At 61.5% G+C, this 57,671-nt stretch carries 50 protein-coding genes and 1 tRNA gene; 24 read left to right on the top strand and 27 right to left on the bottom strand.

The genetic code is table 11. The features are described 5' to 3' along the window. Positions 1-388: 388 nt before the first annotated feature. The 6 genes from ACRX4W_RS06040 (at position 389) to pknB (ending at position 10,458) form a co-directional block, all read left to right on the top strand. Positions 389-2,242, top strand: coding sequence for a serine/threonine-protein kinase (locus tag ACRX4W_RS06040; RefSeq protein WP_117584196.1), 1,854 nt, complete (start codon positions 389-391; stop codon positions 2,240-2,242). Then, positions 2,239-3,252 carry an FhaA domain-containing protein gene (locus ACRX4W_RS06035; protein ID WP_035136732.1) on the top strand — a complete coding sequence of 338 codons (1,014 nt, stop codon included), beginning with the start codon at positions 2,239-2,241 and terminating at the stop codon, positions 3,250-3,252. The genes ACRX4W_RS06040 and ACRX4W_RS06035 overlap by 4 nt, the downstream gene beginning before the upstream one ends. Before the next feature lie 6 nt (positions 3,253-3,258). Beyond that, positions 3,259-3,675: an FHA domain-containing protein gene (locus ACRX4W_RS06030; RefSeq protein ID WP_006235180.1), complete on the top strand. Its 417-nt coding sequence runs from the start codon at positions 3,259-3,261 to the stop codon at positions 3,673-3,675. Next, positions 3,672-5,471 carry a Stp1/IreP family PP2C-type Ser/Thr phosphatase gene (locus ACRX4W_RS06025; RefSeq protein ID WP_432299617.1) on the top strand — a complete coding sequence of 600 codons (1,800 nt, stop codon included), beginning with the start codon at positions 3,672-3,674 and terminating at the stop codon, positions 5,469-5,471. Before ACRX4W_RS06030 ends, ACRX4W_RS06025 begins: the two co-directional genes overlap by 4 nt. Positions 5,472-5,487: 16 nt before the next feature. Further along, positions 5,488-8,358 (top strand): FtsW/RodA/SpoVE family cell cycle protein, encoded by a 2,871-nt coding sequence (locus ACRX4W_RS06020; protein ID WP_432299616.1) that lies wholly within the window; start codon positions 5,488-5,490, stop codon positions 8,356-8,358. Positions 8,359-8,490: 132 nt separating this feature from the next. Next, on the top strand, positions 8,491-10,458 hold the full coding sequence (gene pknB / locus ACRX4W_RS06015) for a Stk1 family PASTA domain-containing Ser/Thr kinase (RefSeq protein WP_117564940.1): 1,968 nt from the start codon (positions 8,491-8,493) through the stop codon (positions 10,456-10,458). 152 nt (positions 10,459-10,610) lie between these two features. On the opposite strand, the gene ACRX4W_RS06010 is transcribed toward pknB, so the two are convergent. From ACRX4W_RS06010 to ACRX4W_RS05980, 7 genes are all read right to left on the bottom strand, one after another. Continuing rightward, positions 10,611-10,686: transfer RNA gene (locus ACRX4W_RS06010), tRNA-Arg, on the bottom strand. A gap of 305 nt (positions 10,687-10,991) precedes the next feature. Continuing rightward, positions 10,992-11,390 (bottom strand): DUF956 family protein, encoded by a 399-nt coding sequence (locus ACRX4W_RS06005; RefSeq protein WP_117759121.1) that lies wholly within the window; start codon positions 11,388-11,390, stop codon positions 10,992-10,994. Between the two features lie 120 nt (positions 11,391-11,510). Then, positions 11,511-12,431 (bottom strand): PTS system mannose/fructose/sorbose family transporter subunit IID, encoded by a 921-nt coding sequence (locus ACRX4W_RS06000; RefSeq protein WP_117564942.1) that lies wholly within the window; start codon positions 12,429-12,431, stop codon positions 11,511-11,513. 16 nt (positions 12,432-12,447) lie between these two features. Then, entirely contained in the window at positions 12,448-13,266 is an 819-nt protein-coding gene (locus tag ACRX4W_RS05995) for a PTS mannose/fructose/sorbose transporter subunit IIC (protein WP_117564943.1), read from the bottom strand. Positions 13,267-13,284: 18 nt separating this feature from the next. Further along, on the bottom strand, positions 13,285-14,274 hold the full coding sequence (locus ACRX4W_RS05990; RefSeq protein ID WP_089573275.1) for a PTS sugar transporter subunit IIB: 990 nt from the start codon (positions 14,272-14,274) through the stop codon (positions 13,285-13,287). Positions 14,275-14,648: 374 nt separating this feature from the next. Continuing rightward, positions 14,649-15,077 (bottom strand): hydrogenase maturation nickel metallochaperone HypA/HybF, encoded by a 429-nt coding sequence (locus ACRX4W_RS05985; RefSeq protein ID WP_117583629.1) that lies wholly within the window; start codon positions 15,075-15,077, stop codon positions 14,649-14,651. 190 nt (positions 15,078-15,267) lie between these two features. Next, a complete protein-coding gene (locus ACRX4W_RS05980) occupies positions 15,268-18,045 on the bottom strand; it encodes an FAD-dependent oxidoreductase (RefSeq protein WP_432299612.1) in 2,778 nt (925 codons plus the stop codon). Between the two features lie 187 nt (positions 18,046-18,232). Between ACRX4W_RS05980 and ACRX4W_RS05975 the strand changes: the two genes are divergently transcribed. The 3 genes from ACRX4W_RS05975 (at position 18,233) to ACRX4W_RS05965 (ending at position 21,696) form a co-directional block, all read left to right on the top strand. Beyond that, positions 18,233-18,895: a TetR/AcrR family transcriptional regulator gene (locus ACRX4W_RS05975; protein WP_117773733.1), complete on the top strand. Its 663-nt coding sequence runs from the start codon at positions 18,233-18,235 to the stop codon at positions 18,893-18,895. Positions 18,896-18,991: 96 nt separating this feature from the next. After that, a complete protein-coding gene (locus ACRX4W_RS05970) occupies positions 18,992-19,966 on the top strand; it encodes a DUF5692 family protein (protein ID WP_255413080.1) in 975 nt (324 codons plus the stop codon). Positions 19,967-20,208: 242 nt separating this feature from the next. Next, positions 20,209-21,696: a hypothetical protein gene (locus ACRX4W_RS05965; RefSeq protein WP_390448467.1), complete on the top strand. Its 1,488-nt coding sequence runs from the start codon at positions 20,209-20,211 to the stop codon at positions 21,694-21,696. Positions 21,697-21,769: 73 nt separating this feature from the next. Here the strand turns inward: ACRX4W_RS05965 and ACRX4W_RS05960 are convergent, their stop codons facing one another. The 7 genes from ACRX4W_RS05960 to ACRX4W_RS05930 all read right to left on the bottom strand — a co-directional run bounded on the left by ACRX4W_RS05960 (position 21,770) and on the right by ACRX4W_RS05930 (position 27,292). Then, positions 21,770-23,122 (bottom strand): ATP-binding protein, encoded by a 1,353-nt coding sequence (locus ACRX4W_RS05960; RefSeq protein ID WP_117655936.1) that lies wholly within the window; start codon positions 23,120-23,122, stop codon positions 21,770-21,772. Positions 23,123-23,329: 207 nt separating this feature from the next. Continuing rightward, positions 23,330-23,497 carry a hypothetical protein gene (locus tag ACRX4W_RS05955; RefSeq protein ID WP_164473271.1) on the bottom strand — a complete coding sequence of 56 codons (168 nt, stop codon included), beginning with the start codon at positions 23,495-23,497 and terminating at the stop codon, positions 23,330-23,332. Positions 23,498-23,729: 232 nt separating this feature from the next. After that, on the bottom strand, positions 23,730-24,590 hold the full coding sequence (locus ACRX4W_RS05950) for a PTS system mannose/fructose/sorbose family transporter subunit IID (protein ID WP_117839968.1): 861 nt from the start codon (positions 24,588-24,590) through the stop codon (positions 23,730-23,732). Continuing rightward, positions 24,587-25,414 carry a PTS mannose/fructose/sorbose/N-acetylgalactosamine transporter subunit IIC gene (locus ACRX4W_RS05945; RefSeq protein ID WP_118345060.1) on the bottom strand — a complete coding sequence of 276 codons (828 nt, stop codon included), beginning with the start codon at positions 25,412-25,414 and terminating at the stop codon, positions 24,587-24,589. Before ACRX4W_RS05945 ends, ACRX4W_RS05950 begins: the two co-directional genes overlap by 4 nt. Positions 25,415-25,426: 12 nt before the next feature. Further along, positions 25,427-25,924 (bottom strand): PTS sugar transporter subunit IIB, encoded by a 498-nt coding sequence (locus tag ACRX4W_RS05940; protein ID WP_117839966.1) that lies wholly within the window; start codon positions 25,922-25,924, stop codon positions 25,427-25,429. Positions 25,925-25,971: 47 nt separating this feature from the next. Further along, a complete protein-coding gene (locus ACRX4W_RS05935) occupies positions 25,972-26,394 on the bottom strand; it encodes a PTS sugar transporter subunit IIA (RefSeq protein WP_158558613.1) in 423 nt (140 codons plus the stop codon). A gap of 10 nt (positions 26,395-26,404) precedes the next feature. Further along, positions 26,405-27,292, bottom strand: a complete 888-nt coding sequence (locus ACRX4W_RS05930) for a class II fructose-bisphosphate aldolase (protein WP_117839964.1) — start codon at positions 27,290-27,292, stop codon at positions 26,405-26,407. 249 nt (positions 27,293-27,541) lie between these two features. Between ACRX4W_RS05930 and ACRX4W_RS05925 the strand changes: the two genes are divergently transcribed. Continuing rightward, positions 27,542-28,330, top strand: coding sequence for a DeoR/GlpR family DNA-binding transcription regulator (locus ACRX4W_RS05925; RefSeq protein WP_158558612.1), 789 nt, complete (start codon positions 27,542-27,544; stop codon positions 28,328-28,330). A 74-nt stretch (positions 28,331-28,404) separates the two neighbouring features. Here the strand turns inward: ACRX4W_RS05925 and clpB are convergent, their stop codons facing one another. Both clpB and ACRX4W_RS05915 read right to left on the bottom strand, forming a co-directional pair. Then, positions 28,405-31,029, bottom strand: coding sequence for an ATP-dependent chaperone ClpB (clpB, locus tag ACRX4W_RS05920; RefSeq protein ID WP_117839962.1), 2,625 nt, complete (start codon positions 31,027-31,029; stop codon positions 28,405-28,407). 286 nt (positions 31,030-31,315) lie between these two features. Continuing rightward, positions 31,316-31,987: a hypothetical protein gene (locus tag ACRX4W_RS05915; protein WP_432299607.1), complete on the bottom strand. Its 672-nt coding sequence runs from the start codon at positions 31,985-31,987 to the stop codon at positions 31,316-31,318. Between the two features lie 234 nt (positions 31,988-32,221). On the opposite strand from ACRX4W_RS05915, the gene ACRX4W_RS05910 reads away from it, so the two are divergent. After that, positions 32,222-32,890: a hypothetical protein gene (locus ACRX4W_RS05910; RefSeq protein ID WP_117839960.1), complete on the top strand. Its 669-nt coding sequence runs from the start codon at positions 32,222-32,224 to the stop codon at positions 32,888-32,890. Between the two features lie 272 nt (positions 32,891-33,162). On the opposite strand, the gene ACRX4W_RS05905 is transcribed toward ACRX4W_RS05910, so the two are convergent. The 5 genes from ACRX4W_RS05905 to dnaK form a co-directional block, all read right to left on the bottom strand. After that, complete coding sequence (locus ACRX4W_RS05905) at positions 33,163-35,463, bottom strand: hydratase (protein WP_432299605.1); 2,301 nt, start codon at positions 35,461-35,463, stop codon at positions 33,163-33,165. Positions 35,464-35,750: 287 nt separating this feature from the next. Continuing rightward, positions 35,751-36,167, bottom strand: coding sequence for a heat shock protein transcriptional repressor HspR (locus ACRX4W_RS05900; RefSeq protein WP_117839958.1), 417 nt, complete (start codon positions 36,165-36,167; stop codon positions 35,751-35,753). 72 nt (positions 36,168-36,239) lie between these two features. Further along, the gene (locus tag ACRX4W_RS05895; protein ID WP_117770265.1) at positions 36,240-37,205 is read right to left on the bottom strand and encodes a DnaJ C-terminal domain-containing protein; all 966 of its coding nucleotides are present in this window, start codon (positions 37,203-37,205) and stop codon (positions 36,240-36,242) included. A gap of 107 nt (positions 37,206-37,312) precedes the next feature. Further along, the gene (locus tag ACRX4W_RS05890) at positions 37,313-38,155 is read right to left on the bottom strand and encodes a nucleotide exchange factor GrpE (RefSeq protein WP_432299604.1); all 843 of its coding nucleotides are present in this window, start codon (positions 38,153-38,155) and stop codon (positions 37,313-37,315) included. Positions 38,156-38,157: 2 nt separating this feature from the next. Continuing rightward, positions 38,158-40,050 (bottom strand): molecular chaperone DnaK, encoded by a 1,893-nt coding sequence (gene dnaK / locus ACRX4W_RS05885; RefSeq protein ID WP_006235214.1) that lies wholly within the window; start codon positions 40,048-40,050, stop codon positions 38,158-38,160. A gap of 591 nt (positions 40,051-40,641) precedes the next feature. Here dnaK and ACRX4W_RS05880 point away from each other — a divergent pair. After that, on the top strand, positions 40,642-40,893 hold the full coding sequence (locus tag ACRX4W_RS05880; protein WP_158564522.1) for a ferredoxin family protein: 252 nt from the start codon (positions 40,642-40,644) through the stop codon (positions 40,891-40,893). Between the two features lie 90 nt (positions 40,894-40,983). Here ACRX4W_RS05880 and ACRX4W_RS05875 read toward each other — a convergent pair whose 3' ends face one another. From ACRX4W_RS05875 to nadA, 4 genes are read right to left on the bottom strand one after another with little or no spacing between them, the layout of a single operon-like run. Beyond that, positions 40,984-41,529: a transcription repressor NadR gene (locus ACRX4W_RS05875; protein ID WP_432299602.1), complete on the bottom strand. Its 546-nt coding sequence runs from the start codon at positions 41,527-41,529 to the stop codon at positions 40,984-40,986. Beyond that, positions 41,529-42,389, bottom strand: coding sequence for a carboxylating nicotinate-nucleotide diphosphorylase (gene nadC, locus ACRX4W_RS05870; protein WP_432299600.1), 861 nt, complete (start codon positions 42,387-42,389; stop codon positions 41,529-41,531). The genes ACRX4W_RS05875 and nadC overlap by 1 nt, the downstream gene beginning before the upstream one ends. A gap of 3 nt (positions 42,390-42,392) precedes the next feature. Beyond that, a complete protein-coding gene (locus ACRX4W_RS05865) occupies positions 42,393-43,796 on the bottom strand; it encodes an L-aspartate oxidase (RefSeq protein ID WP_432299598.1) in 1,404 nt (467 codons plus the stop codon). A 28-nt stretch (positions 43,797-43,824) separates the two neighbouring features. After that, positions 43,825-44,850: a quinolinate synthase NadA gene (gene nadA, locus ACRX4W_RS05860; protein ID WP_117778740.1), complete on the bottom strand. Its 1,026-nt coding sequence runs from the start codon at positions 44,848-44,850 to the stop codon at positions 43,825-43,827. 292 nt (positions 44,851-45,142) lie between these two features. On the opposite strand from nadA, the gene ACRX4W_RS05855 reads away from it, so the two are divergent. Continuing rightward, positions 45,143-45,865, top strand: a complete 723-nt coding sequence (locus ACRX4W_RS05855) for a LytR/AlgR family response regulator transcription factor (protein WP_117839953.1) — start codon at positions 45,143-45,145, stop codon at positions 45,863-45,865. Next, on the top strand, positions 45,865-47,142 hold the full coding sequence (locus ACRX4W_RS05850) for a sensor histidine kinase (protein WP_117839952.1): 1,278 nt from the start codon (positions 45,865-45,867) through the stop codon (positions 47,140-47,142). Before ACRX4W_RS05855 ends, ACRX4W_RS05850 begins: the two co-directional genes overlap by 1 nt. A gap of 64 nt (positions 47,143-47,206) precedes the next feature. Here ACRX4W_RS05850 and ACRX4W_RS05845 read toward each other — a convergent pair whose 3' ends face one another. Beyond that, complete coding sequence (locus ACRX4W_RS05845; protein ID WP_124785755.1) at positions 47,207-47,782, bottom strand: hypothetical protein; 576 nt, start codon at positions 47,780-47,782, stop codon at positions 47,207-47,209. 136 nt (positions 47,783-47,918) lie between these two features. Between ACRX4W_RS05845 and trxA the strand changes: the two genes are divergently transcribed. The 9 genes from trxA (at position 47,919) to ACRX4W_RS05800 (ending at position 56,200) form a co-directional block, all read left to right on the top strand. Next, on the top strand, positions 47,919-48,239 hold the full coding sequence (gene trxA, locus ACRX4W_RS05840; protein WP_432299594.1) for a thioredoxin: 321 nt from the start codon (positions 47,919-47,921) through the stop codon (positions 48,237-48,239). Positions 48,240-48,460: 221 nt separating this feature from the next. Continuing rightward, positions 48,461-48,709, top strand: coding sequence for a hypothetical protein (locus ACRX4W_RS05835; RefSeq protein WP_006235225.1), 249 nt, complete (start codon positions 48,461-48,463; stop codon positions 48,707-48,709). A 1-nt stretch (position 48,710) separates the two neighbouring features. Next, the gene (nikR, locus tag ACRX4W_RS05830; RefSeq protein ID WP_117839950.1) at positions 48,711-49,205 is read left to right on the top strand and encodes a nickel-responsive transcriptional regulator NikR; all 495 of its coding nucleotides are present in this window, start codon (positions 48,711-48,713) and stop codon (positions 49,203-49,205) included. Positions 49,206-49,247: 42 nt separating this feature from the next. Further along, positions 49,248-51,716, top strand: a complete 2,469-nt coding sequence (gene hypF / locus ACRX4W_RS05825; protein WP_124785754.1) for a carbamoyltransferase HypF — start codon at positions 49,248-49,250, stop codon at positions 51,714-51,716. Between the two features lie 131 nt (positions 51,717-51,847). Then, on the top strand, positions 51,848-52,108 hold the full coding sequence (locus tag ACRX4W_RS05820) for a HypC/HybG/HupF family hydrogenase formation chaperone (protein WP_089573632.1): 261 nt from the start codon (positions 51,848-51,850) through the stop codon (positions 52,106-52,108). Then, on the top strand, positions 52,108-53,220 hold the full coding sequence (hypD, locus tag ACRX4W_RS05815; RefSeq protein ID WP_241154622.1) for a hydrogenase formation protein HypD: 1,113 nt from the start codon (positions 52,108-52,110) through the stop codon (positions 53,218-53,220). Before ACRX4W_RS05820 ends, hypD begins: the two co-directional genes overlap by 1 nt. Before the next feature lie 214 nt (positions 53,221-53,434). Further along, positions 53,435-54,469, top strand: a complete 1,035-nt coding sequence (hypE, locus tag ACRX4W_RS05810; RefSeq protein ID WP_124785753.1) for a hydrogenase expression/formation protein HypE — start codon at positions 53,435-53,437, stop codon at positions 54,467-54,469. 125 nt (positions 54,470-54,594) lie between these two features. Further along, positions 54,595-55,263, top strand: coding sequence for an HAD family hydrolase (locus ACRX4W_RS05805; protein WP_124785752.1), 669 nt, complete (start codon positions 54,595-54,597; stop codon positions 55,261-55,263). A 385-nt stretch (positions 55,264-55,648) separates the two neighbouring features. Continuing rightward, complete coding sequence (locus tag ACRX4W_RS05800; protein ID WP_241154621.1) at positions 55,649-56,200, top strand: IS110 family transposase; 552 nt, start codon at positions 55,649-55,651, stop codon at positions 56,198-56,200. On the opposite strand, the gene ACRX4W_RS05795 is transcribed toward ACRX4W_RS05800, so the two are convergent. Then, positions 56,160-57,301 (bottom strand): IS3 family transposase gene (locus ACRX4W_RS05795; RefSeq protein WP_420897178.1). Its coding sequence is split into 2 segments (ribosomal slippage): positions 56,160-57,043 and positions 57,043-57,301, totalling 1,143 coding nucleotides; the frame shifts between segments, so codons are not numbered across the junction. The two genes, ACRX4W_RS05800 and ACRX4W_RS05795, sit on opposite strands and share 41 nt — an antisense overlap. Before the next feature lie 137 nt (positions 57,302-57,438). Between ACRX4W_RS05795 and ACRX4W_RS05790 the strand changes: the two genes are divergently transcribed. After that, complete coding sequence (locus tag ACRX4W_RS05790) at positions 57,439-57,600, top strand: hypothetical protein (protein WP_241154619.1); 162 nt, start codon at positions 57,439-57,441, stop codon at positions 57,598-57,600. The last annotated feature ends 71 nt before the right edge of the window (positions 57,601-57,671 follow it).

Below are 57,671 nucleotides of genomic sequence, written 5' to 3'. Positions count from 1 at the left end.
TTCTCACACCAGCCAGCATCAATGATTCAGGCGAACTCCAATCCGCGCCAGATCACGGTCCGGCTTTTGTTCGCAGTCCCCACATCAAAGCGGGATGCGGTTTCCTTTTGGACGCCGGTTCGGAAAGCGCATCCCGTTCCAGGGCAATATTCTGGGATGCAGTTTCCGCAGCCCACCCCATTTGGAAAGCGCATCCCATAATTTGGCTGAAAACTGAGATGCGCTTTCCAAACGAGCCGAAACGGGCCGAATCGATCGGGCCACCTCGCATCCCGCTATCCTCGCCATCTGCCCGAGCGTGCTACACTAGCAGCATCTATGCCACCGCGAACGGCTCGGCCCCGCGCCCGCCGCTCGCAAACGAACTTTAAACGCACGAGGGTTGGCCATGCCGCTTTTCTCGCAACATACCGCCCGGTTCTCGCCGGACGTTCCTTTGGAGGGCACCAGCTCTCGCGAGCTGCTCAAGCGGTACCAGCCGCTCGAGACACTTGCGACCGGCGGTTTTGGCTCCATCGAGATCTGCCGCGACACGCACCTGCGCCGCCGCGTCGCCATTAAACGCATCCCCCTTATCAACGGTGCCGGCATGCCCGCTAGCGACATCATGGATGTCCTGCGCGAGGCGCACACTGCCGCCATGCTTCAACATCCCAACATCGTGCAGGTCATCGACTTTACGCACGACACAGCCTATGCCTACCTGGTTATGGAATATGTCGATGGCATGTCGCTGGCCGAGTTTTTGCACCGCGCGGACGGCCACTCACTTACCTTTGACGAGGCCGCGGCCATTGCCGATGCCCTGGGCCAGGCGCTCACCTTCGCCCACAGTAATGGCGTACTCCACCTGGACATTAAGCCCGCCAACGTGCTCATCGACCACTCGGGCAATGTAAAGCTCACCGACTTTGGCATGGCGCGGCTGTCGTCCGCCGGTGGCTTTGGCGGCTCACGCGGCGGCACCATCGGCTACATGCCGCCCGAGCAGCTCGATATCGAGACCGGCACGGTCGACGAGCGCGCCGATGTCTTTGCCCTCGCCTGTGTGATCTACGAGGGCCTGTGCGGCAGCGCTCCTTTTATGGCGGCCACGCCCGCCGACTCGCTCGGCCGCATCATCGGCGGCGCCACCTATCCCAGCGAGCTGATACCACACTTTCCCCCGGGAGCCGAGGCCGCGCTCATGAGCGCGCTCTCCCCCATGCCGCAGGACCGCCCCAACAGCATCGAGGCATTTTGCGACCAGCTCCTTGCCGGTCTGGGCAGCGTGCGCGAAGGCCGTCGCAGCCTGGAGCAAATGGTTGGCGAACTTTCGGATGACGAGCAGGAGCTCGACGATATCGAGCCGTCGCACTACGAGGACGACACCATCGAAGTCGACCCCGCACTCGGCTGGGCAGGCACGCGCTGGAGCCATGCGCGCGACTACGCCATGCACGCTATCTCGGCGCTAACGTGCGGCGCCTTTAGCTTTTTGCTGATGCAGACGGCCGGCGTCGCGGCGCTTCCCGGCCTGGTCATTGCGGCTATCGCGATCGGAGCGGCGGCCGGCCTGGCCCCCCAGATTGGCTCGGCCATCTCGGCTGTGGGCTTTTTGGTGCTCATGGCAAACGCCACCATGCAGGCACAGGGCGTCCTGTCGATGTTGCCCGTCGCGGTGATCTTTGCCGCCGCCATGTCCGGTTGGTGGATCGCCTGGGGTCGCACCGAGGCTGCCGCGAGCGCCGCACTCACCTGTGCACTCGCGCTTGGCTGTCTGACCGGCAATACCTTCCTGGCAGCTGGGGTCACCGCCGGCGTCGCGTCATTTTGGCTCGGCCCGGCAAGCGCCGCCGCGGCAACGGGCATGGGCGCACTTTTTGCCCGTCTGGCCACGGTCGCGCTTTCAGCCGGAGGCGTGCTGGGGCTCGGTAACGTTGCCGCAGCGCTGGGAGACCCACTCCTTTGGGCTGCCTTTGTGCTGGTAGCGGCAACTGCCGCGGCGTCATCTGCGCTGCTCAACGCCCATGCCAAGCGTGCCGATCAGGGCTCAAACCTTGCCGTAATCGCCGCCATCGCTGTCGCCGGCATCGGCTGCGCAGCGGCGTCCTGTCTTGCACACCATATGGAAATTGCCAGCCTTGCAGCCGCGGTCGTCGCCAAGGCGGCGGTTGCGGGAACCCTATCCTCTATAATCGTTGGGATATGCCTATATTTGCTCGGATACCAAAGAACCTATACGGAGAGTGATCTTTCGTGAACTTCCTGAACATCTTCGAGGACCACGTGGCCGGCATCTTCGGTGCCACCCGTGCCCCGTTCTCCTTTAAGAAGCTTGCCAAGCAGGCCGCTCGCGACATGGAGGATCAGACTCTGGTGATCAACGGCGTCAACACGGCGCCGGCACTCTATACCATCCTGATCGCCGCCGACGACGATCCCATGCTCGCCCCGTTCTACCCCGAGCTTTCGCGCGAGGTCCGCGAGTTTGTGAAGGCGCAGGCCGAAAAGCGCCGCTATGTCTTTGTCGGCGAGCCCCTCGTGCGCTTTATGATCGATCCGCAGCTGCGCGCCGGCAAGTTCTCGGTCTTTGCCGAGAACGTCGATGCCCCCACGCTCGGCCGCCTGTACGAAGAAGAGCGCGCCTATCAAAACGGTCTGGGCCAAAACAACTCCGCGGCAAGCCGTGCCGCCAGCGCCCCGCGCGCCGGCCAGCAGCAGTTTGCTGCCCCGCAGCAGCAGCGCCCCGCCGCCATGCCCCAGCAGCAGCCGACGCCTCGCGCCGCCGCTCCCGACCCGCTTGCCGTGGCAGACCCCTTCGCGCCTAGCGTCCCCGACCCCGCCGCAGCACCCATCCCGGTGCCGCAGACCGTCTCGCGCGACGCGCTTGCCGGCATGGGCGGAGCCGCCGCGACCGGTGCCGCCGTGGGCCTAGGCGCCGCAGCCGGCATCGCCTCCAACATGGCGAGCACTCGCGCCCCGCAGCGCCCGCTCGCCCAGCTCGTCGACGTCGTGAGCGGCGAGAGCCATAGCATCACCTCCGCACAGGTGACTATCGGTCGCGAGCGCTCGGTTTCCGATATTGCCCTGCGCGACCCCAACGTGTCGCGCCGCCACGCCCAGCTCACCTTTACGGGCTCGGATTGGTCGATCGAGGACCTCAATTCCACCAACGGCACGCTCGTCAACAACCGCCGCATTACGCGCTGCCCGCTGCGCAACGGCGATCTGCTGACGTTTGGCCTGAGCACCTTTGAATTTAGGGGATAGTCTCTTATGAACATCGATATCGTCCTTTTTGCAGGCCGCATCGTCCTGGTCGCCCTGCTCTATATCTTCCTGTTCGCCGTCATGAAGACCGGCGTGGGACTTGTGCGCGGACAGCGCCGCGACTCGGCTATCTGGACGATCGATGTGGACAAGGGTCCGCGCGGTATCCGCGGCATCCACGTAGACATGCTCGGCCCCGTCATCGTCGGTCGCTCGCCATCTTCGGACATCTGCATCAACGAACCGTTCGTCTCGGCCTCGCATGCGCGCTTTTCGCTGCAGGGCCCGGCGCTCATCATCGAAGACCTCAACTCGCTTAACGGCACGCTCGTCAACGGCCGCCAGCTTGTGGAGCCCGCAACGCTGCGCGAGGGCGACGAAGTCCAGATTGGCGACGTGGTCATGAAGGTGAACCGTCGATGATCGACGAGGAGAACAAGTCCGCGACTATGACCGAGGCACCGGCTGCCGCCACAGCTGCGCCGGCCCACGCCGCTCCGGCGGGCTCCGCACCCGTGGAACCCGAGGACACCGTGTTCTCCCTGCCTCTTTCGCATGTAACGCATGATATTTCGGATCTCGCCGATAACGAGGACGAAGAGGATACCGTAGCGGCGCCCATCGGCGCACATGCCGCGGAACAGCCCACAGCGCCCGAAGCAACCCCGGCGCCAGCTCACTTTGCAGAGCCTGTCGCCGCGGCAATCAACGAGAGCGCTGCGGTGTTTGCGGCACCCGAGCCCGCCGCGCCGGCGTTTCCCATAGCCCCGGCATCCGAGGTTGCGCCCGTGTCTACGCCGGCGCCCGAGCCTATAGACGTCAGCCCGCAAGACGACGAGTCGACCGCCCGCGTGTCCGAGGAGCCCGACTCCCCGGACACCGGCGATTCCGAATCAAACGCCGAGACCGACACCGTCTCTCCCGGTGACACAGCCGAGATCGACGTAGCCGCCGTTGAAGCCAAGCTCAAAGACCCCGGCTCGACCATGAGCTTTGAGCCCCTGACCGAGGAGCGCATCGAGACCGACTCGACCTATGATGCCGGCACCACCACGCAACTCATGTGGGGTGCCCGCTCCGACGTTGGCTGTGTGCGCCCGCACAATGAGGATTCCTACCTGGTGCAGTCGCCGCTCTTTTGCGTATGCGACGGCATGGGCGGTCACGCCGCCGGCGAGGTAGCCTCTTCCATCGCCGTCGAGACTATTGCCAAGACGGCCCCGCAGTCCGCCGACGCAGCACGCCTGGCGGCAGCCGTCGAGGCAGCTAACGCCGCCGTAATCGAGGCGGCCCTGAACGGCCTAGGCAAGCCCGGCATGGGCTGCACAGCCACTTGCGCCTATATCGAAAACGACACGCTCGCCATCGCCCACGTGGGCGACTCTCGCGCCTACCTGCTCCACGAGGGCACGCTCATCCGCGTGACCCGCGACCACTCCTACGTGGAGGAGCTCGTGGACGCCGGCGAGATCACGGCAGACGAGGCTCGCGTCCACCCCAACCGTTCGGTCATCACCCGTGCGCTGGGCTCAGACCCCGCCATGTATGCCGACCACTTCACTCTGCATATCGAGGAAGGCGACCGCCTGATACTGTGCTCTGACGGCCTTTCGAGCATGATTCCCGATAGCGATATCGAGAACATCGCCACGCAGTCCTCAACCGCGCAAATCTGCGTTGACAACCTAGTGGACGCGGCGCTTGCCGCCGGCGGCCACGACAACGTGACCGTAGTAGTCGTTGACCTGGTTGACGATGGCGTTATGCGCGAGGCGCAACGCGTGCGTCGCCGCAACGTCACCATCGGCGTCGTCTTAGGTCTCGTCTTGGTGCTGGCGGCTGCCATCTGGGCCTACACGGGTGTCACCGGCTCGTACTACCTGGGTACCTACCAGGGCGATGTCGCCGTCTGGCGCGGCCTTCCCGGCAAGCCGCTCGGACTCAAGCTTCACTGGCTCGAAAGCGAAACCAGTATCAAGCTGTCCGACCTGCCCGAAGACACGCAAAACCGCCTCAAGGCGGGTATTCCGCAAACAAGTGTCGACGATGCGCAGGACACGATATCCAAGTACCGCCACCAGATCGACGAGGAGCAGACCCGCCAGGTGATCGACGCGCAAACGATTCGCGACAACACCGACCAGAGATCGACCTCCGAATCAGATTCCGAGAAAACCGCCGAACAGTCCGCCGAGGCCGAAGCCTCCGATAAGAATTAGAAAGGGAGTGCCGCTTATGAGTCGCCGCAACACCGAACTGCTCTTGCTCATCGCCTCGGCGTTCCCCGTCATCCTGCTGTATGCGATGTACGTGCTCACCGCGGGCGCCGCCATCTCCTTTGAGACGCTCGCCGTGCCGATCGGCCTCTTTGCCGCCTTCGCCGCGGCACATATCGCCGTGCGCATCTTGGCGCCCGGCGCCGACCCCGCCATCCTACCCATCGTATTTATACTTTCGGGCATCGGCATCACGTTCGTGACACGCCTCGCCCCCGCTCTCGCCATCTCACAGCTCATCATCCTGTTTGTCTCGGTGGCCCTGATGGTGGGAACGCTCGCACTGGTCAAAAACCTCGACGTGGTCATGCGCTACAAGTACACCTTTGGCATCATCGGCATCATCCTGCTGATGCTGCCCATCTTTATCGGCACCACGATCTCGGGCTCCAAGCTGTGGATTCGCATCGCGGGCTTTACCATCCAGCCTGGCGAGTTCGCCAAGGTCTTTATCGTGCTGTTCCTGGCCGGGTACCTGGCCGAGAACCGCGAGCTGCTCTCCATCTCCAACCGCAAGATCCTGGGCTTTAAGATCCCTCGCCTGCGACTGCTGCTGCCGCTGTTTGCCGTGTGGGGTGTGTGCCTGCTCGTCGTCGTCTTCGAACGCGACCTGGGTTCGGCCGTGCTGTTCTACACCATCTTCTTGCTGATGCTCTACGTTGCCACGGGGCGCTTTTCGTATGTCGTTATCGGCCTTGCGCTCTTAGCCGTTGGAGCTGTGGGCGCCTACAAGTTCCTGTCTCACGTTCAGGTGCGTTTCCAGGTTTGGGTCGATCCGTTTAAGGACGCCCAGGGCCAGGGCTACCAGATCGTCCAGTCGCTCTTCTCGCTTGCCGATGGCGGCCTGGTCGGTGTTGGCATCGGCAACGGCATGGCCAACAACATCCCCGTCGTCGAGTCCGACTTTATCTTTTCGGCTATCGGCGAGGAGATGGGCCTTTTGGGCGGCGGCGCCGTGCTCATCCTGTTTATGCTTTTTGCCGTGCGTGGCCTCACCACGGCTGCCCGCGCTAAATCCGACCTTGCCGCCTTTAGCGCCACCGGTCTTACGGCAGCCATCAGCTTCCAGGCCTTCTTGATCGTTGGCGGCGTAACCCGCCTGATCCCGCTGACCGGCGTCACCCTGCCCTTTATGAGCCAGGGCGGCTCCTCGCTGCTGGCAAGCTTTATCATCGTCGCGCTCCTGCTGCGCGCCGGTGACGAGGCGACCGGACGCGAGGCCGAGCTTACCGGCACCGGCACCATGGCCGCCATCACCGATGATCAGGTCGCATCTGCCGCCGCCCCGACGGGCACGCGCTTTGCCACCTCGTCTTCCTACGGCAGCGGCAGCCATTCCGTCGGCTCGCGCATGCGCCGTCGCCTGCTCGACACGCCTGAATCCGGTGTGCTCGGCCGCGTTGCGCTCGCCAACCGTCTAACCCGTGCGGTGCTCGCCTTTACGGCGCTGTTCGCCATCCTTATCGGCAACCTCACCTATGTCCAGGTCATTAAGGCCAAGGACTATCAGGACATGCCGACCAACAACCACACCATCGCCCGCTCCAAGTACATCCAGCGCGGCTCCATCATCACGTCCGACGGCGTGACGCTGGCCGAGTCGCTGCAGCAGGAGGACGGCACCTACGTACGCTCCTACCCCAACGGTAACCTGGCAGCGCACGTGGTTGGCTACGTGAGCCAGCAGTATGGCACCACCGCCATCGAGAGCGTCATGAACGACACGCTCACCGGTTCTAAGGACTACTCCAGCTGGAACAACGCCATCGCGTCGCTCGCGGGCCAGACCCAGCCGGGCAACACCGCCAAGCTCACCATCGACTCGCGTATCCAGACGGCGGCCGAGCAGGCACTCAAGGGCTTTAAGGGCGCTGTAGTGGTCATCGACCCGCGTACCGGCGCGGTACTCGCATGTGCCAGCTCGCCCACCTACGACAACACCAACATCGACGCCCTGCTGCAGGCGGGCGGCGGCGAGGACGGCTCCATGTACAATCGCGCCATGGACGCGCTGTACACGCCGGGCTCCACGTTTAAGGTCGTTACGCTTTCCGCGGCACTCGAGACCGGTACCGCCAGCCTTACCAGCACCTACCAGGCGCCCTGCTCCATGGACATCGGCAACGCACCGGTCACCAACTATGCCAACGAGAGCTACGGCACCATCAGCCTGCAGCAGGCCTTTGCCGTGTCCTCCAACGTCGTCTTTGGCCAGGTGGCAAACGAAGTTGGCGCAAACACGCTCGTGCAGTTTGCCAACGCCTTTGGCTACGGCCAAAAGCTCGGCCAGGACCTGACCTCCGCGGCCTCCATCATGGCCGACCCGTCGCTCATGACCGAGTGGGAGACCGCCTGGGCCGGCGCCGGCCAGCCTGTCGGCATGGACCACACGCCCGGGCCGCAGACCACCGTCATGCAAAACGCCGTGATTGCCGCCGCCATCGCTAACAGTGGCGTGGTCATGGACCCGTACTTTGTAGCCCAGGTACTCGCCCCGGACGGAACTGTGGTCAAGACCACGCAGTCCCGCTCGCTGGGTCAGGCCGTCAGCTCCGCCACGGCCGACCAGGTCAAGCAGGCCATGCTCGCCGTCGTCCAGTCCGGTACCGGCACCGATGCCCAGGTCCCCGGCGTCAAGGTCGCCGGCAAGACCGGCTCGGCCGAGATCGGCGGCACCAACGTCAACTCGATGTTCGTTGGCTTTGCACCTTACGATTCACCCACGGTCGCCATCTCGGTGGCCTTGGAGGATTACGACAAACACGACGTCAAGGCGGCCAAGATTGCCGGCATCGTCCTGACCGCGGCGCTCGCCGCACAGGGAGCGTGATGCCCATGATCGAATCGGACACCCGAGGCGCGCCGCGGCCGAAGAGTTAGCGGCAACGCGCCACACGGCCCCAGCGGCCACATCGTAGGTACTACACACATCGTTGAGCGAATAGTTATGTTAGGAGCAGGAATGGAACAGAGGGTCCTCGGGGGAAGATACCTCCTCAAGGATAAGGTGGGGACAGGCGGCATGGCGACCGTCTACCGTGCACAGGACCAGGTCCTCGACCGCACGGTTGCCGTCAAGATCATGCTACCGCAGTATGCTGGCGACGCAACCTTCGCCGCACGCTTTAAGCAGGAGGCCCAGGCAGCAGCCGGTCTCTCCTCCCCCTATATCGTGGGCGTCTACGATTGGGGCAAGGACGGCGACACCTATTACATCGTCATGGAGTACCTGCGCGGTACCGACCTTAAGAGCGGCATCAAGAGCCACGGCGCCCTCGACCCCAAGAAGGTCGCCCAGATCGGCTCGCAGATCAGCTCCGCGCTTTCGGTCGCTCACAAGCATGAGATCATCCACCGCGACATTAAGCCGCAGAACATCATGGTGCTGCCCGACGGCAACATCAAGGTGATGGACTTTGGCATCGCGCGCGCCAAGAACAGCCACCTCACGCAAGACAACAACGTGCTGGGAACCGCCCACTACGTCAGCCCCGAGCAGACCCGCGGTCAGGACCTCGGCCCCACCTCGGATATCTACTCGCTGGGCGTCGTGATGTACGAGTGCGCCACCGGCCGCGTGCCCTTTGACGGTGATGACGCCATCTCGGTCGCACTCAAGCAGGTCAACGAGCTGCCTATTCCGCCGAGCCAGATCAACTCCGGTGTCGACGCCGACCTTGAGCGCATCATCCTCAAGTGCATGGAGAAGGACCCGGCAAACCGCTTCCAGACCGCTGACGAGCTGCGTCAGGTGCTCAACAGCTACCTGTCCGGTCGTGCCGTCAACATCTCGGAGCCCACGCGCATCATCGGTGCCCCCGGCGAGCTTGGCGCCACCAAGACTCGCGAGCTTTCCGATCAGACGCGCGCCATGGTGCGTCCCGTCTCGGGCGTGAGCGGCCAGAATACCGCCCGTAGCTCGGTTTCGGGTTCCACCGGCTCCTACGAGGTCGAAAAGCCCAAATCCAACAAGAACAAGATCATCGCCGCCGTGGTGGCAGCCGTTGCCGTCATCGGCATCGTGGTGGCCTTTGCCACAGGACTCTTTGGCGGCGAGCAGGTCACCGTTCCCGATGTACTGGGCAAGGACCAGCAGACTGCCGTCGAACTGATCAAGGAAGCCGGCCTCGAGGTCGGCACCATCGACCAAAGCTACAACGACGATGTCGACGAGGGCAAGGTCGCCGAGCAGACGCCCAACGGCAACACCAAGAAGGCCAAGGGCACTAAGGTGAACCTGGTAATCTCCAAGGGCCCCAAGCCCTCCGAGAAGGTTGAGGTTCCCCGGCTTGTCGGCCTGACCAAGGACCAGGCAGAAGCCGCGCTGGCAAGCGTTGGCCTGAAGGGCAACGCCTCCGAGGAGGCCAACGAGGCCGATGAGGGCCAGGTCTTTGAGCAGGGCACCGAAGCCGGTAAGGAAGTCGCGAAGGGCACGACCATCTCGTACAAGGTCTCCAGCGGCCCGGATACCACGTCCGTCCCCGACCTGACCGACATGACCGAGGCCCAGGCGCGCAACGCCCTCGATATGGCAGGCTTTGGCGTCGACGTGAGCTACCAGGAGAACGACTCAGTTACCGAGGGAACCGTGATCAGCTGGAACCCCAGCGGCAAGCAGAAGCCCGGCGCCACGATTACCGTCGTCATTGCCAAGAAGTCCGGCAAGGCCAGCGTTCCGGGTAACCTGTACGGCAAGAGCATCTCCGCCGCCGTCACCGCGCTCAACAACGCCGGGTTCTACAACATCGCGTTCTGCGACCAGAACGGCAACCCCGTGAGCGGCAACGAAAACGCCACCGTTACGGGCGTCTCCCCCACCGGCAAGCAGTCCACCGACAACACGATTACGCTGACGGTTTCGATTTCTGGCTCGGGTTCGGGCTCTGGCTCGGGCACGAGCACGGGCGACGATTCTGGTACGACCAACTAGTCGCCGCCCCACCGCCCATTACGGCTCCCGCCGCAAACATATTCGCTCACAGGCGCCCGCTTGCTCCCCCAGCAAGGGGGCGCTTCGTTTTTGACATGACATGAACCAGAAGAGCCCGGTACCGTGGCGGTGTACCGGGCTCGACAAATCTCTGGTGCCCCCGGGCGGATTCGAACCGTCGACACCCGCTTTAGGAGAGCGGTGCTCTATCCCCTGAGCTACGGAGGCATGCTGTACTAGTGTAGCAGATTTACGCCGCTGTAATGCAACGTATAGCCACTCTTCGAAGTTGCGGTGGAACAGCCCTCCGGAAAGTGCGTCCCACTATCCAGGCAAATTCTGGGTCAGACTTTCCCCATGAGACTTCGCTGGGAAACTGTGACCCAGAATTTCGGCTCGAAACGGGACACGGTTTCCCAAACGACCCCGTTCCGGAAACTACATCCCGGAATCGACGCTCGAACTGGGATGCACTTTCCCGATCGAGCCACATGGGAGACTGCGCCCCACTTTGAGGGGGCGCTCTTTAATGACTACTTGCCTTTGTGGAAAAGGTTTTTGATAACGGAGGGGATGCTCTTGGCGCCCTTGGCCGTCACATCGATAAAGTCGGGCGAACGCACGAGCTTATCCTCGTCGACGTACTTACGGACCGCGCGAAGCGTCTCTTTATCGTCGCGCGTCGAAAACGTAAAGTGGCCGTTGTCCTTGGTGAAGATAGCAAAACGCGTAATCTTCTTGGTGCCGCGCAAAACCTCGGCGGCAATATAGTCGACCTCGTCCCACGGGATTTGGATATAATCCTCGGGATTACGCTCGTTATAGTACTCAAACGCCTTATTGCCCACCATCACGTTACCGTGACTGGTAAGCCCCATCAGGCAGGTTGCCGGCGTTGCCAGATCGACCGTGCTGTTCTGAGATTGCGCCATACGCGCCTCGCCCTCCAAATAAAACAATCGGACCGCATCCAGTGTACCCACCGGGTGCGGTCCGTTTCAATGGCTCAAAAGCCCTTGCCTAGCAACTCTCGGTCTTAAGCCGAAGCGTGCTTACATGAAGCCGCAGACGCGACCGATGATGCCGACGGCGAAGAGAGCCAGGATGATGACGATCGGGCTGACCTTCTTCTTGAGGAGCTTGCAGACCAGAAGGGTCAGGCACACGGCGGCAAGGCCGGGGATGAGCTGATCGAGGTTGGCCTGAAGCGTGGTGACCTTCACCGGGTCGAGTGCGTTGGCACCGACAGAGCTGTACATCGTCAATGCCTGCTTGATGCCCTCAGAACCGGCGGGCAGGTTGGCCCAGTCGATATAGGCGCCAGCGGACTGCGTGACCTTGGAGACGACCGGGGTGAAGGAGATGGACACCCAGCGCTCGACCAGGGCGCCGATGATGAACATACCCAGGATGGAAGCACCCTCGGTGACCTTGCCCATCAGACCGCCGGAGAGGTCCTTGGCGATGGAGGAGCCGACCTTGTAGCCAAACTCCTGCGTGTACCACAGGAAGGCGTAACGGATGATGTTCCACGCGAAGAAGAACAGCAGCGGACCGGCGATGCTGCCGGACAGGGCCAGGGAAGCGCCCAGTGCACCCAGAATCGGGCGAAGGGTGAACCAGAAGGCGGGGTCGCCGACGCCGGCGAGCGGGCCCATCATACCGACCTTGACGCCCTGAATGGCGACGTCGTCAATCGGAGCACCGTTGGCGCGCTCCTCCTCGAGGGCGAGGGTAACGCCAATGACGGGGGCGGAAACATAGGGGTGGGTGTTATAGAACTCCAGGTGGCGCTTAAGAGCGGCAATCTGGTCATCCTTGCTGGTGTAGAGCTTCTTGATCGCAGGGATCATTGCGAAGCACCAGCCGCCGTTCTGCATACGCTCGTAGTTCCACGAGCCCTGAAGGAACTGATGACGGAAGCAAACCTTCTTACGGTCAGCCTTGGTGAGCTGAATCTTGTTCTCTGCCATATGTATCACTCCCCTCCTACTCGTAATCGTTCAGAATGTCGCCGAGCGGGTCACCGGAGCCACCGCCCATGCCGCCACCCTGCTTGGCCAGATCCTTAAGGCCAAGGTAGATGAGGGCAAGGGAGATGCCGATGAGGCCAAGGGCGATCAGCGTGAGCTGAGGGATGGCAGCAAGGACAAAGCCGAGGATGAAGAACGGCCAGGTCTCCTTGGTGGCCATCATGTTGATGACCATGGCGTAACCGACGGAAGCGACCATGCCGCCGCCGACAGCCATGCCGCCGGACAGCCAATCGGGCATAGCGTTAAGCGCGTTGGTAACGGCCTCGGCCGGGATGATGCACAGAAGTACTGCCGGGATGGCGATACGAACACCCTGCATGAGGATGCCGGCGTACTGCCAACGCTCGATGCCGGCGAAGTCGCCCTTCTCGGCGCAGGCGTCCATGGCGTGAACCATAGCGGTAGCCAGGGTACGGCAGATCATGGTCAGGAACAGACCAGCGACCGACAGCGGGACGGCGACGGCGATGGCGGCGGTAACGGCCTTGGCCGAATCGGTGGCGCCACCGTTGAGGGCGAGCACCATGATGATCGAAGAAGCGACCGAGGCCAGAGCGGCGTCAGGCGCGACGGCGGCGCCGACGTTAGCCCAGCCAAGGGCCATCATCTGGAGCGAACCGCCCAGGAGGATGCCCTCCTGAAGGTGACCGGTTACGAGACCGATAAGCGTGCATGCCACGAGCGGCTGATGGAACTGGAACTCATCCAGAATGCCTTCCATACCGGCAAGCAACGCGACAATCGCAACAAGCAGAATAGTGATTGCAGACATGTATCGGACCCTCCTTTACTATGCTTGAGCGGCCAGTTCGGCCTTAGCTTTCTTCAACATGGCGTCGAGATCCTCGGAGGAATCCGAAGGAACCTTGCGGACCTCGAACTTGACGCCCTTGGCCTTGAGAGCCTCGATGGTCTTGACATCGTCATCGCCCATGGCGACGGCGTTAGTGACGACGACCTTGCCCTTGGAGTGGGCCATGGAACCGATGTTGGCTTCCTTGATGTCGACGCCGGCCTCGATGGCCCTGAGCAGATCCTGCGGGTTCTCGAACAGCAGCATCGCCTTGGTGTCGCCAAAGCGCGTGTCCTTGACGACCTCGGCCATCTTCTTGATAGGCACGACGTTGGCGTGGACTCCCGGAGGGGCAGCCTGCTCGATCATGGTCTTGCGGAGCTCGTCGTGAGCAACGCCGTCGGAGACCACGATGATGCGGTTGGGGTTGATCTGCTTGGTCCACGTGGTGGCCACCTGACCATGCAGCAGGCGCGTGTCGATACGGACGTGGGCGATCTTGATGTGCCCGTCGCCGATCACCGTTCCCGGAGGAATGGCACCCGCAGGAGCAGCGGCGGCCGCAGCCGGCTTCTTCTCCTCGGGCTCCAGAGACTCGGGCTTGACGCGCACGCCGGCCTTAGCCTCAGTCACGAGATGTTTTGCGATCGCATGTGCAGTGTTCTTTGCGTCAAAGCGCTGCGAATATGCCTCGATGAGCATAGGCAGGTTGACACCGGTGACGATAGCCCAGGAATCGTGGCCCTCGATGAGCCCGCTGATCTGGTTGAACGGCGTGCCGCCCCACAGATCAACGAGGAAGAGCACCTGCTCCTGGTCCTCGAAGGAAGCGATTGCCTCCTCGACCTTGGCACGGAAGTCGTCGGGGCCCATGCTCGGCTCGAGCGAGACCACGGCAACAGACGGCTGATCGCCAAAGACCATCGAGCCCGTCTGCTTGATTCCAGCCGCCAAGTCACCATGGCTAGCAAGAACAATACTTACCATCACATAACCTCCTTTTTGTCTACGTAATTCCTACACGACAGTTATGGAGTATAGCTGCAAATACAGCAGAATTGTTTGAAAAACTGCAAAAGGTAGCATTATTTGTTTAAACGTCTTGTTTTGTTACAAGCTGATTACATTCCAGTATTTTGGCTGATTTGCTGCTGAGGATTGATAGCTGATCTATTTACATGACCGAATTGAGCACGCTGTTCATTATTGCCGGTTTTAAACAGACACAAATGTGCTCGCGTTGAGGCTATTTCGTTTAAACAGATGGTGCTTGACTAATGGTAAGAAATATGATCTAGCAAAGTAGTCGTTAGGGACGTTCTTTAATGACTAGTCGTTTAAGAACGTCCCCAACGACTAAGTTAGGCGATGTGGAGGGGGTTGGCGGCGTCGACGGCATCGGGGGCATCGGATAGGCCGTCGGGGGCAGCGTCTGTCGGGTCCTCGTCGGGGGTCTCGATCTGCTTGATCATGACCTCCTGGCCCTGCAGCAGATAGGTCTCGCCGCTACCGCAATGGGGGCAGGTCTTGCCGTGCTCGACCGTCGCGTAGTCGCAGCCGCACGCCTCGCAATGCGTCACGGCCTCGACAGGCTCCACAATAAGCTCCGCGCCCTGCGTGATAGGCTTTTTATCTGCCGCCCAGCGCCAAGCATCAAGCAGCAGATCGGGAACGACGCCCGAGACCTCGCCCAGGAGCAGCGTCACGCTCGAAACGCGACTCACGCCATTGGCGCGCGCCACATTCTCGACATCGCGAATGATGTGATAGACGATTCCTAATTCATGCACTTTTTCTTCCGCCGTTCTAACGAACGGCGGTCGACTTGACGCTGCGCGAGCCCCAGACGGACGATCTGCCTTTCAATCGTCGGGCATGGGCAAAAGCCCTATGCCCTCCTCTTTCAAGGCACCTCGCCACGCCTGGGACTCGCTCGCTGTCCAACCGTTCTCTACGCCGTTCTCTTGTTTGTTGCGTTTTTTATTTCTTCCCAAATTTGATTTTGATCGCACGCTTCAAAGCGTACTTGCCGAGGCTGGGGAGCTTTTGCTCGTATTTGACCATCGTGGAGCACTCGGGGCGGTCGCGATCCAGATGGATGGCGTCAAACGCGCACTTGGTGGTGCACAGGCCGCAGCCGATGCACTTGTTGGGGTCGACGATCGAGGCACCGCAGCCCAAGCAGCGAGCGGTCTCGGCGCGCACCTGCTCCTCGGTAAAGGTCTCGACGTACTCGCTAAAGGGCGCAGCCTTCTCGCGCTCGCGGTCGACACGTGCCACCTCGCGGCTTGCGTTGTCATAGCTCTCAATCACAACATCGTCGCGGTCAAGCGCGGTGTAGCGGCGCTGGTTGCGGCCGATGGTGAGCGTGGAGCCCGGCTGCACAAAGCGATGGATGGACACGGCGGCCTCGTGACCGGCGGCGATGGCGTCGATAGCAAAGCTGGGACCGGTGTAGACGTCGCCGCCCACAAAGATGTCGGGCTCGGCGGTCTGGTACGTCTGCGGATCGGCAAGGGCACCCTGGCTGCGGCCGAGCTCCACCTTGGAGCCAGCCAGCAGGTCGCCCCACACAATGGACTGGCCAATCGACATGACGACACGGTCGGCATCGACACGGCGCAAGTCGTTCTCGTCATACTCGGGCGCAAAACGGCCCTCGTCCTCAAAGACACGCGTGCAGCGCTTAAAGGTGATACCGCACACACGACCGGCCTCGTCCAGGTGAATCTCCTTGGGGCCCCAGCCGCAGCTAATGTGCGCGCCGTCCTCAATGGCCTCGCGACGCTCCTCCTCGCTGGCAGGCATCTTGACCTCGCTCTCCGGGCAGAACATCTCAACGTGCTCGGAACCCAGACGGCAGGCGTTGCGCGCGACATCGATGGCCACGTTGCCGCCGCCCACCACGATGGTGCGCCCGGGCAGCGCGTCGATCTTGCCGCTGTTGACCTCGCGCAAAAAGTCGACGGCCACGGTCACGTCCTCGGCATCCTCGCCCGGAATACCGGCAAGGCGGCCACCCTGGCAGCCAATGGCCACGTAAAAGGCTTTAAAGCCCTGCGCGCGAAGCTCGTCGAGCGTCACATCGCGACCGACCTCCACGCCATAGCGGAACTCGGCGCCCATCAGGCGAATGACCTCGACCTCGGCCTCGATAACGTCCTTCTGCAGCTTAAAGCTGGGAATGCCGTAGGTGAGCATGCCGCCCGGGCGCTCGTTTTTCTCGAACACGACGGGCTTGTAGCCCTTCTCGGCCAGATAGAAGGCGCAGGACAGACCGGCCGGACCGGCGCCGATGATGGCGATCTTCTGGTCGAAGCCGCCGGCACGCGTCGGGGTCACCACAGGTGGGACATAGCGAGTCGCGGCATCCAGATCGCGCTGGGCGATAAACTTCTTGACCTCGTCGATGGCCACGGCCTCGTCCACGCGACCGCGGGTGCAGGCATCCTCACAGCGGCGGTTGCACACACGGCCGCAGATAGCGGGCAACGGGTTCTCGCGCTTGATGAGCGCCAACGCCTCGTCATAGCGGCCCTGCGCCGCGAGCTTCAAATAGCCCTGAACGGCAACGTGCGCGGGGCAGGCCGTCTTGCAGGGAGCGGTGCCGGACTCATGCGTCTCGATACGGTTGTCGTTGCGGTAGTTGGGCGACCACTTGGTGTGGTCCCACTTGGTGGCATCGGGCAGCTCCTGGCGCGGATACTCGGGCACCTGTCCGCCAGCCTTTTTGCTACAGAGCTTCTGGCCCAGTTTGGCGGCGCCGGCCGGACACACCTCAACGCAGCGACCGCAGGCCACGCACTTGTCCTTCTCGACCTTGGCGACGTAGGCCGAGCGCGACAGGTTGGGCGTGTTGAACAGCTGCGAAGTGCGCAGGGCGTAGCACACGTTGACGTTGCAGTTGCAGATGGCGAAGATTTTGTTCTCACCGTCGATGTTGGTGATCTGGTGCACAAAGCCGTTGTCCTCGGCCTGGCGCAGGATGTCGTAGACCTCCTCGCGCGTCACATAATGGCCGCGGTCGGTCTCGACCACGTAGTCGGCCATATCGCCCACGGCGATGCACCAATCGGCCGGGTCGTCGGCGCAGCCCTCTCCCATCACGCGACGGCTCGCGCGGCAGCTGCAGGTGCTAGCGGCATACTTACCTTCGTATTTGTCGAGCCAATGCTCGATATGCTCGATCGGCACCGAGGTGCTCGCAGCATCGATGGCCTTCTCGACCGGAATGACATGCATGCCGATGCCGGCACCGCCGGGCGGCACCATCGGCGTGGCCTTGGACAGCGGTCCCTTGGACGCCTGCTCAAAGAACTTGGCATAGACCGGATGCTCCTCGAGCTGGCTCACGCGCATGTTGAGGAACTCGGCGGAACCCGGCACCAGCATGGGCAGCACCCACTGCTTGGCGCGCTCGGGGTTTTCCCAGTTGTACTCGAGCAGACCCGTGTAGCTCATGTCGTCGAGCATTTTTTCGATATCGGCCTCGGGCATGCCGGTGAGCTTGACCATCTCGGGCAGCGTATAGGGACGGCGCATCTTCATCTTGCAGAGCACTTCGGCCTGCTCGTCGGTTGCGGCCTCGGCAAACGACCAGTACTCGTAGCCCAGCAGCTCGTCGCGGTGCAGCAGGCGGTTGGTGCAGTGCTCACACAGTTTGACGATGGCCTCGCGCGGATGCTCCGGTATCGGCGGCACGAACTCCGCGCCGATATCGGGCTCGGTATAGCTAATCCCCGGTCCGCTGAGAATCATAGTCGTCCCTTCTCTTGCCACAGCCCGGCGAGACCGCGGCGCCCCTCTTTGTACGGGTTCGACATGCCCCCATGCCGTTCACCCGCTATTGTTGACATTGTGTCAAAAACAGTATTGACGAACCGTCAACAATATTCAAGACTGTTAGGCGAACGGTCAGGCAAAAGAGGATGAAAGGCGGCAAAACATGGGCAACAACGCAGCAGATATCTCTGTGGTCGATGCCGTCCCCGCATCCGATAGCGCGGCAAAACGCCTGACGGGCGACGAGCGCCGTCGCGAGATCCTCGCCGCTGTGCGCGCCGTGAGCGCCGAGCTTGGTGTGTCCCATCTTTCGGTATCGGCCGTGACCAAGCGGGCTGGCTGCGCGCGTTCGCTGTTCTACCACTACTTTGCCGATATGGATGCCGCCGTCACCGCCGTTATGGACGAGGCAATCGACGGCTTTATCGCCGAGCTCGAGCAGTGGAACGCCAGCCGCACGGTTGGCGACATCGAAGGCGCACTCGACACCGTTGCTCCGCTCTTTAAGCGCCTGGTCGTGAGCGGCCACGAGTTGCCGAGCACGCTCACCTCGAGCAGCGGCGCGCTCTACGGCGGCTTTTTGCACAACGTGGTCCAGCGCGTGGCGCAGTATATCTGCGATACCACCGTGGTGGATTTTGTCGCCCATCACGAGCTACGCATCGACCATGTCTACGAGACGTTCTACACCCTCATCATGGGGCTGCTGATGTATATCCGCACGCACCCCGATGTGCCCGACGAGACAGTCAAGGAAATCATCGCCTCGACGCTCCATATCGAGGGCTATACCGCCAAGTATCAGGAGCGCAAGCCCCAGAACTGACGACATTTGGCCAAACTGCCCGCGATCAGAAGAGGGGCCGCGGGCTTGTGAAAGGAGAGCAGCATGCTGTTCGATGTTTAGGGTAGCAATACCCTTATCCACTGGGCCGGCTGGGCCATGGTCTTTATTGGCCTGATCGTGCTCAACGAGGTCGGCCGCCGCACCAAGCTGGGCGCGGCCATCATCTTTGGCGTGGCTCCGCTGGCCATGACCATCTACTGCGTCGCTATCGCCATCGGCGTCTCACAGGGTGCCGAGTGGGCGCTCACCAACCCCACCCATGTGTACCAGAACAGCTGGTTCCACTACGCCAAGGTATACGCGGCGCTGGCCGGTTGCTGGGGCTTCATTGCCATTAAGTACCAGTGGGGCAAGATCGGCAAGGCGCATTGGTTCCGCGCGTGGCCGTTTGTGATCGTCGCCATCAACATCATGATCGCCGTCGTGTCCGACTTTGAGAGCGCCTATCACTTCTTTGTCCTGGGCGAGTCCACCTGGGTCACCTCCGAGGGCGCCACGCAGCTCGCCGGCTGGAACAACGTGTTCAACGGCATCGCCGGTATCATCAACATCTTCTGCATGACCGGTTGGTGGAGTGTCTACGCCTCTGAGGACAAGACCGACATGCTGTGGCCCGACATGACCTGGGTCTACATCATCGCCTACGATATCTGGAACTTCTGCTACACCTACAACTGCTTGCCCACCCACTCCTGGTTCTGCGGCTTTGCACTGCTGCTGGCGCCCACCGTCGCCGCCTTTATCTGGAACAAGGGCGGCTGGATCCAGAACCGTGCCTTTACGCTGGCTATTTGGTGCATGTTTGCCCAGGTATTCCCGTACTTCCAGGAGGAGTCCATCTTTGTGACCCACTCCACGCTCGACCCCGGCGCCGCTACCGCGGTCTCGATCGCCGCGCTGGTCGCCAACGTCGCCGCGATCATCTACATCGTCTACCGTGCCAAGAAGCTCGGCCGCAATCCCTACAAGCAGGACGTCTTTGAGGGCACCAGCGATTGGGAGAAGGCTACCGCTCGCCGCGCCAAGGTTGATTACGCGCACGCCGAGTAACGCGCTCGCTGCCGTCCGCATTTGGATGTAGGCGCGTCTCTTTGGCTCCGTAATCTCGCGTTATGCGCAGCCCCCGGAAAGCAATTCGTTTGCTTTCCGGGGGCTTTTTGCTGTCGCGCGTGCATTCATGCACATATTCACAATGTATCGCGCAGATAAAATCGAATTTCCGACTGCACGCCAGCTCTATGTGACCTTAATTTTGGGTACATTGTTGTCCCGATATTGAGCTTGGGGGATATATGGAAAATGAGACGAGGGGCCAAGAGGACGCGGCCCAAGATGCAGCGGCGTGCGCCGAGGCCTTGGAGAGCCTAGACCGGTTTTCGCTGGACGAAGTTGCGTTTGACGAGACAATCGTCGACATGCAGGACGCGGCGGGCGATGGCATACCGGATACGGGCGACGACGTCGAGGATGCTCGCGATGAAGCCGATGTCGAAAAAGGCGATGACGAGGGCAATGGCCAACCGGAACCCAACGCGGGAGATGAGACCTCCCTGCTTGGCGACTTGCCCGTCGACGAATCGCTCACCCGCGAGCTCCCCGGCTTGGGCTCTGCGCCAGTCGTCGACGAGACCATCGCCATGGGAGATATTCCCCTGCCGTCCGCTCCCTCGGCACACGAAGCCGAGGTTCGTCATCGTAAGATGTCGCCCAAGCGCCGCAATCTGATGGTCGCCGGTGTCGTGGCCGTCGCGCTCGTCGCCGGCGGCGCGGGCTATGCGGCTTGGAACGGATACCAGCAAGAGCAGGCCGCCGTAGTTGCCGCAAACGCCCATACCATGATGTCGGTGCAAATTGGCGTACATGCCGCGGGACTCGACTGCTCCACCGGCTCAAAGATCCCCGTGCAGGTGAGTGGCCAGGACTCCGACGGCTCTTCTGTGAGCGAAACGCTCTACGTTGACGAGCACGGCCGCGGCATCAAACTGCTGCCCGGCGATTACACGCTCTCCATCGCTGCCTCCCCCATCGCGGCCGACGGCACCATCTATACCGTCCCGACCACCAAGACGCAGGTCACCGTTAAGAGCGATGGACAGGATTTAAGTGCCCAGGCTGCCTTTAAACTCAAGGTGCCTTCGGCCGACACGGTAACCGACGACCAGATCGATGCCGCCGCCAAATATGCCGAGGAGGGAGGCGCGAGCTCCGCCGCCACCGCCAAGGTGCTCCAGCAGGCGGCAACCGCGCGGCGCGACGCCGCCGTCAATGCCCTGAGCGCGCAAAAGGCACAGGCAGCCCGTGATGCCGACGCCCGTCACAAGGCAACCGACCTCTACCAGCTCGATATCCCCGTCGAATGGTACGGCAAGGTCGAGACTTGGCAAAATGGCAGCACGCTATGCATCTATCTTGCCGGCGACAGCGATACGCCGATTGTGACGCTCGTCGCGGTGCGCGAGGGCGAGAGCTTTACGCCCGATGAGGGCGATACGGTTTTGGGTGCGGCCAATCTAGGCAACGGTTATACCGTCTACGCCAGCGGCCCCGTCTATCCGTACGTGGTGCCCCAGACCATCAACGGGCGCACGCAGAACCCCGTGTCGACCTATCCCATGGACACAGCCATTGAGCTTGTCGAGCTTACGACCGGCAACCGCTACACCTACAGCCAGATCAAGAGCGTGCTGGTCGGCAAAGACGGCAAGGCCGACGCTGCCACCAAGCTCGAATGCGACTACATCGCCCAGATTCTGCTGCCGAGCATCAAGGCCCAGGACTAGCCGGGCGCATCATGGTACTCCCCAACCGTGATGAAGGGGCCAGGAGGTCCTGGCCCCACAGATCCGTAGATGATTAGGCAAGGAGCCACTTCCATGCGGGCACAGCGTGTACCACACCGTGTTCACATGGAATATCGGCCTGTTCATCCATAGTAACGATTACCGACTCGCCAAGATCAAACTGGGCCATCGAGGCATCGAGGGCTGCAATTTCGCGTTCGCGCGTTTTCTCGCTTGCCATATCCACACTCACCTGAGTCAGGCTATAAGCCTGCATGAGAAGTGCATCCCCAGCCACAAAGTCAACCTCATGGCTTTTATTCTTCTCCTTGACCAGTAGGCGGCAGACCGAACCGACCCGCACCGCAGGAGTCCTTCTTCTGAGCGCATTGAACACCGCAGTCTCGAGCCTCTGGCCCTGGTCCAATGCCGATGCGGGAGAGAATGCTCCAAACATCGCAGGATCGACAGCGTAGACTTTAGACGCAGACCGCGTATTATTTGCAAGTGAACGCGTAAACTCCGGCACAGAAAACAGCAGGTAGGCGTCCTCGTAATACTCAAGTAAGTCGCTGAGCGAATTACGACTGACGGGTATCTGCCTGCTCTTGAACTCGTTGTACACCTTGTTCACCGACAGCTCTCGTCCCGAAGATGCCATACACCGCGTCAGAAACAGTGAGGCCAAACGAGGGCTCTTGACGTCGTAACGCTCCACAACGTCCATAGCGACCGTTCGCGACGCATATTCCTGTAGCAGCTGAATCGCGTCTGCGGGCGTCTGCTCAAGTGTCGCGATGAATCCCCCTCGCTCGAGATATCCGACCAGATGGTGTCGGAGCAACGCTGCAGCGCTTGAGGAGAAGGGCGCGTTCGACTCAGGAACGCTCCCCGTCTTATATCGGACGTATTCCGAAAAACTCAACGGAAAAAGCTCTCGCACAAGAGAACGGCCCCTGAACTCGCTCTTAAGTTCTGAGGACAGCATCTTAGAAGAAGATCCCGTCACGTAAACGGTCGCCTTCTCCGTATCGACCACGCGTCGCAGAAACGCACCCCATTCGGGTATTTCCTGGATCTCGTCAAAGAAAAGGTAGGCGCCCTCGCCTCGAGCAGCAGGATATAGTGCATAGAATGTATCGAGCACGTCCGCTAGTAGCGATGGCTCATACGGACGCAAGCGCTCATCCTCAAAATTGAAATATAGCATCCGGTCAAGCTCGACGCCTTGGCCCTGAAGCCGCCGTATCTCCTGATACAGGCGATACGTCTTTCCACAACGACGGGCGCCCACAATCACATATACGATGTTGTCGCGCTTTGGCTCCTGCGGGTTGCCCAGATCAAGGTCGCGCTCAAAGACCTGCGGAATCCCCTGTTGCTCAAAGTCCTTTATTTTTTGAGCCACCAAGTCGTTGAATGCCATAATTCTCCAATCTTGCTCTCCTGCTAATCAAGATTATAACGATTCTTGATTAGCAGGAGAGCAAGATTATGCGTATCTTGATTAATGGATAAGCAAGTTTTCTATTAGTGGCCCCTCCCGGAGGATATCGAGCGGCCGAGGGGGCAGGCATGAACGCCTCTAGCCGAAAACAAAGTAGCTAAAAAAGCCCCGTCCCAAATCAGCTACTTAACGCCAGGGGTCGGCTTCGAAGAGGGGCTCGCGCTCGGGGCGACGATCGCTATAAGGATCGTAGCCGTCGTCATCCTCGTTCTCGGCACGAATGTAGGGATCGGTGGGCTTTTTCGTCTCCCTCTTCTCGCGCAGGGGCTGCTTGCACTCGTCCTTGCTATCCATGGCATGCACCTTTCCGTGTGGCTTGAATTCCATTCTTACACTATGACTGATTACGGCCATCGTAATGCATGGATACCGCGGGATGCGGTATCCAGAGCGCACACGTGCTTACGAATCGTCTACGCGTATCGGCGCAGACAGTGTATACATTGCTTTAAACCCAACGCAAGCCCGCCCGAGCGCACCTTAGGCACACTCGGGCGGGTAAACATCGTCTTGAAACTTGCAGCAACTAGCAAATCCCCGTCAGGCCAAGCACCAGGCCAATGATCATGGTGCCGATAATGATCCAGTTCACGTTGGTGTTCTTCTTGAGCAGCTTGAAACAACCCAGGGTGTACAGCAGCGGAATCAGGCCGATGAAGATCGTATCGAGATACGTCTGGATCATGACCGGATCGCCCTCGGGCATCGGAATTGAGATCGCGCAGTTGAACTTAACGAACGAGGCAGCCATGGCGCCGATCATCAGCAGGCCGAGCGTGCTTGAGAGTTTGGTTACAATACCCATCAAGCCGCTCTCGTAGATCTTGGTGATGAAGCTCGAACCGACGCGATACCCAAGAACCGTCAGCACCCAACGCGTAATCCACGACGGAATGTTGTAAATGAGCAGAAACGCGATCGGACCCAGAAGCGATCCGTTCTGAGAGCACAGCGCCATACCGACCGAGGCCGCGATAACACGGATAACGCCCCAGAAGATTGCATCGCCGATGCCCGACATGGGACCCATGAGCGAAGCTTTGACCGAGTCGATCGAATGCGTATCGAAATCAGGCTCGGCCGCGTTCTCCTTCTCCATCGAGGCAACAAGGCCCATGCAGAACGTACCGACATTTGACGTGATGTTATACCAGGTCGAATGGCGTACCAGGGCATCGCGACGCTGTTCTTTATCCGGGTAGAAACGCTCGATGGCAGGCCAGATGGACCACATGAAGCCTGAAGCGCCTCCGCGAGCGCCGCCGCCGTAATGGGCAAAGACGTTGAACGAGTGGAAGAAGATGCCGCGCAGCATCTTACGGTCTTCAGCGGAAAGATCCTTAGTGGAGATGCTGATCTTCTCGCTTGCGGTATCGGTGGTACTCATGCGAAGAAATCCTCCTCTTCGAGCTCGGCGACGGACTGGGCACCAGCTGCGACGCCCGATTCGCGCAAGGCCTTAATCTGGTTGCGCAGGTCGAGATTTTCAAGGTCACGCAGGGCCGTAACGACCAAGATCACTGCACCGACGGCGGCAATTGCGACCATGGGCATGTTGAGATATTGGAAGAGCACGAAGCCGAGCAGGAAATAAATTGCAATCTTGTTATCCCAGAGCATGCGCAGAAGTAGCGCCATGCCCACGGCGGGAAGCAGGCCGGATGCAGCATTGAACCCGTTCAGGACCGCCTGCGGCACCATATTCATAAGCTGCGATGCCGGCTCGGCACCGACCCACACCGCCAAAAACGTCGGGATGGCGAATAGACCGTTCATGACTACGGCGCCGCCAAAATGGCAGATGAAGAGCTTCTTACTGTCACCCGAGTTCGCGGCCCAATCAATAACAGGAGCCCAGAAAGACATGAGCACGTTGAGAACGAGCGAGTAGATGATGTTCGCAAAAATAGCCGCAGCCACCGCGAGCGGAATCGCTACGCCCTGCTCCATGCCAGACACGACCACGAAGCACACAGCGAGCACCGTTCCTGCCACCGTATCAGCCGAAGTCGCACCGCCCACGTTGACGCTTCCGATGAAAATAGCCTGGAGCGCAGCACCGATGATAATGCCTGCGGTAACATCGCCAAAGATAATGCCCGCCACAAGACCCACGCCCAGGGGCTGGTCAATCATGGGCTGTCCAAACGTCCATTGGACGAAATAGCAGATAAAAGCTGCCAAATATGCCAAGAGCGCAGTCGTCAGCATATCAATCCCTCCTTAGAGCTTTGCCAGCAGGTCGGAAACCTTGACCTTACCGTCTGTAACGCCGACCTGATGAAACACCGGCAGATCTTGCTCACACAGCTCGCGCGCTGCAGCCACCTCGTCTGGATTGAGCGTTACACCCGTTGTCAGCAGCACCTTGGCTGCATCGTCGCTTCGATCGAAGCGGCCGACATTCGCAACGTTCACGCTGCCGATCCTACCGGGAGCCCCTTTCACTAGTTTGAGTGCATCGGCGATGTTCCCAGTAAGGGCGAAGATGCGCATCTCGCCCGCACGCGGATCGTTAGCAATCTTGATAGCGTCGTCTATTGTACGGATGAGAAGCTTCTGCCCACTCGGGCAAGCCATCTTGAGCGTCGACGACTGGGTTTCATTTTGGGCCGCAGCGTCATTCGCGACTAAAATACCCTTGGTGCTCAGCTCCTTTCCCCACATGAGCGTGACCTGTCCGTGAACCAGGCGGTCATCCACTCGCAGCTGAACGATCATTTCGTTCTCCTTTCGTCTTCGCTCCGCCCGCCAAAGCGGACCACTTCCTATCCAAAGAAATCGTCATCGGTATCTGTCGCCCCGCCTGCCCGCAGGACCACACGCCGCATGGAGGTCGATGCCTGCGCGATTACGCTGTCGATATACTCGGGCGTGAACGCCTCGCCCGTAATCAGGCATTCGAGAATTAACGCGATGTTGAAACCGGTCACATGTACGATGCCGTGCTTTTCCGGCTGCATGGCCGTAACCATGTTGCAGACGCTCCCGCCCAAAAGATCGGTAACGATCAACGCATCGTCCTCTGGCCTCACGCCATCGATAAACTCTGCGATCTGCTCATTGGGATCCGATTCGTCCACATAGCAATCAACGACGGTTATGGCGCTATCATCATGAAGCAGCACCTCAGCCACACTTTTGACGCCACTTGCTAGGCGTCCGTGGGTTGCAACTAAAATTTTCTTCATAGCACACCCCTTAAGCCAAAGGAGCCGCGCCATTGGCGAATACTCGCACGACATGCTCGAATGTGCTGCGCAGGCTCTCGAACGCGACTGCCGTCATATCGTGCCAATAGATCGGAGCATCCGGATGTCCCTCAGTCTTTTCATCAACCATGGCGCGCACGGCATCGCCGGCATATTTAACGCCATACGTGTAGTAGTTAATCTTGCGGATGCCGGCATTGATGGCACGAGCGTAATCCTCGTCGGAAACACCGGAGCCACCGTGCATGACAAGTGGCACGTTCACACAGCTGCGAATGTCGGTCAGAACGTCAATGTTCAAATGGGGCTCGCCCTTATACAGGCCGTGCACCGTTCCGAACGAGCAGGCCAGGATATCGAGCCCCGTGGACTCAACGAAGTCACGCGCCTGGTCAGGATCGGTATAGATGGCGCCCGCCTCTTCCGCCGTGGACCCAGCATCAGGATCGCCACCCTCACGCGACCCCATAGAACCAAGTTCGCACTCAAGGCCTGCACCAAAGTCGGCGCACATCTGGGCAGCGTACTGGGAAAGCTCAACATTACGTTCGTAGGAAAGTGCAGAACCGTCGAACATGACGCCCGTGAAACCGAGCTCCAACGCACGACGAGCATAGGATAGATTCTCACAATGATCCAGATTCAGGCAGATATGCGCACTCGAGCGCTCAGCCAGTGCTGTAACCAGCGGAGCCACCACGTCAATCGGCACCAGCGACTCGTGAACCTCGGCATGCTGGATGATAATCGGATAACCTGTTTCCTCCGCCACGTCCACAGCGGCGCGGACGGCCTCAAGACTCGCGGAATTTACTGCAGCGACCGCCATATTGTTCTGTTCGGCGATGTTGCAGATATCTCTCATACTGACGAGCATCTGTTCTCCTTTCCTCAGGCAGACCATCGCTGTTTGGCTTTCTCCAAACGCAACATTTTGCGAGTTCATTATATTGCGTTTTGTTTTGCTTTGTTTCGGAATTGACGTCTGCTACCGCGAACGGTCGAAAACCTGCCCCGAACGTTCGATATGTTTTGTTTAGAGTTGTTTTATTTCATTTCAGGAATTGTTGTTCTGGTAAAACTGAAGGTAACAAGCCTTGTCCCACAACAAGCCCTGGGAGTTCTTATGAGTGAACCGCGTCCCTATTACCTGGAAGAACGGCAGGAAGAAATACTCGACTTACTCAATGCGAACAGCACTGTTCGCATTGTTGACCTCAGCGAGCGCTTCGGTGTTTCGGAAGCGACCATTCGAAAGGATATGCGGGCTCTCGAAGGCAGAGGACTTCTCAGGCGAACCCATGGCGGCGCGATCTTACCGAACCCCAATTCTCGCGAACTTTCGTTTGAAGACGCTTCTTCGACGGCCCAAGACGAAAAACGCCGCATCGGTTACGCTGCGGCGAAAATGGTGCGCGACGGCGACACGTTCTTTCTTCAATCGGGAACAACAACGGGCTGCATGCTACGCGCTCTCAAGGGCCGCAAGAATCTCACGGTTCTCACGAACGACCTATCTCACGCGATACTTGCCGAAGAATTGCTGGTGGACAGCGAGGTCATTCTCCTGGGCGGACAACTGAGATTTGGCTATCACTACACACAGGGCAACGAGACTATCCGGCTGCTTAACGAGTACTTTGTTCCCACTGCTTTCATGGGAACCAATACCTTCTCGTTTTCAAAAGGATTTATGGCGCATCGATTGGAGCAGGCGAACATGGTGAGCGCCATCGCGAACGCTGCCGACCGACGCATAACCCTCATGGACTCATCGAAAATCGGCGTCATCGGCTTGGTTCACGCCCTTGACCTCAATGAGATTAACTGCCTGATCACCGACACCGGTGTCGATGCGGACACGAGGCAGCGACTTGCCGAGCTTGCCCCCAACTTGGAGATCATCTACGCCTAGACTGCCCGGCACATTCGACGCAGCATGAAAAAGGGGCGACGGGTAAATCCCGCCGCCCCTTTGCTTGAGCTCAGCTATTCCTCGGGCGCCTCGTATATCGGCGTCGGCGTGTTGTCGCACACGACGGTAAAACCGCCGTCCTTGTCGACATCGACCGTCACCTGATCGCCCTCGCGCACCGTACCGTCGATGATAGCGGCGGCAATGGCATCCACGACCTCGCGCTGCACGAGACGCTTGAGCGGACGGGCACCAAAGACCGGGTCCAGGCCGCCCACGGCGAGCATCTGCTTGGCCGCCGGGGTGATGGCCAGCGTCATGCGCTCCTTGGCCAGACGCGCGCGGACGTCGGCGAGCTGGATGTCGACGATCTTCTCGATCTGCGCCATGCCGAGCGGATGGAACACCACGATATCGTCGATACGGTTGAGGAACTCGGGGCGGAAGGTTTGAGCCATGGCCCCGTCAACCTGATGGCGCATCTCCTCCTCGTCCTTGCCGGACAGATCGGCGATAGCCTTGGAGCCCACGTTGGACGTCATGATGATAATCGTGTTCTTGAAGGACACTTGGCGACCCTGACCGTCGGTCAAACGGCCGTCGTCGAGCACCTGCAGCAGCACGTTAAAGACATCCGGATGAGCCTTCTCCATCTCGTCGAGCAAGATCACGGAGTAGGGACGACGGCGCACGGCCTCGGTGAGCTGGCCGCCCTCGTCATAGCCCACGTATCCCGGGGGCGCACCGATCAGACGCTGGACGCTGAACTTCTCCATATACTCGGACATGTCGATACGCACGAGCGCGCGCTCGTCATCGAACAGGCACTCGGCCAGCGCCTTGGCGAGCTCGGTCTTGCCTACGCCGGTGGGGCCCAGGAAGAAGAAGCTGCCGATGGGCTTGTCTGGGTCGGAGAGACCCGCACGGCTGCGACGCACGGCCGCGGCTACAGCGGAGACGGCCTCGTCCTGACCGATAACGCGCTTATGCAGCTCGCCCTCCAAGCCCTTCAACTTGTCGAGCTCGCCCTGCATCATCTTGGACACGGGCACACCGGTCCAGGCGCTCACGACCTCGGCGATCTCGTCGGAGGTCACCTGTTCGTTGAGGCCCTCGCCGTCCTGCTGCTTTTGCGCCTCGAGCGCAGCCTCGGAATCCTGAATCTGCTGCTGCAGACCCGGGATCACAGAATAGCGAAGCTCGGACGCACGGCCCAGATCGCCGTTGCGCGTCGCGCGCTCCTCTTCGCTCTTGGCCGCGTCAAGCTGGCCCTTAAGCTCCTGCACGTGGTCGATGGCGTTCTTTTGGTTGAGCCAGCCGGCCTTTTGCACGTTGAGCTTTTCCTGGACTTCGGCAATCTCTTGGCGCAGAGCCTCCAAACGCTCCTTAGAGGCGTCGTCGGTCTCTTTCATGAGCGCCTGTTCCTCGATCTGCAGCTGGGTGAGCTGACGCGTGGTGGCGTCGATCTCGACCGGCATGCTGTCGAGTTCCATGCGCAGGCGGCTCGCGGCCTCATCGACCAGGTCGATAGCCTTGTCGGGCAGGAAGCGGTCGGCGATGTAGCGGTCGGAGAGGTCGGCGGCAGCCACGAGCGCGCTATCGGTGATGTGTACGCCGTGGAAGATCTCGTACTTCTCCTTCAGGCCACGCAGGATTGAAATGGTGTCCTCGACGGTAGGCTCGCTGACCATCACGGTCTGGAAACGACGGGCGAGCGCCGCGTCCTTCTCGATGTACTTGCGGTACTCGTCGAGCGTGGTCGCGCCGATCGCGTGCAGGTCGCCACGAGCGAGCGCCGGTTTGAGGATGTTGCCGGCGTCCATGGAGCCCTCGGTGGCACCCGCGCCCACGATGGTATGGAGCTCATCGATGAACAGGATGACCTTGCCTTCGGATTTTTGCACTTCCTTGAGCACGGCCTTCAAGCGGTCCTCGAACTCGCCGCGGTACTTGGCGCCGGCGACCAGCGCGCTCATGTCGAGCTCGATGAGGTCGCGGTCGCGCAGGGTGCTCGGTACGTCGCCGGCCACGATTCGCTGAGCAATGCCCTCGACGATGGCCGTCTTGCCGACGCCCGGCTCGCCGATAAGCACGGGGTTGTTCTTGGTGCGGCGGGACAGAACCTGAATAGTACGACGGATCTCGTCGGTACGGCCGATGACCGGGTCGAGCTTGCCGGCGCGAGCCAGATCGCAGATGTTGCGACCGTACTGCTCCAACGCCTCAAACTGCGTCTTGTCCTCGGCAGACGTCACGCGGTCATCGCCGCGCAGTTCCTCGTAGACTTGCTCGATGCGCTCCTTGGTCACGCCGGCGTCACGCAGCACGCGACCCGCCTCACCCTTGTCCTCGGCAAGTGCCATCAGCAGATGCTCGGTCACCACAAAGCTGTCGCCCATCTTGGTGGCCTTTTTCTCGGCCTTCTCGATCACGCGAACGAGCTCGTTGGACAGGCCCATCTGCTGACCCTCGCCCGACACCTTGGGCGCATGGTCGATGGCATCTTGTGTGGAGCGTGCGAGCTGAGCCGGGTCGGCACCGATGCGCTCGATGATCACGGAGATATTGCGCTCGCCGGCACCGAGCAGGGCAGACAGCAGGTGGATCGGCTCCACCGCGCCGGCCTGTGCATCGGCAGCCGTGCTCATGGCGGTCTGCAGCGCCTCGCGCGACGTCATTGCTAGCTTATCGATTCTCATGGAATCACCTCTCTTGGGGCGGCCGCCCTACGGGGCGGCTTCACGTTGTTCGAGAAGTATTGTTGCCAGCTTTACGCGATCTTATACACAAATCTAAGTCTCTATATATAAGATTTTCTGAGTGAATTACGGATAGGGTACTGAGATGTCAGCCCGCCGCTGCCCAGGCGCGCTACCGTCTCGATCTGTAACATCTAGCAGCCATTTTTGATCCTAGATGTTACAGATCGAGACAGACCGAAAACCACCACAAAGAGGACAGGCACCTTTGTGGTGGTCGCGGTCTCTACTCCTTCGCCGAACCCGTACTTCCCGATTCGACGGTCCAGGGCATCTCATCCTCGAACAGCCATGTACGGGCAGACCCACTATCGCGTGCAGTCTGCGGGTCAGGCAAGCAGGTCTGTTTATAGGCATCTTGGATACACTGACCCATAAAATCGTTGAGCTCGCTCTGGTCGCCCTCCATGACATAGGCGACATCGCCGTCCATGATGTAGATGCCCGGACCCTCATTGCCCTCGTAGCCCGGATCGTACGAGACATCACATAACTTTGCGCCGTTTGCAGTGTCCAGCTCGATGGACGAGTGGCATCCGCCAACCATGTCGTTCGCTTTTGCCCGATAGGACGCATATCCGTACCAACGCTTAAATGTTTTGCCCTTGAGTAGCTCGGACGCCCTATCGATCAGGCTTGTATCCGTGGTATAGCGCATGGCCCCAAGCTGAATACGCGGATAATTACTAATACCCAGCACAGCCGGCTGCTCATCAAAATCAACGGCAATGGTCTCGGGCTTGTCGTCGCCGGTCAGAAGTTCGACAGATTGAGTCACAGGCTTGACCACCGGCTCCGTCACCGCAGCAGGTAGAAATGCCATACCGACAGCGCCCGCGCCAACCACAGCGATCGCAAGCGCCAAGACAATCAATCCAATACGGGCAGAACGGCTCACGGCAAAACACCCCACAATGCAAACCTTCGCCACCTGCACTAATGATACCGCCAGCTAACACTATTACCAAAAGAAGCCGCGCGCTCCTCACCACCACAAAGGGGACAGGCACCTTTGTGGTGGTTTTCGACGCTAACGGTCGACCATCTCGCGCAATGAGATTAAACTTGAATTGCTCTCTGAACATATCCATTTCTGCCTATCCTCAACAGATCTTTGTCTCGAGGAGCGCATATGAAGCCGCCTCATTCCACCGGTCGCAACGTCATCGCCATTCTCGCCATACCCATCGTGATGCTCTTCCTTATCGTCATCACGCCCTTTTCCCTTGGTATCACCTCGCCCTTCGATTTATGCGGAATGGTCGACGCCAGCTCGCGTGCCACCTCGCTCTCCTTTATCTGTCGCGGCGTGTTTTACGAAGATGGAATTCCCACCGGAAGTTGGCAGTCAAAGTTGCCACTGCTCGGTCAGATCGACGGATGCTCCCCCTATTTCTGCCTTGGACCTCAGACGCTAAACTATCTAATCGACGACCAGCCACTCGACTTCATCACCCTCGCCTACGACTACGCACCAAACACCGATGAGCGCCACATGAACCAAGTCCTCGACAAGATGCTTGGACAGTGCGGGCTCACCGAGGAGGCCGGTCGAACCATCTATAGCAACCAGAAATTAAAGCGAACAGAACTCCGCCGTGTCGGAAAAATCAAAGGGCGAAACGGGGCCGCCTACTGGGATGCCTGGGCAACACGCGACAAGGGCGAATTCGGACACAGCACCTATATGGTCACTGTCTACACCAAAGACGGAATTAAGGACAATGTTGACGATTTCGCGTCATCCAAACTCGGCATCCCCAAAACAACCAAACCCGCCAGCCCAGATGAAATTCTGTAGAGCCGCCCATTAACATGCCGCTCAACGATCACAACAGCATCGAGCTCGTCCCCACCACCACAAAGGTGCCTGCCCCCTTTGTGGTGGTTTTCAACAAAAAGAAGCCGCCCCGATAACAGAGGCGGCATCAAGCAAGTCTATTTATTAGCGTCCCTCAAGACCCAACGAGAACGCAGAAATGTAGCCCGGGGCTTACCCTTTCCCGAACGCGGCCCTCGTGAAGCGCGTGAGCGGGCGGGAAAGGGTAAGCCCCGGGCGGACAATTAAGTGCGCTACTCGGCAGCGGCCTTGAACTTGTTGTAGTTGATCAGGCAGCCGGCCTTGACGATGGCACGCTCCTCTGCCGTCATATCGGCAATGTAGAGCTCAATCTGCTCGACCGCACCATCGGCGCGCACCACGTAGGCGGCGATGTCCTTCAGGTCGCCATCGAGCGCGGCACGGATACCCGGCACAAAGACGTAATCGCCCACCTCAAAGTTGGGCTCGGCCTCCATCTGGAAGGGCACCATGCCCCAGTTCATCACGTTGGAGCGATAGCGCTTGGTGGCGTACTCGTGGACGATGTTGGCCAGGCCGCCAATTACGCGCTGGCAGCTCGCGGCCTGCTCGCGGGCGCTGCCGTCGCCAGGCTTCTTGGCGTAAATCATGGAACCGAACTCGGTCGCCTTGGCATCGGCCGCGACACCCGCGCCGGCCAGCGCCTCAAACACACCGGCAAGCTCGGCATCGAACGCCGCCAGGTCGCCCGCGGACTCGCCGGCAACGCGACGCTTCTCCACAGCGTCGACCTCCTTGGAGCGACCCACGTAGGCCGGGTCGCGGCGGCTCAGCGTAAACTCAGCCAGGCCCAGCGGGTTGGAGCGGAAGGAGCTCGTCTCGCCCGAGGGAATGAGCTCGTCGGTCGTGGTGACCGGGTCCATGATCTTGGAGCAAACCTTGAGCAGGATGTCGTCGCCGAGCGGCTCCATCGCGGGCCACGGCTTGATGTTGGGGCCTTCGACCAGCTCGTCGGCAGGCTCCGCCTTGCCAAAGCCCCAGTACACGCGCTTCTTGTACGGCGCGTCGTCAAAGGTGTACTCGCAGGCCTCGTCCCAAGTGTCCTCGGGCAGGTCGGTCGCCGGCGTCAGGACGCCGCCGTTGGCAGCCGTTGCCGCAATGGAGCGGGCGTCCATCAGGGCCACGGCGCTCAGCTGGCCATTACCCGGCTTGGAACCCTCGCGGTTGGGGAAGTTGCGCGTGGTGTGACGGATCGAAAGGCCGTTGTTGGCGGGCGTGTCGCCGGCGCCGAAGCACGGGCCGCAGAATGCCGTGCGCACGATTGCGCCGGCCTCCATGAGGTCGTAGATGTAGCCGCGGCGTGTAAGTTCGAGCGCCACGGGCTGGCTCGTGGGATAGACCGACAGCGAGAACTCGCCGCAGCCGGTATTGGCGCCCTTGAGCACGCGGGCAGCCTGGACCACGGAGTCATAGTTGCCGCCCGAGCAGCCGGCGATAACGCCCTGCTGCACGTGCAGCTTGCCGTCGACGATCTTGTCGAGCAGGCTAAAGTGCGTCTTGCCCTCGCCGATCTTGGCGGCCTCGAGCTCCACCTCGTGCAGGATGTCCTCGAGGTTCTCGTTGAGCCCGTCGATCTCAAAGCCGTTGGAAGGATGGAACGGCAGTGCGATCATGGGCTTGATGCTCGACAGGTCGACCTCGACGCAACCGTCGTAGTAGGCGACATCGGCGGGCTTGAGCTCGCGATAGTCGTCGCCGCGGCCGTGCATGGTCAAAAACGCGTGCGTGTCCTCGTCGGTGGCCCAGATGCTCGACAGGCAGGTGGTCTCGGTGGTCATGACGTCGACGCCGTTGCGGTAGTCGGTCGTCATGCTCGCGATGCCGGGGCCCACAAACTCCATGACCTTGTTCTTGACGTAGCCCTTGGCAAAGACAGCGCGGATGATGGCGAGCGCCACATCGTGCGGGCCGACGCCGGGGCGCGGGGCACCCGTGAGGTAGATGGCGACGACGCCGGGATAGGCGACGTCGTAGGTGTCGCGCAGCAGTTGCTTTGCCAGCTCGCCACCGCCCTCGCCCACGGCCATAGTGCCCAGAGCGCCGTAGCGGGTGTGCGAGTCGGAACCCAGGATCATCTTGCCGCAGCCCGCGAAGTTCTCACGCATAAAGGAGTGGATAACGGCGATATGCGGCGGAACGAAGATGCCACCGTACTTCTTGGCGGCCGAGAGGCCAAAGACGTGGTCGTCCTCGTTGATGGTGCCGCCCACGGCGCACAGCGAATTATGGCAGTTGGTGAGCACGTAAGGCAGCGGGAACTGCTCCATGCCCGAGGCGCGCGCCGTCTGGATGATGCCGACAAAGGTGATGTCGTGGCTCGCCATGGCGTCGAAGCGAATCTTGAGTGCCTCGGGATCTCCGGACGTATTGTGTGCCTGGAGGATCGAATACGCGATGGTGCCGCGCTTGGCATCCTCGGGCGTCTGCGTAATACCGCGCTCGGCAGCCTCGGCCGCAGGCACAACCTCGCTGCCGCCGCGCAGGTAGATGCCGTCCTCGTACAGCTTGACCATACTGTCTCCCACTCTGCCCAAAACGATTTGGGCGCATAGCATACATTCGTTCAATATCGTGCCATAGAACGGTTGCGAGTGGGTTACGAATCTGCACGTTCACTTTATCTCAGTAAAGCAAAGAACGAGTTGGGTGCCGGGGGCAGACTTAGACGCCGAAATGACGAGAGTGGATAATCTCCCACTTTGAGCCTGCAAACAGGCCAAAAACGGGAGATTATCCACTCTCATTCTGCGGGCACTCATTTAAGTCTGTCCCCAATGAGTGCCCGGCAGCGTCGGCGGAGCTATAGGTCGCTACCCGTACCTAGCAGCTTGCGCATGACTTGCTCGGGGTTGACTGAGCCGTCGCGCGGGGCCAGGGCGGTGATCTTCTTCTGCATCTTATACTCGTGCAGCTCGTCCTCGAGCTGGCGCACGCGAGCGCGGAGCTTCTCGTTCTCGCGCTCGCGCTCCTCGGAACGCTCCTTCATATCGAGGATGCGCACCACGCCGGCAAGGTTGATGCCCTCGTCGGTCAGTTGGTTGATGAGTTCCAGACGCTCGATATCGGCACGCGAATACAGGCGCGTGTTACCGCCCGAGCGCTGAGGATTCACCAGGCCCTTGGACTCGTAGACGCGCAGAGTCTGCGGGTGCATGCCGGTCAGCTCGGCCGCCACGCTGATCATGTACAGCGGTTTGTTCCTATTGTCCTCGGCCATGCTACCTGACCCCTTTCCGTCTCGTTATCGTCCATCATAAGCCCGCGGGCGTGGGCGTGCGCCGCGACCGCCCTAGTACGTCGCCTTGTAACGATTGACCTTCTCGCGATAGTCGCGCGTGTCGGCCTCGCGCAGCTTGGTCATGGCATCGCGCTCATCGTCGGACAGGTTCGTGGGAACCTGCACCTTGATCTCGACGAGCAGCGCGCCCGTGCGGCCACGGTGCTTAACATCGGGCGCGCCCATCTCCTTAAAGCGGAACTTCTTGCCCGTCTGGGTACCCGCGGGCACTTTCAAACGGACCGTCGCACCGCCGGGCGTGGGCACGTCCACCGTGCAGCCGAGCGCCGCCTCGTAGACCGAGACCGGTACCTCCATGGTCACGTCGGCGCCTTTGCGCCTAAACAGCGGATGCTCCTCCACATGCGTGGTCACGACCAGGTCGCCGCGCTCGCCGCCGGCAACGCCATACTCGCCGCGACGTTTGTAACGCAGCTTGCCGCCGTCGACCGCGCCTGCAGGCACCGAGACCGTAATGGTCTGCTGCTCGCCTGTCGAGGGAATGCGGTAGGTGACCTTGTGCGTCACACCGCGAAACGCGTCCTCGGCCGTCACATCGACGGTCAGCGACAGGTCGCCGCCCTTGCGAGCGCGGCTGCGGCCAGCGCCGGCACCGGCAGCGCCCGCAGCCCCGGCAAAGCCCGAGCCCCAATCGCTGCCCCAGGCGCCGTTGCCGCTAAAGATGCTGTCGAAGATGTCGCCCCAGCCGCTGGCACCAGCGCCGGCACCGTAGCCGCCGCCATACGCGCCGCCCGCGCCCGGCATGCCGCCAAACATGAGCATCTGGTCGTACTCTTTGCGCTTCTTCTCGTCCGAAAGCGTCTCGTAGGCCTCGCTAATCTCCTTGAACTTGGCCTCGTCGCCTCCGGCATCGGGGTGATATTTTTGCGCGAGCTTGCGAAACGCGCTCTTGATCTCTTTGTCGGAGGCGCTCTTGGATACGCCCAGGATGTCATAGAAGGTTTTGCCTGCAGCCATCGTAGCTCCTCTCCTGTTTCATCCGCCGCCCAGCGGGCGGCGGCTCATGCTTTCATATGGCACTAGGCCAGAAAGGGCCCCGGGTGTTGCCCCGGGGCCCTTCTCAATTACTCCTCGGTGCTCTCGGCCGTATCGGCCGTAGCATCCTCGGGCGCCGCTTCGGGCTCCGGTGCGGGGCGCTTCTCGCCACCGTAGGTCACCGTCACCATCGCGGAACGCAGGATGCGATCCGCCATGCGGTAGCCCTTCTGGTATACGTCGTTGACGGTCTCGTCGTACTGCGACGTGTCCTCAACGCGACCCACGGCCTGGTGCTCGAGCGGATCGAACGCCTCGCCCTTGGGGTCGATGGGCTCAACACCCTCGTGCGCAAACACATCGAGCAGCTTGGCATGCACCGCGTCGACGCCGTCGACGAACTGCTTAAAGTCATCGGCAAGCTCCTGGCTGCGGGCATGGTCAATCGCGCGCTCGATATCGTCGACCACCGGCAGCAGCGCGGTGACAAGCTTCTCGGTCGCGCGCTCGCGCTCGGCGATACGCTCATTGGCGGTGCGGCGACGGAAGTTCTCCCAGTCGGCCTGAAGACGGGCGGTACGCTCGGTGGCGTCCTTTGCCTTGTCCTCGGCGGCCTTCTGGGCCTCTGCCGCAGCATCGAGCTCGCTGCGCACGTCGGCGAGCTCCTTTTGGGCCTGCTCGAACTTGAGCTTAAAGTCGTTGTCGGCGGCTTCCTCACCGGCGCGGATAGCGGCTTCCACCATCTCGTCCTCGGTCATCGTCGCCTCCTTGTTGGAATCCTCTACCTGGTTCTCGGCAGCCTCGGCGGCCGCGGCCTCGTTGGCCTCGGTATCGTCGACGGCCTCTACGGGAATCTTCACGTCCTTCTCCTCAGAGTCAACGGGGGCGGTGCCAGTGGCAGCCGCCTCCGTGCGAGCTTTACGGGCGGACATGATTACTTGTCCTCGTCGTCCACAACCTCGTAGTCGGCATCGACGACGTCATCGTCGGCAGGCTGGGCGCCGGCGGCACCGTCGGTCTGCTGCTGAGCGTCGGCGTAGACAACCTGAGCCAGCTCGTAGGCCACGGACTGCAGGGACTCGCCGGCGGCCTTGATGGCCTCGACGTCAGAGCCCTCGAGCGCCTTCTTGGCGTCGGCGATAGCGGCCTCTGCCTTGGACTTCACGTCGGCGGAAACCTTGTCACCGAGCTCGTTGAGGGTCTGTTCGGTGGAGTAGCACAGGCTGTCGGTCTGGTTGCGGACCTCAACCTCTTCCTTCTGCTTCTTGTCCTCCTCGGCATGAGCCTCGGCGTCCTTGACCATGCGATCGACTTCGTCGTCGGAAAGCGCGGTGGAGCCGGAGATGGTGATCTGCTGCTCCTTGCCGGTGCCCTTGTCCTTAGCGGAGACCTTGACGATGCCGTTGGCGTCGATGTCGAAGGTGACCTCGATCTGCGGCACGCCGCGGCGGGCAGCCGGGATGCCGGTCAGCTGGAACTTACCGAGCGACTTGTTGTCGCGGGCAAGCTCGCGCTCGCCCTGGAGCACGTTGATCTCGACGCTGGTCTGGTTGTCGGCAGCGGTGGAGTAGACCTCGGTCTTGGAGGTCGGGATCGTGGTGTTGCGGTCGATCATCTTGGTCATGATGCCGCCCATGGTCTCGACACCCAGCGACAGCGGGGTAACGTCGAGCAGCAGGATGCCCTCGACGTCGCCGGTGAGCACGCCGCCCTGGACGGCAGCGCCGTCGGCAACGACCTCGTCGGGGTTCACGGACATGTTGGGCTGCTTGCCGGTCATGGTCTTGACGAGCTCCTGGACGGCGGGCATACGGGTGGAGCCGCCGACGAGGATGACCTCGGTCAGATCGGAGAGCTTAAGCTTGGCGTCGCGCAGGGCGTTGGTGACAGGCTGCTTGCAGCGCTCGAGCAGGTCGCGGGTGATCTTCTCGAACTCGGCGCGGGTCAGCGTGTAGTTGAGGTGCAGCGGGCCGGACTGGTTCATGGTGATGAACGGCAGGTTGATGGTGGTCTGCTGGGCAGCGGAGAGCTCCTTCTTGGCGTTCTCGGCGGCCTCCTTCAGACGCTGCAGGGCCATGGGGTCCTGACGCAGGTCGACACCGTTCTCCTGCTGGAACTTATCGGCCATCCAGTCGATGACGCGCTGATCCCAGTCGTCGCCGCCCAGGTGGTTGTCGCCCGAGGTGGACAGAACCTCAAACACGCCGTCGGCGAGGTCGAGGATGGAGACGTCGAAGGTACCGCCACCCAGGTCGAAGACCAGGATGCGCTGGTCGGTGCCCTGCTTGTCCAGGCCATAGGCAAGAGCAGCAGCGGTCGGCTCGTTGACGATACGCTTGACGTTGAGGCCGGCGATCTTACCGGCGTCCTTGGTGGCCTGACGCTGGGCGTCGTTGAAGTAGGCCGGGACGGTGATGACGGCGTCGGTGACGGTCTCGCCCAGATACTTCTCGGCGTCGGCCTTCATCTTTGCGAGCGTCATGGCGCTCACCTGCTCGGCGGTGTAGTCCTTGCCCTCGATGTCGACGACGGCACGGCCACCCTGGCCCTCCTTGACCTCGTACGGCACGGTCTTGATCTCGGAGGTGCACTCGGAGTACTTGCGGCCCATGAAGCGCTTGATGGAGAACACGGTGTTCTTGGGGTTGGTGACAGCCTGGTTCTTAGCGGCCTTACCCACGACGCGGTCGCCGTCGGCACGGAAGCCCACGACAGACGGGGTGGTGCGGTCGCCCTCGGCGTTCACGATAATGGTCGGAGAACCGCCCTCGAGAACGGCCATTGCGGAGTTAGTAGTACCAAGGTCGATACCAAGAATCTTGCCCATTAGAAATTCCCTCTCTCTTGTGCGTTTGCACCAACTCGGCGGTCTGCCGAGCGGTGTTTCGGCTTGTCTTTCAGGATGTAGTGTATCCCCTTATGGGCCGGAATATACAAAATCTAAGTCAATTCATATAAGATTTCTTATTGCCAAGAGTTTAGGTTCTTAAATGCGCAGGTAGATGCACTGTTTGGGTTCTAGGCAAATCTATCGAGATCTATGTAGAGATGGCTGAGGCTTGGGTCCGAGGGTGCCTGGGGCTGCCTTGCGGAAAGCTCGTCCCGTTTTGAGCGTGGATTCCGGGCCGCGGTTTCCGTCTGAAGGCTCAACCGGAAACCGTATCCCGTTTTGAGAGCTGATACCGGGTCGCAGTTTCCGCTAGCGGGCCCAACCGGAAACTGCGACCCGTTTTTCGACCAAATAACGGGATGCCCTTTCCGCAGGCGCGCTCAATAGCTCAATATTTCAAGTCACCTTTAGCTAACATTTGCGCAGCTCAACGGCCCCACCTGCGCGTTTTTTAGTAAACCTTGGCATACTCGGCGAACGGTATGAAGATGCCGGCCAGAGGGTATTGCAAACGGTCGCTCCCGTGGTATGTTTTTGCCCGAATCAAACCGGCGCGCATCGCCTGTAGCGTCGGTCAACAGAGAGGAAACTACCATGGCTCATCCCGTAATTGATGCCGACGAGTGCATCGCTTGTGGCGTTTGCGTCGACTCCTGCCCCGCTGGCGTTCTGGAGCTCCAGGACGTCGCTACCGTCGCTGACGAGGACTCCTGCGTCGCCTGTGGCGCTTGCCAGGACGCTTGCCCCGCTGGCGCGATCACCGAGATCGTCGAGGAGTAACAACTCCCCCACTGCACACTCAAAAGTACACCGTGCACAAAAAGGAGGCCTCCGCATCGCCGCGGAGGCCTCCTTTTGCATTCGTCGTTACTAGGACAGGCCGTCTTCGTAGGGCATTAGGTCCGCCAAGTAGCCTTTCTCCTTGAGCATCGCCTCGATCTCGTCGAGGGTTTGCTCATCCTCTGCCGCAATGCGATGGAAGTGATAGCCGCTCGTCACCGTTAGTAATGGAAAGCTCTTGCCGCTCTCGATATCGTGCAGGTAGCGCTCAACATCGCGACGATTGCGGATGTCCAGGTCGGCTGTGATCTTACCGTACACACGATGGTTGACGATCACGTTGAGCACGGCGCCACCCGCGTCGACGATACTCGTAAGCTCGTCGCCCGCCTGCTCCACACCGTGGCGCACCTTAACAAGACGCGTGGGCACGGCGGGGCTGCTGGGGGCCTCCTGCAGCACGTAGCCGCGATTGGTCGCCACGATATCGTGCCCGTCGGCGCGCAGCAGAGCGATGTCTTGCACGACAATCTGGCGGCTCACACCCACCTCGCGGGCAAGTGCGCTGCCCGAAACGGGCTCCTTGGCTTCCTCGAGCACGCCCATGATGGCACGGCGACGCTCGCGGGCGTCCATTATTTACCGTCCAGCAGACGCAGGTGCTTAAGCGAGAGGTCGAGAATCGGCGCAGAGTGCGTCAGGGCGCCCGAGCTAATATAGTCGACACCCAGATCGGCGAGCGCGCGGATATTGCTGGCGTCCACGTTGCCCGAGCACTCGGTCTTGGCGCGGCCGGCGATAAGCTCAATTGCAGCAGCCATGTCGTCGTGGGTCATGTTGTCAAACATGATGATGTCGGCGCCGGCCTCCACAGCCTCGCGCACCATGTCCAGGTTCTCGCACTCGATCTCGACCGTCGTGGTAAACGACGCATGGGCGCGTGCCATCTCGATCGCGCGCGTCACGCCACCGGCGGCATCGATGTGGTTGTCCTTGAGCATGACGGCCGTCGACAGGTTGTAGCGGTGGTTGCTGCCGCCGCCGATCTCGACCGCCGCCTTTTCAAACACACGCATGCCCGGCGTGGTCTTGCGCGTGTCGACGAGCACGGTCTTGGTGCCCTCGAGCACCGCGGCCATCTGGTATGTATAGGTAGCGATGCCGCTCATGCGCTGCAGATAGTTGAGCGCCACGCGCTCGCCCGAAAGCAGCACGCGCGCATCGCCGCGCACCTGGCCCACGTGGTCGCCGGCGTGCACCTCGTCACCGTCGGCAACGTCGAACAGCACCGAGCTCTGCGAATCCAGCAACTCAAAGGTGCGGGCAAACACATCCAGGCCGGCGATAATGCCGTCGGCCTTGGCGATGAGCTCAACGGTAGCGGGGCGCGCCGTGGGGCACACGCTCGCCGTACTCACGTCCTCAAACGTGATGTCCTCGCGCAGAGCCTGCAAAATCAGATCATCGACGACGAGCTTCATGGTAATGGGATTCATGGTCTACTCCTCCACGGCCTGCGTGCCGGCGGCACGGGCCAAATCATCGATTGCAAGGGCATCGGCGCTCAGGGCGCGGTGACGCCCGTCAAGCGCGGGATCGCCCGCCTGCTCCACGGTCAGCGATTCGCCGGTACGCATATACCACGCGGCACGACGACCCCAGACCAGCGCCTCGAGCAGGCTGTTTGATGCAAGGCGATTCTTGCCGTGAACGCCGTTGCAGGCCGTCTCGCCCGCGGCGTAGAGCTCGGGCATCGAGGTGCGGCCGTCCTTATCGACCCATACGCCACCCATAAAGTAGTGCTGCGTGGGCGTAACGGGGATGGGCTCGTCCAAGATGTCGCGGCCGTCCTCAAGGCAGCGCGCGCGAATGTTGGCAAAATGCCCGGTCACCACATCGCGTTCGACGGGGGCGAAGCTCAGCCACTCGTGCTCGGTACCGTCCTGCTTCATCTGCTCGCGAATAGCGGCGGCGACCACATCACGCGGCTGAAGCTCGTCGGTAAAGCGCTCGCCGGCGGCGTTGAGCAAAATCGCGCCCTCGCCGCGGCAGCTCTCGCTGATCAGGAACGTACGGCCCGGCTGCGGCGAGAACAGCCCCGTGGGGTGGATCTGCACGTAGTCCAGGTGCTCCATCTTAATGCCATGCCCCTGAGCGATGTAGCAGGCGTCACCGGTGAGCTGCGGGTAGTTGGTGGAGTGATCGTACACGCCGCCGATGCCACCCGTCGCCCACAGCGTATGGCGGGCATGGATCTTAAACGGCTTACCGGCATGCACGCCCTCGGCGGCATTTGCCAGCTCGTCGGCGGGGCGAGCTGAATCGTCCTCGTCCACGGGAACGGCGACGACGCCGGCACACACCGTGGCGCCGTCACGCTCGCCCGTCAGGATGTCGGTCATGGCCACGTGCTCCAAAATCTGCACGTTATCCAGCTTGCGAACGGCCTGGAGCAGCTTGGTCGTGATCTCCTTGCCCGTAATGTCGGCATGGAAGGCAATGCGCGGACGGCTGTGCGCGCCCTCGCGGGTAAAGTCGAGGCTGCCGTCGGCCTTGCGCTCAAAATCCACGCCCATCGCCAGCAGGTCGTTGATGACCGAGCGGCTCGAGCGGATCATGATGTCGACGCTCTCGCGGCGGTTCTCGTAATGACCGGCGTGCATGGTGTCCTCAAAGAAGGCATCGTAGTCTGAGCCTTCGGGCAGCACGCAGATACCGCCCTGCGCGAGCATCGAATCGCACTCGTCGACAGCGCCCTTGGAAAGCATGATCACGCGCGTGCTCGTCGGCAGGTTAAGAGCCGCGTACAGGCCCGCCACGCCGCAGCCGGCAATGACGACGTCGCACTCCATATCGGGGTATTGCTTGGTTTCCACAGGAATCCTCTCCCTTGAATGTGACATAAGGGACCGTCCCTCCTGCCACATTGTTCTAGCGCGCTGCGTACTCGAGCATGCGGTCGAGCGTGAGCTTGGCCTGGTCTGCAGCCTCGTCCGACACGCCGATCTGCACCTCGCCCTCGCCTGTCTCCAGGCAGTGCACGAGCTTTTCGAGCGTGATGAGATCCATGTTGACGCAGGTGGGCTGCACCGCGGGGAAATAGAACTTCTTGCCGGTGCCCTGGCAGCGGCGCTCGAGCTCGTAGAGCACGCCGCGGACCGTCACGATGATGAACTCGCTCGCGTCCGACTCCTCGGCATACTTGATGATGCCGGCGGTGGAGCCGATGTAGTCGGCCTCGGCCAGGACGTCGGCCTTGCACTCGGGGTGCGCCAGCACGAGCGCGTCGGGGTGGGCCTCCGTCGCGTCGACGATCTGCTCGACGGTGATGATGTGATGGCGCGGGCAGTAGCCGTTGTTGAGGATGACGTGCTTTTGCGGCACCTGCTCGGCTACGAAGCGTCCCAGGTTTTGGTCGGGAATGAACAAGATGTGCTGCTGCGGCAGCTCGGAGACGATCTTGACGGCGTTTGAGCTGGTAACGCACACGTCACTCCAGCTCTTGATCTCGACCGTCGAGTTGACGTAGCACACCACGGCCAGGTCGTCGCCATACTCGGCGCGCGCCGCGTCGACCGTCTCGCGCTTGACCATGTGCGCCATGGGACAGTCCGCGCCCGGCTCGGGCAGCAGCACGGTCTTGGTGGGATTGAGCAGCTTGGCGCTCTCGCCCATAAACTCCACGCCGCACAGCACGATAGTCTGCTGCGGTAGGCTTTTGGCGAGCTTTGCCAGGTAGAAGCTGTCGCCGACGTAATCGGCCACAGCCTGAACCTCGGGCGCCACATAGTAGTGCGCCAGGATCACCGCGTCACGTTGGGTTTTTAGTTGCTGAATGGCCTCGACAAGCTCTGCGGGCACCAGTGCCGCGCGCTCCGTTGCCGTCGTTGCCGATGCTAGGCCGGCCGCGATATCGCGTGCAAGCTCCGACGCATCCATGTTCGCGCTCTGTGCCATCAAGGCCCCTCTCTTTTGGCGAATCTTGGGGCTTTAGTATGACACCTAGGTTTACAGCTGACAAGACAGCTGTAAACCTAGGTGTAAGGTTGAAATAAAGATTCAATCATGCGGCAGGTCCATTTTCGAACTGGCAAGCTGAGGATAGCCGAGCTCTCGATAGCGCAGGAGGCATCTTTCGCCACCGCAATACCGCTCGGCGCGAGTTGCGCACCGTGAGGCACGAACGGGCGCTCCCCCGCGAGTGGTCCGCGCCCAATGTGGCAAAATCGAACTACTAAGGGGGCTCAGAATGCTCAAGATTATTGCCTGCGACGATGACGCCGCTTTTCTAGATAGACTGCACCGGATGATCGACCGTTGGTCGATCGAGACGGGCACGGCGGTCGATGTTGCGCTCGTCACGCGCGGCGAGGACCTGCTGGCGCGCCATGCCGCGTCGCGCGCCGACATCATCCTGCTCGACATGATCATGCCGCTCGTCAACGGCATGGACACCGCACGCGAATTGCGCCAGGCCGACACCGCCGTGCGCCTGGTGTTCCTCACCTCGTCGCCCGAGTTTGCACTGGAGTCCTACGAGGTCCGCGCCTTCGACTATCTGCTCAAGCCCGTGACTTACGAACGCCTGGCGCAGTTACTCGACGAACTTTCGAGCATGCGCCCGGCGGCAACCGACGAGCTCGTGATCAAAACGTCCTTTGGCTACCACGCCCTGCGCCTGTCCGACATCGAATATGCCGAGGCGCGCAACAAGCACGTGGTCTTCCATCTGCGCGACGGACGCGATATCGAGGCACTCGAATCGTTCCGCAGCGTCGAGGACCGTTTGGCGCAAAATGCCACCTTCTTTAAATGCCACCGTAGCTACCAGGTCAACTTGCGCAACATCGACCACTTCGATCGCACAGACATCGTCATGCGCTCGGGCGCGTGCATTCCGCTGTCGCGCAGCAGCAAGCAGGGGTTCCAAGACGCCTACTTTGCGGTGCGCTTTGAGGGCGGGAGGCGCTGATGATCTCCTCGGTCGAAATGGTCCTTTGGGCAATCCACCACGCCACGACGCTGCTCTTTGGCGTCTTTGCCTCGGCGGCGCTGTGCGGTATCGAAATCAATCGACGCCATGCACTCGAGTTGGTGGGGGTCGGAGCCGCAACCGGCGCTGCCTTTTCGATCGCCAATGTCGTTGGCGGAGAGCTTTTTGCCCGTCAGGTCTATCCGCTCGTCGTGCACTTGCCGCTTACCGTCTACCTATGCGCGCGCTACCACTTGAGTCCGCTACTCGCGACGTTGGGCGTCACCAGCGCCTATCTGAGCTGCCAGTTCAGCAATTGGATGGGCATCGCCGCATTTGCCGCAACCGATTCTCAGATCGCGTACTATCTGGCACGCATCGCTACCACGCTCGGCGTCTTTGCCGTCCTGCTGCATTGGGCCGGCGACATTGGACCCCGCCTGGCGATTAAAAGCCCCACCGAGCTGGGCATCCTTTTAATCCTGCCGCTCGTCTATTACATCTTTGACTACGCCACCAACGTCTACACCACGCTGTTCCACTCGGGCTCGGTGGTGACAGTTGAGTTTTTGGCATTTGCGCTCTGTGCCTTCTATCTTATGTTTCTTGCCGTTTACCTGCGCGAATACGAAGAAAAGGAAACCGCCGAGCGAGAGCGTTGGATGCTCGAAACCCGCGACAGCGCCGCCATCAAAGAGCTCGAGGCTTGGCGTCAATCTGGGCGCGAGCTGTCGATTCTTCGCCACGATATGCGCCACTTCCTACGCGGCCTGGCCACTTTAATTGAGGAGGGCCACACCGACGAGGCGCTCAACCGCATCGACGAACTCTGCGAAGCCGGCGACCGCACCGCCGTACGCCGCTTCTGCGCCAACGAGACCGTAAACATCGCGCTTTCGTCATTCAACTCAGATATCAATAGAAACGGCATTACCGCCAACCTGCGCGCCGCCGTACCCGAAACCGTCCACGTAGGTGACGCCGACCTGTTTAGCGTGCTCTCAAATGCCTTGGAAAACGCTATCACCGCCGCAAGCGCCGCACCCCAAGGAAAGCGATTCGTCGACCTTGACCTGCGACTTGAGGACGGCCAGCTGTTGCTGTTAGTTTCCAACACGTTTGACCGCGCGCCGCGCATGGTCGACGGCATGCCCGTGACCCGGCATGCGGGCCACGGCTTTGGAACCAAGAGCATCAAACTTGCCGTGGAGCGCATGAACGGCAACTGCCAGTTCCGCATTAACGGCGATCGGTTTGAGCTGCGCGCTGTGATGTAGAAGTACGGCGCCGATCTCGCGGCGCGCCTCGCCCGCCAGGCAATCGCTCGCCGGTGCCGATCCGCTACAGTGGAGCGACCGCCGGGGTCAGCTGCTTGATGTAGGCCCACATACGCTGCTTGGCCGCTTTGTCGGTCAGCGCCGCCTCAAAGCCATCGAGCGCGAGCACGCGGCGGCCCTGCACATGGGCGACCAGGCCGGGCTTGAGCATGGCGGTGTCGAAGTCATCAATCGCCACGAGCATATCGGCGTAGGTTTCGCGCATGACATCGGCCGCACTGTTGTCGAGCAGCAGCACCGCCTCGGGGTCCAGAGCCTCCAGCGCCTCGCGGAACAGGTCGCACGGCAGAGTCTCGCCCACCGCGACCGCTCCGTCACCCGCGCCGGCGACGCTTGCCAGCACGCAAAAGTCCTCGGGGGCATATCCGATGGCGCCGAGCGCCTTGCGCAACGCGGCGCCATCCGCGCCGGCAGCCAGCTCGCCGCCCGAGCACTCGGCTTCATCCAAATCGCCTTTGACCAGCACAATCGGCGAGCACGCGTTGCCCGCGATACGCACACCGCGACCTGCAAGCGACGCGAGCTCCTGCTCGGTCGCCTGAGCGATGGCTTCTTTTTTCTGGCTTTGTGACGTGGGCATGCGCTCTCCAATCGTTTGCGTGCCCACCATTATATAAAAGAGCCGCCCGCGAGTGGTTGCTTTGCGGGCCGCTGGGTATAAGCACGGTCGTACTGAGTTTTACGCGGCCGAGCCGCGTCGTATTATGGAGGTCACCATGGCTGACATTAAGCAGATTACCCCCGAGAACCTCGATTCCATCGTTAACGACAGCCTGCCCGTACTGGTTGATTTTTGGGCCCCGTGGTGCGGCCCCTGCCGCTCGCTCTCGCCCATCGTAGACGAGGTTGCCGACGAGCTGGCCGGCAAGTTGGCTGTGGCCAAGTGCAACGTCGACGACAACCAGGACCTGGCCATGAAGTTTGGCGTCATGAGCATCCCCACGCTGATCGTCTTTAAGAACGGCGAGGAGGTCGACCGCTCGGTCGGCGCCTTGCCCAAGGCAAGACTTCAGGCACTGCTGGAGAAACATCTGTAATACGCTTGTTACCCATCTGCCGTCCATGAGCGGTTTCGCACCGCTCGCCGGAGTGCCAAACGCAAGGTATGCGACCACGGATAGTATGGTAGATACAAACAGCCCCCAGTGAACGGGTGCGGGTCAGACGGACTCGCACCCGTTTTCTTATGCGGCGGCGCTCAAGGCGGGCGTAGTAGAATCTGAACCACCATATCGCCCCGTACAAAAGGAGACTCCCCATGCATGACGTCGGAATGAACATGAGCCAGCTTGCCATGAGCGTCAAGCAGGTCGACGACACCATTGAGCTCGCTCACGAGTGGAGCCATCAGCTGCTGCATGCGACCGAGAACTTTGACATGGAGCGCATTGGCGCCAAGCTCGAGGCCGCCATGGCGGCACTCCACGAGGCGCACGATGCGCTCGAGGGCTACGAGGAGGCCATCGAGGCCGACCACAACTCCGTCGGCTCTGTGAAACTGGTGTAACGTGGCCGAGCACGAGCACGCGCACAATCACGGTGCGGACGACGATGCAAGCTGCCGCTACAGCGGCTCCAGCTCCGAGCTGGTCCGCTTTTCGGTCACCGCGCCCGACGACCTGCTGCGCCGCTTTGACGAGCAGATCGCGCGCCGCGGTGACGTGGCTAACCGATCCGAGGCCGTACGCGATCTGATTCGCGCCTCGATCGCCAAGGAGCAGATGCGCACGCCCGACGAGCATGTTATCGGGTCGCTCACCATGATCTACGACCACCATACCGGCGACCTGACGCGCCGTCTGGACGAAGTGCAGCACGACTACACCGACGAGATCGTATCGACCATGCACGTGCATCTGGATCACCACAACTGCTTAGAGATTCTGGCGCTCAAGGGTCGCGGCGAGCGCGTCTACGAACTAGCCGACCGCCTGCTGGGCCTGCGCGGCGTTAAGCACGGTGAGCTCACGTGCGCCGCCACCAAGCAGAGCCTGGGGCTGTAGCGCACCTGTCCCTATTTGGTCGGTTTTGATGAGGGGTGTCGCATGCGACATGTGCATATTCATGTGACGGGCATTGTGCAGGGCGTTGGCATGCGGCCGTTTGTGTATCGCGAGGCCATGGCGCATGGCATTTGCGGATGGGTGCTCAACGCGGGCGACGGCGTGCATATCGAGGCGCACGCCCGTGCCGAGGCGGTTGACGGATTTGTCGCTGCTCTTTCTGAGCATGCGCCCGCGGCGGCTCGCGTTGAGCGAGTCGATATTGCGGATTTGAAGCCTAGCGGCTGGAGCGCTGCCGATGAGCAGGGCTTTCGTATTGTGGCATCGCAGGACCAGACCGCGCACACGACGCTCGTCTCGCCCGATATCGCCACCTGCGATGATTGTCTGCGCGAGTTGTTCGACCCCGCCGATCGGCGCTATCACTACCCTTTTATCAACTGTACCAACTGCGGACCGCGCTTTACCATCATCCGGTCGCTGCCTTATGACCGAGCGGCCACGTCGATGAATTGTTTTCCCATGTGTCCTGAGTGTGCCGCGGAGTATGCCGACCCACTCGACCGGCGTTTTCACGCGCAGCCCGATGCCTGCTTTGATTGCGGGCCGCATATCACGTGGCGCGAAGCGAGCGTGGGCGGTGAGCCGGGCGAAGCCGCCGCGTTGCCGGCCGTCGGCACCACACGCGAAGCCAGCGACGCTATCATCGAGCGCTGCATTGAGCTGCTGGCCGGCGGTGGCATCGTCGCCATCAAGGGCCTGGGCGGATTTCACTTGGCATGTGACGCCTCCAACGAGCAGGCGGTAGCCGAGCTTCGTCGTCGCAAACGCCGCAGCAACAAGCCGCTTGCCGTTATGGTGCGCGACCTTGCCGACGTTGAACGCCTGTGCCATGTCAACGACGTTGAGCGCGGCTTGCTGGCCGGCAGCATTCGCCCCATTGTGCTGCTGCGCCGACGTGCTGTTTGCGAGAGCGGCGGCTCCCCCGACGCCCTCGCGCTCGCGCCGTCCGTCGCGCACGACCTTCCCGAGCTCGGCGTTATGCTCCCCTACACCCCGCTTCAGCATCTGTTGCTTGCCGCAGCAGAAGCCCGCGGTGTGCACGCACTCGTCATGACCAGCGGAAACCTGAGCGAAGAGCCCATCGAGACCGATGACGACCTTGCCTGGGAGCGCCTCGTTGCCGCCGGCATTGCTGATGCGCTACTCGGCAACGACCGCGCGATCCTCTCGCGCTACGACGACTCCGTGGTGCGCGTGGTCAACGGCGCCATTATGCCCGTGCGCCGTGCCCGCGGATATGCACCCCAGCCGCTGCCGTTGCCGGCGCTCGACGGCGCTCCGTCCTGCGTGCTCGCCTGCGGGCCACAACAAAAGGCCACGATTGCGCTCACGCGCGAAGGGACGAACGGCGAGGCAACCTGTTTTGTGTCGCAGCATATCGGCGATGTTGAAAACGGCGGGACCTTCGATGCCTGGAACGCCGCGCGCACGCGCTTGGAAGATCTCTTTGACTTGGCGCCCGCCGCCTTGGCCTGCGATTTACACCCCAGCTATCTATCGGACCAGTGGGCGCGCGAGCAGGCGCGAAAATGCAATCTGCCGCTCGTCGAAGTGCAGCACCATCATGCGCATATCGCGAGCGTAATGGCCGAGGCCATCGCCGCGGGCCAGCTTACAACCGACACGCGTGTCCTTGGCATCGCCTTCGACGGCACCGGCGCCGGCACCGATGGGACCATTTGGGGCGGCGAGTTTCTTGTTGCCAGCCTTGACGGCTTTGAGCGCACCGCGCATTTGCTCACCTGGGCGCTCCCCGGCGGGGCGGCCTCCGTACGCGACGCTCGACGCAACGCCTTTGCCCTGCTCAGCGAACTCGGCCTACTCGAGCACCCAGGCGCCGCTCAGCTTTTGGACAGCCTCGACGAGCAAACGCGTAGCGTGACAGCCACCATGATCGAGCGCGGCATCAACAGCCCGCGTACCAGCAGCATGGGACGTCTCTTTGATGCCGCGGCAGCAATTCTGGGCATCTGCGACAAGGCAACCTACGAGGGCGAACCCGCCATAGAACTCGAAGCCGCCGCCTGGCGCGCGTTCAGCAGTGAAAGTGCCTGCCCCACCGGCAATATGGTCAGCTTTTCCGTAACCGAATCATCCCGTCCGGACGACTGCCATGTTCTGAACTCCAGACCGCTTTTTGAGGCGCTTTTGGAGGGAATCAGGACCGGCGTGCCCGCCGGCAAGCTCGCGCTCGACTTCCACGTCACCATCGCGCGCTCCTCGGCACGAATCGCACGCGAAATCTGCGCCCGTGAAGGCCTCGACACCGTCGCGCTCTCGGGCGGCGTGTTCATGAACCGACTTTTGCTTCAGCTCCTCACCCGCGAGCTCAAAAGCATGGGTCTCACTGTCTTGATTCCCCGCTCCGTGCCCGTCAACGACGGCTGTATCGCCTACGGTCAGGCCGTCATCGCTCGCGCTCGCCTCGCGCAGACAGCATCGCGATAGGCTGTTTTGCCAGCCTGCGCGCCGCCGTCTCACAGGTGTAACGCGTTTGCTCGTGACTCCTGCGAGCGCTACCATCAACTGATGGGTAATTAGGCGCCTATCCAGCGCAAAACGTATAAAAGGGGAACATTATGTGCCTTGCCGTTCCCGGTAAAGTGGTCAAACGCGACGACGACCTTAAGGCGACCGTCGACATGATGGGCATCGAGCGCCCCGTTTCGCTGCGCCTCGTGCCGACGGCACAGGTAGGCGACTATATTCTCGTGCACGCCGGCTTTGGCATTCAGATTGTCGACGAGCAGGAGGCGCAGGAGACGCTCGACCTGGTCAACACCATGACCGAACTGGTCGAAGAAGACCAGCTGGCCACCAACCCGGCCGAGGCTTACTAGTGGCGGCCGGACAGCCGGCTCGCTCCGGTATCGACTTCTCGGCATTCCGCGATCCCAAGCTGGCTCGCGAGCTCATCGAGCGCATCCGTGAACTCGTCGGCGACCGCACCATCAACCTTATGGAAGTCTGCGGCACGCACACCGTGAGCATCGGTCGCTATGGCTTTCGCTCCATTATGCCTGCCGGGCTCAAACTGCTGAGCGGTCCGGGTTGCCCCGTCTGTGTTACCGCCAACCGCGATATCGACCATGCAATCGCGCTCGCCAAGATGGACGGCGCCATCATCACCACCTTTGGCGACATGATGCGCGTGCCCGGGTCGTCTACCTCGCTCGCCGCGCAAAAGGCGGCGGGGCGCGATATTCGCATTGTGTACTCCCCGCTCGATGCACTCGATATCGCCGAACACAACCCCGATCGCCCGGTCATCTTTATGGGCGTCGGCTTTGAGACCACGACGCCCACCATCGCCGCCGCCATTTTGGAGGCCGATGCACGCGGACTCCAGAACTTCTCGGTCTATTGCGCCCACAAGACCACGCCGCCGGCGCTGCGCGCCATCGCCAACGATCCCGAGACCACTATCGACGGCTTTATCCTTCCGGGACACGTCGCCACCATCACGGGCTTAGCCCCCTTTGACTTTTTGGTCGATGAGTTCGAGACCCCAGGCGTAGTCACCGGATTTGAGCCGGTCGATATTCTGCAGGGCATCTGCATGCTGGTCCAGATGGTTGTTGAGGGGCAGCCCGCAATCGACAACGCCTACCGCCGTGGCGTCAACGCAGACGGCAACCCCGTGGCGCGCCAGCTGGTCGAGCAGGTGTTTGAGCCATGCGACACCACGTGGCGCGGGCTGGGGCCGATTGCCAACTCGGGCCTTTCCATCCGCCCCGAGTTCTCGCGCTTTGATGCCCGCACTCGCTTTGACGTGCCCGTTGAGACGACGGTCGAGCCGCGTGGGTGCCGCTGCGGCGACGTGCTGCGCGGGGCCATTACGCCGAGCGACTGCCCTCTGTTCGGCCGCGCTTGTACACCCGAGCATCCCATCGGCCCCTGCATGGTGAGTTCCGAGGGCAGCTGTGCAGCATATTTCCGCTACCGAGGCTAATGGGTTCCGCCGCTCTAACGAACGGCGGGCCGGTCGACGCTGCGCGCCATTCAGGCGAGCGATTTGCCTTTCAATCGTCGGCTGCGGGCAAAAGCCCAGCAGCCTCCTCTTTCAAGGCAACTCACTTCGCCTGAATGGCGCTCGCTGACTTTTACTTAACATCGATTCTGCCACACTCAGCTATTGCCGACCCCCCACGATTGGAGTTTTCGATATGTCCCGTACTGCCACCGATAGCACTGTCCTGTTGGGCCACGGCTCTGGCGGCCAGATGATGAAACGCATCATCGATGAGGTCTTTTTGGATGCCTTTGGGTCGCCCGAACTGCTCGAGGGCAACGATGCCGGCGTCGCTGCGCTGCCCGCGAGCGGGCGCATCGCCATGTCGACCGACAGCTTTGTAGTCTCGCCGCAGTTCTTCCCCGGCGGCAATATCGGCCGACTCGCCGTGTGCGGAACCGTCAACGACGTCGCGACCTCGGGCGCTAACGTGCGCTACCTCTCATGCGGCTTTATCCTCGAAGAGGGCTATCCCATGGACAAGCTGCGCCAGATTGTGCAGACCATGGCCGAAACGGCACATGAGGCAGGCGTGAAGATTATCACCGGCGACACCAAGGTGGTCGAGCGTGGCGGTGCCGACGGCGTCTACATCAATACCGCTGGCGTAGGCGAGGTGCCCGCAGGCGTGACGCTCAGCGGTGCCAACTGCCGGCCCGGCGACGTCATCCTGGTGTCGGGCACACTCGGCGACCACGGCATCGCCATCATGAGCCAACGCGAGGGCTTGGCGTTTTCGAGCGCCATCGAAAGCGATGCCGCGCCGCTCAACCACCTGATTGCCGATGTGCTTGCCGCAGCACCCGACACACGCTGCTTCCGCGACCCCACGCGCGGTGGCCTGGCCTCGACGCTTAACGAGTTTGCCCAGGCCAGCGGTGTTGCCATGGAGATCGACGAGGATGCCGTGCCCGTGCGCCCCGACGTGCAGGCCGCCTGCGAGATGCTCGGCTACGACGTTCTGCAGGTGGCAAACGAGGGCAAGATGGTTGCCGTGGTGCCGGCCGAGCGGGCCGATGCCGTGCTGGCCGCCATGCGCGCCGCGCGCTACGGCGAGAATGCCGCCATTATCGGTCGCGTGCTGCCGCTTGCCGAGGACGCCCGCCCCGCCGTGCGCGTACGTACCGGTTGGGGCTCGACCCGCATCCTCGACATGCTCGTAGGAGAGCAGCTGCCGAGAATTTGCTAACGACAGAGATGGTCGGGCAGCGCGGCCCGATACACGGCAGTCAAAGTTGTTCAGATTTCAAACATGCCCGACACGCCAGCCCGTTATCATGGGTGCGTCCTATAACCCAAACGGCGGGAGCACCCATGGCAGCAGCTTTTTCCCATGTGATTTTTGATTTAGACGGCACCATCCTCAACACGCTCGAGGACCTGGCAGCCGCCGGCAACCATACCTGCGAGATGCACGGCTGGCCCACGTTTGCCGTAGACGAGTACCGCTACAAGGTGGGAAACGGCATGCTCAAGCTGGTCGAGCGCTTTATGCCCGCCGAGTATGCGGGCGACGGCCGTATGTTTGAGCAGACGCTTGCCGAGTTTAGGGCTTATTACGGCGAGCACAAGGAAGACCACACCGCACCGTACGCCGGTACGATCGAGATGCTCGACCGCCTGCGCACCGCGGGTGTGCAGCTTGCCGTGCTCACTAACAAGGACCACGTCTCGGCGGTTCCGCTTATCGAGAAATACTTTGGTTCCGAGCGCTTTGCGCTGGTGCAGGGCCGCGTCGATGCGTTTCCTCCCAAGCCCGAGGCACCTGTTACGCTGCACGTGATGAAAGAGCTAGGCGCCGACCCGGCAACCACACTCTATGTAGGCGATTCCAATGTCGATATCCTGACCGGTCACAACGCCGGCCTCAAGAGCGCGGGTGTCACCTGGGGCTTCCGCGGCCGCGCAGAGCTGGAAGCCGCTGGCGCCGACTACGTGGTGGACACCCAGGACGAGCTCGCGGCGCTAATCCTGGGCGAGTAGCGGGGCTGTCGCTCAACACGGCTGCATAGATTCTGTCGCGCGGAAAGCGCATCCCGTTTTGCCGCCTCAGAATGGGATGCGCTTTCCGGTTGAGCCTTGTCGGGAAACGGCATCCCGTTTCAGAGCAATATTCCGGGTCGCGCTTTCCGCAACCCACCCCATCCGGAAACCGCGACCCACTATTCGGCCAAATACCGGCTCGTATTTTCCCGAGCATTCGATGCAACGCTGGCGCAAGGAGTGTCCCCGACTGCCGGCAGAGACGATATGAGCAGGACATAAAAACATTGGGAGCCCCCGGCATGAAAGTCCGCGGATCAGGCCGACAATGGTGAGTGTCTAATCCAGCCGTGGCGGCCACGCCGCATTCATGGAAGGGGCTCCCATGCTCGATACTACCACCTTCGTCGGCCTCGACGTCCACGCCCGCTCGATAAAGGCCGTCTCCCTCGACGTCATGACCGGGGAGGTGCGCTGCGCGACCTTCGGCTACGACGCCGGGGCCGTCGCGGCGTGGGTCCGGTCCGTGGACCCCAGGGCCAGGTGCGTGTACGAGTCCGGGGTCACGGGGTTCGACCTGCAGAAGAGGCTCTCCGGCCTGGGGGTCGACTGCGTGGTCGGCGCCGTCTCGAAGATGATCAAGCCCAGCGCGGACAGGCGCAGGAAGAACGACCGCAACGACGCCGAGTTCCTCGCCCGCATGCTGTCGGTCGGCAACGTGGTCGAGGTGTGGGTCCCCGACGACGAGTGCGAGGCCGCCCGCGACCTGACCAGGGCGCTCGAGGACGCGAGGGACGACCTCTCGCGCTCGAAGCAGCGGCTCTCCAAGTTCCTGCTCAGGCACGGGCTCGTCTTCGACGAGAGAACGCCCACCGGCCGCAGTGGATTGGCAACACCTATTTGGACGATTCCGGGAGGGACAGCCCCGCTTCCCTGAACTCGACCGGCGACATGTAGCCCAGCGTCGAGTGGATCCTGAAGTTGTTGTACCAGTTCACGTAGTCCGAGAGCTTGGCCCGTAGCTCGCGCGTCGTGCCGAACGTCTCGCGGTGGACGAGCTCGGCCTTCAGTATCCTGTTGGTCGACTCGTCGACGGCGTTGTCGTAGGGGCAGCCCTTGGCCGACAGCGACCTCTCTATGCCGAAGGTCTCGAGCATCAGGTCGATCTCGGCGTTGTCGAACTCGCTGCCGCGGTCCGTGTGGAATACCTCGATGTCCGAGATGGGGAAGGAGACCGTCGCGAACGCCGACTTGACCAGCCGGGCGTCCTTCCTGGGCCCGGCGGAGTGACCGACGATCTCTCTGTTGTAGAGGTCGACGAGCAGGCAGACGTAGTTCCACGAGGCCCCGACGCGCACGTAGGTCAGGTCGCTGCATATATGGGTGCGCGGCGCCCTGCCGCCGAAGCCGCGCGCGACGACGTTGGGCACGTCGGCCTCGTTGACCGCCCCGGGGTGCACCTTGAACCTCTTCCTGCCGTATGCGCTGACCAGGCCGTTCTCCCTCATGATGCGGCAGACCCGGCGCCGGCTGACGGTGACGCCCGACCTCTCGAGCGACGCCTTTATCTTGCGCGAGCCGTACCGGCCCTTGCTGGCGGCGTGGGCCGCGACCACGGCCGGCGCGGCGGGGTCCGGCGCGTCGGGCCGGTCGGCCCGCGAGCGCATGGAGTAGTACGTCGACCTCGCGACGCCGAGGAGCCTGCACTGCGCTGGTATGGGGTAGCGGCCCTCGTTGGCCGCTATGGCCCTCACTTTCGAGCGTATATCAGCGCCGCTTGTTTTAAGACGTCGACCTCCATCCGGAGCCTGCGGTTCTCGCGCTCGAGCTCCAGGATCCGGTTCTGCTCGGGCGTGCGGTTGTCCGCGGCGCGCGGCGAGCCGGTCGCGTTTATCGACTTGATCCACCTCTCCACGGTGCTCTTGCCGAGGTCGTACTCGTCCATGATCTCGCGCTTGGGCTTTCCGGCGTTGTAGAGGTCGACTATCTGCCTCTTGAACTCGTCGGTGAAATGCCTCGGGTGCCTGGGGTCCCTCATATACGGCCCTCCCGTCTCTCGCGCCCCTCCCGGAACTGTCCACATCAGTGTAGCCAATCCACAGGAAGGGGAACTGGACCCGGGCGCACTGGTCCTGGATCGAGTCGATAAGGTTCGCGGAGGGGGCCGACAACGAGGTGCTGGCCTACTACGTCGAGGCGGTCAGGCGGGCGGCGGAGGAGAAGTCGAGGCTCGAGGGGCTCGTCGGGGCCGAGGCCCGCAAGCCCAGGTGGAGGAGGAGGGTCGACTCCCTGCGCTGCCTCAAGGGCGTCGACACCGCGACCGCCGCCGACTGTTAGCGCTACTGTAAAAACAACCATTTTGACCAACGCTCAACAACCAATCATGCCAACGCAATCCCGCCATTTGC

The organism is Collinsella aerofaciens (assembly GCF_964283865.1).
GTDB lineage: Bacteria > Actinomycetota > Coriobacteriia > Coriobacteriales > Coriobacteriaceae > Collinsella.
Note: the sequence above shows the minus strand (reverse complement) of the source record. Positions and strands in the feature narration are given on the sequence as shown.

What these genes read in the sequence shown, in the direction of transcription:
- ACRX4W_RS06040 (WP_117584196.1), top strand. Translation starts at nt 389, where the DNA reads ATGCCGCTTTTCTCGCAACATACCGCCCGGTTCTCGCCGGACGTTCCT.
- ACRX4W_RS06030 (WP_006235180.1), top strand. Translation starts at nt 3,259, where the DNA reads ATGAACATCGATATCGTCCTTTTTGCAGGCCGCATCGTCCTGGTCGCC.
- ACRX4W_RS06025 (WP_432299617.1), top strand. Translation starts at nt 3,672, where the DNA reads ATGATCGACGAGGAGAACAAGTCCGCGACTATGACCGAGGCACCGGCT.
- ACRX4W_RS06020 (WP_432299616.1), top strand. Translation starts at nt 5,488, where the DNA reads ATGAGTCGCCGCAACACCGAACTGCTCTTGCTCATCGCCTCGGCGTTC.
- pknB (WP_117564940.1), top strand. Translation starts at nt 8,491, where the DNA reads ATGGAACAGAGGGTCCTCGGGGGAAGATACCTCCTCAAGGATAAGGTG.
- ACRX4W_RS06005 (WP_117759121.1), bottom strand. Translation starts at nt 11,390, where the DNA reads ATGGCGCAATCTCAGAACAGCACGGTCGATCTGGCAACGCCGGCAACC.
- ACRX4W_RS06000 (WP_117564942.1), bottom strand. Translation starts at nt 12,431, where the DNA reads ATGGCAGAGAACAAGATTCAGCTCACCAAGGCTGACCGTAAGAAGGTT.
- ACRX4W_RS05995 (WP_117564943.1), bottom strand. Translation starts at nt 13,266, where the DNA reads ATGTCTGCAATCACTATTCTGCTTGTTGCGATTGTCGCGTTGCTTGCC.
- ACRX4W_RS05990 (WP_089573275.1), bottom strand. Translation starts at nt 14,274, where the DNA reads ATGGTAAGTATTGTTCTTGCTAGCCATGGTGACTTGGCGGCTGGAATC.
- ACRX4W_RS05980 (WP_432299612.1), bottom strand. Translation starts at nt 18,045, where the DNA reads ATGATTCTCAGCGGACCGGGGATTAGCTATACCGAGCCCGATATCGGC.
- ACRX4W_RS05975 (WP_117773733.1), top strand. Translation starts at nt 18,233, where the DNA reads ATGGGCAACAACGCAGCAGATATCTCTGTGGTCGATGCCGTCCCCGCA.
- ACRX4W_RS05965 (WP_390448467.1), top strand. Translation starts at nt 20,209, where the DNA reads ATGGAAAATGAGACGAGGGGCCAAGAGGACGCGGCCCAAGATGCAGCG.
- ACRX4W_RS05960 (WP_117655936.1), bottom strand. Translation starts at nt 23,122, where the DNA reads ATGGCATTCAACGACTTGGTGGCTCAAAAAATAAAGGACTTTGAGCAA.
- ACRX4W_RS05955 (WP_164473271.1), bottom strand. Translation starts at nt 23,497, where the DNA reads ATGGATAGCAAGGACGAGTGCAAGCAGCCCCTGCGCGAGAAGAGGGAG.
- ACRX4W_RS05950 (WP_117839968.1), bottom strand. Translation starts at nt 24,590, where the DNA reads ATGAGTACCACCGATACCGCAAGCGAGAAGATCAGCATCTCCACTAAG.
- ACRX4W_RS05945 (WP_118345060.1), bottom strand. Translation starts at nt 25,414, where the DNA reads ATGCTGACGACTGCGCTCTTGGCATATTTGGCAGCTTTTATCTGCTAT.
- ACRX4W_RS05940 (WP_117839966.1), bottom strand. Translation starts at nt 25,924, where the DNA reads ATGATCGTTCAGCTGCGAGTGGATGACCGCCTGGTTCACGGACAGGTC.
- ACRX4W_RS05935 (WP_158558613.1), bottom strand. Translation starts at nt 26,394, where the DNA reads ATGAAGAAAATTTTAGTTGCAACCCACGGACGCCTAGCAAGTGGCGTC.
- ACRX4W_RS05930 (WP_117839964.1), bottom strand. Translation starts at nt 27,292, where the DNA reads ATGCTCGTCAGTATGAGAGATATCTGCAACATCGCCGAACAGAACAAT.
- ACRX4W_RS05925 (WP_158558612.1), top strand. Translation starts at nt 27,542, where the DNA reads ATGAGTGAACCGCGTCCCTATTACCTGGAAGAACGGCAGGAAGAAATA.
- clpB (WP_117839962.1), bottom strand. Translation starts at nt 31,029, where the DNA reads ATGAGAATCGATAAGCTAGCAATGACGTCGCGCGAGGCGCTGCAGACC.
- ACRX4W_RS05910 (WP_117839960.1), top strand. Translation starts at nt 32,222, where the DNA reads ATGAAGCCGCCTCATTCCACCGGTCGCAACGTCATCGCCATTCTCGCC.
- ACRX4W_RS05905 (WP_432299605.1), bottom strand. Translation starts at nt 35,463, where the DNA reads ATGGTCAAGCTGTACGAGGACGGCATCTACCTGCGCGGCGGCAGCGAG.
- ACRX4W_RS05900 (WP_117839958.1), bottom strand. Translation starts at nt 36,167, where the DNA reads ATGGCCGAGGACAATAGGAACAAACCGCTGTACATGATCAGCGTGGCG.
- ACRX4W_RS05895 (WP_117770265.1), bottom strand. Translation starts at nt 37,205, where the DNA reads ATGGCTGCAGGCAAAACCTTCTATGACATCCTGGGCGTATCCAAGAGC.
- ACRX4W_RS05890 (WP_432299604.1), bottom strand. Translation starts at nt 38,155, where the DNA reads ATGTCCGCCCGTAAAGCTCGCACGGAGGCGGCTGCCACTGGCACCGCC.
- dnaK (WP_006235214.1), bottom strand. Translation starts at nt 40,050, where the DNA reads ATGGGCAAGATTCTTGGTATCGACCTTGGTACTACTAACTCCGCAATG.
- ACRX4W_RS05880 (WP_158564522.1), top strand. Translation starts at nt 40,642, where the DNA reads ATGTTTTTGCCCGAATCAAACCGGCGCGCATCGCCTGTAGCGTCGGTC.
- ACRX4W_RS05875 (WP_432299602.1), bottom strand. Translation starts at nt 41,529, where the DNA reads ATGGACGCCCGCGAGCGTCGCCGTGCCATCATGGGCGTGCTCGAGGAA.
- nadC (WP_432299600.1), bottom strand. Translation starts at nt 42,389, where the DNA reads ATGAATCCCATTACCATGAAGCTCGTCGTCGATGATCTGATTTTGCAG.
- ACRX4W_RS05865 (WP_432299598.1), bottom strand. Translation starts at nt 43,796, where the DNA reads ATGTCACATTCAAGGGAGAGGATTCCTGTGGAAACCAAGCAATACCCC.
- nadA (WP_117778740.1), bottom strand. Translation starts at nt 44,850, where the DNA reads ATGGCACAGAGCGCGAACATGGATGCGTCGGAGCTTGCACGCGATATC.
- ACRX4W_RS05855 (WP_117839953.1), top strand. Translation starts at nt 45,143, where the DNA reads ATGCTCAAGATTATTGCCTGCGACGATGACGCCGCTTTTCTAGATAGA.
- ACRX4W_RS05850 (WP_117839952.1), top strand. Translation starts at nt 45,865, where the DNA reads ATGATCTCCTCGGTCGAAATGGTCCTTTGGGCAATCCACCACGCCACG.
- ACRX4W_RS05845 (WP_124785755.1), bottom strand. Translation starts at nt 47,782, where the DNA reads ATGCCCACGTCACAAAGCCAGAAAAAAGAAGCCATCGCTCAGGCGACC.
- trxA (WP_432299594.1), top strand. Translation starts at nt 47,919, where the DNA reads ATGGCTGACATTAAGCAGATTACCCCCGAGAACCTCGATTCCATCGTT.
- ACRX4W_RS05835 (WP_006235225.1), top strand. Translation starts at nt 48,461, where the DNA reads ATGCATGACGTCGGAATGAACATGAGCCAGCTTGCCATGAGCGTCAAG.
- hypF (WP_124785754.1), top strand. Translation starts at nt 49,248, where the DNA reads ATGCGACATGTGCATATTCATGTGACGGGCATTGTGCAGGGCGTTGGC.
- ACRX4W_RS05820 (WP_089573632.1), top strand. Translation starts at nt 51,848, where the DNA reads ATGTGCCTTGCCGTTCCCGGTAAAGTGGTCAAACGCGACGACGACCTT.
- hypE (WP_124785753.1), top strand. Translation starts at nt 53,435, where the DNA reads ATGTCCCGTACTGCCACCGATAGCACTGTCCTGTTGGGCCACGGCTCT.
- ACRX4W_RS05805 (WP_124785752.1), top strand. Translation starts at nt 54,595, where the DNA reads ATGGCAGCAGCTTTTTCCCATGTGATTTTTGATTTAGACGGCACCATC.
- ACRX4W_RS05800 (WP_241154621.1), top strand. Translation starts at nt 55,649, where the DNA reads ATGCTCGATACTACCACCTTCGTCGGCCTCGACGTCCACGCCCGCTCG.